Here is a 56,981-nt window from a genome sequence, read left to right on the forward strand (position 1 = left end):
CGGCTGCCGCCCCGGGTACGAGCCTGGGGCGTGCCCTGCGCGGTGGGCCTTGCCGGGTACGTGCTGGTGGGCGGGGCGCTGGGGCCGGTCGTCGGGGCCGGCGTCGCCGTGGGCGCGTGGTGGTGGCGGGAGCGACATCCGCGCGACGCGCCCGAGATCGCGGCGGAACGGGCGGAAGTGGAGCGCCAGTTGCCGCTGGCCGCCGATCTGTTGGCCGCCTGCGCTTCGGCCGGGGCGGCCCCGGGCGAGGCTGCGGAGGCGGTGGGCCGTTCCCTTGGCGGTCCGGTCGGCGAGCGGCTGATCCGTACGGCGGCCGAGCTGCGGCTCGGCGGTGAACCGGCCGAGGTGTGGCGGAGGTTCGGGGAGATACCCGGCGCGGTGGGCCTCGCCCGCTGCCTGGAGCGCGCGGCTTCCTCGGGGGCGCCCGCGGCCGAGGCCGTGGCACGGCACGCCGAGGGCCTGCGGGCGGCCCGCGCCCGCGCGGCGGCGACCCGGGCACAGCGGGCGCAGGTGCTGATCACGGCGCCGGTCGGGCTGTGCTTCCTGCCCGCCTTCCTGGCGGTGGGAGTGGCCCCGGTGGTGATCGGCCTCGCGAGCGGACTGCTCGGCGGCAGATGAAGTCACGGCAGAAGTCACGGCAGATCAAGACAGAAGTCGGCTGATGGCAGAAGCCGGCTGAAGACGACTCATCGGACGGGGTGTTGGACATGAAGGTCGGGACGTGGACGTTCCTGAAGAAGTGGTGGCGGACCCGGACGGCGGCGGTACGGCGCGACGCCGGCATGAGCACCACCGAGTACGCCATGGGCACGATCGCCGCGGCGGCGTTCGCGGCCGTGCTCTACAAGGTGCTCACCAGTGGCACGGTCTCGAAGGCGCTGGAGTCGGTGATCGGGAAGGCCCTCGATGCGCCGTTCTGACCGGGGGTCGGTGACCGCGGAGACGGCGGTCGTGCTGCCCGCCCTGGTCCTGTTCACGGCTGCGCTGCTGTGGGCGCTGGCCGCGGCCGCCGCGCAGATCCGGTGCGTGGACGCGGCCCGGGCCGGAGCGCGGGCGGTGGCCCGGTCCGAACCGGCGCCGGCCGCCGAGGCCGCGGCCCGGGCGGCCGCTCCCGACGGCGCCCGGGTGACCGTGGCGCGGGAGGGCGAGCTGTGGCGGGTGACGGTGGAGGCGACGGCGCCGGGCCCCGGCGGCCTGGGGCTGACCTTGCGGGCCGGCGCGGCGGCGCTCGCCGAGGACACGGTGGGGGAGGCGGCGCCATGAGCCGGCGGCCCGGGGCGGACCGGGGAGCGGCGACGGTGTGGACGGCCTTCGCCGCGTGCGCCCTGTGCGTGGTGTTCGGCGCCGTCCTGGCCCTCGGTCAGGCCGTCACCGCCCGCCACCGGGCCGGTGCGGCCGCCGATCTGGCGGCCCTCGCCGCCGCCGACCGCGCCCTGTGGGGCGAGGCCGACGCCTGCGCCGCCGCCGGCCGGGTGGCCGTGGCCCAAGGGGCCGCGCTGCCACGCTGCCGGGTCCGGGAGGACATCGCCGACGTCACCGCCCGCGTCACGCTCGGCCCCTGGTCCGTCGAGATCAGGTCGCGGGCGGGCCCACCGGGTCTTCCGGACCCTCCGGGGCTTGCGGGCCTTCAGGGCCCTTTTGGCCCTCCTCGCCTTCCGGGGCCTGCGGCTGGGGTGCCTCGCGGAGGAGTTCCGTGAGGAGGCGGACCGCGCCGCGCTTGTGGAGGGGGTCGTTGCCGTTGCCGCACTTGGGGGACTGGATGCAGGAGGGGCAGCCGGAGTCGCATTCGCAGGAGGCGATGGCCTCGCGGGTGGCGGTGAGCCAGGCGCGGGCGGTCTGGAAGGCACGCTCGGCGAAGCCGGCGCCGCCGGGGTGGCCGTCGTAGACGAAGACCGTCGGCAGCAGGGTGTCGGGGTGGAGCGGGACGGACACGCCGCCGATGTCCCAGCGGTCGCAGGTGGCGAAGAGGGGGAGCATGCCGATGGAGGCGTGTTCGGCGGCGTGCAGGGCGCCGCCGAGGATCTCCGGGTTGATCCGGGCGGCGTCGAGCTGGTCCTCGGTGACCGTCCACCACACGGCCCGGGTGCGCAGGGTGCGGGGCGGCAGGTCGAGCTTGGTCTCGCCGAGCACCTCGCCGGTGATCAGGCGGCGGCGGAGGAAGGAGACGACCTGGTTGGTGACCTCGACGGAGCCGTAGCAGAGGCGGCCGGCTCCCCAGGGGATCTCGGTGTCGGTGGACAGGACGGAGATGGAGGTGGTGTCGCGGGCGGTGGTCGAGTAGGGCGGGTTCGCCTCCTCGACCAGGGCCACGGAGTCCTTCAGGTCGAGCTCGCGGACGAGATAGGTGCGGCCCTGGTGGAGATGGACGGCGCCCTCGTGGACGGAGGCGTGGGAGGCGGCCTCGTCGACGGTGCCGAGCAGCCGGCCGGTGCCGGCCTCGACGATCCGGACCGGGCTGCCCCCGCCGCCCCGGATGTCGGTGAGGTCGGCGGCCCGCTCCCGGCGGGTCCAGTACCAGCCGCCCGTGCGGCGGCGCAGCAGCCCGGCCGACTCCAGCTGGGGCAGCAGTCCGGGGGCTGCCGGGCCGAAGAGTGTCAGGTCGGCCTCGGTCAGCGGAAGCTCCGCAGCGGCGGCGCACAGGTGGGGGGCGAGGACGTACGGGTTGTCCGGGTCCAGGACGGTCGACTCGACGGGCTGCCGGAAGATCGCCTCGGGGTGGTGGACCAGGAAGGTGTCCAGCGGGTCGTCGCGGGCGACCAGGACGGCGAGGGCGCCCTCGCCCGAGCGGCCGGCCCGGCCGGCCTGCTGCCACAGGGAGGCGCGGGTGCCCGGGTAGCCGGCGATGACGACGGCGTCCAGGCCGGAGACGTCGATGCCCAGCTCCAGGGCGGTCGTCGCGGCGAGGCCGAGGAGTTCCCCGGAGTGCAGGGCCCGCTCCAGGGCGCGCCGCTCCTCGGGGAGGTAGCCGCCCCGGTACGCGGCGACCCGGCGGGCGAGGGAGCGGTCGACCTCGGCGAGGCGCTCCTGCGCGATCACCGAGATCAGCTCGGCGCCGCGCCGGGAGCGGACGAAGGCGACCGAGCGGACGCCCTGCACGGTCAGGTCGGTCAGGAGGTCGGCGGTCTCGGCGGTGGCGGTACGGCGGACGGGGGCGCCCTGCTCGCCGTGCAGCTCGGTCAGCGGCGGCTCCCACAGGGCGAAGACCAGTTCGCCGCGTGGGGAGGCGTCGTCGGCGACCTCGGTGACCGGCAGGCCGGTGAGCCGGCCGGCGGCGAGGGCCGGCTCCGCGGAGGTGGCCGAGGCGAGCAGGAAGACCGGCTCGGAGCCGTAACGGGCGCAGACCCGCCGCAGCCGGCGCAGGACCTGGGCGACGTGGGAGCCGAAGACGCCCCGGTAGGTGTGGCACTCGTCGACGACGACATAGCGCAGGGAGCGCAGGAAGGAGGACCAGCGGGGGTGGGAGGGGAGTATGCCCCGGTGCAGCATGTCGGGGTTGGTGAGCACGTAGTTGGCGTACTGGCGGACCCATTCGCGCTCTTCCACCGGCGTGTCGCCGTCGTAGACGGCGGGCCGGATCCGGTTGCCGAGCGGGGCGGCCAGCTGGCGTACGGTGCGCCGCTGGTCGGCCGCGAGGGCCTTGGTGGGGGCCAGGTAGAGGGCGGTGGTGCCGCGGCCGTTGGGCGCCTCGGCGCCGTCCAGGAGGGTGGACAGGACGGGGGTGAGATAGGCGAGCGACTTGCCCGACGCGGTGCCGGTGGCGATCACCACGGAGGTGCCGTCCAGGGCGTGCTCGGCGGCCTCCGCCTGGTGGGCCCAGGGGTGCTCGATGCCCGCCTGCTCGATGGCGGCGATCACCTCCGCCCGGATGCGGTGCGGCCACACGGCATGGCGGCCCTCCCGGGCGGGCAGATGCTCCGTATGGGTGATGCGCGCGGCCCGGCTCTCGCCTCGGGAGAGCCGGTCGAGCACCTCGCTCGGAGAGGGGCGGCTGCCCGTCTCTGCGGCGGGTCGGCTGGGGCGGTGATTCTCGGCCATCGGCACCGAGTGTGTCACCGGCGTGACGGACAATGCCCCCAAGGCGTCGTGCATGGCTGCCGGTAAGTGATTGAATGCCATCGCGGCCGGCGTCCGTCCCGTGGCTCCGCACGGGAGTCCAGAGGGACGGCCGCTCGATAGCTAGGTGCTGGAGGACCCGTGGACCTGTCTCTCTCGACTCGCACTGTGCCCGGCCCCAACGGCGACCGAACGGTCGTCGAGGTCGGCGGCGAGATTGATGTGTATACCGCGCCCAAGCTGCGCGAGCAGTTGGTCGAGTTGGTGAACGACGGCAGCTACCACCTTGTTGTCGACATGGAAGGCGTGGACTTCCTCGACTCGACCGGCCTCGGCGTGCTCGTGGGCGGTCTGAAGCGCGTGCGCGCGCATGAAGGCTCGCTGCGCCTGGTCTGCAACCAGGAGCGCATTCTCAAGATCTTCCGGATCACCGGTCTGACCAAGGTGTTCCCGATCCACACGTCGGTGGACGAGGCCATCAACGCTGCCGACTGAGGCCGCGCAGCCGTCGCGCGGCCCTCGCCCTCGTGCAGCCCTCGTGCAGCCGTCGAGAATCCCAGGGGAATCGCATGGCCACCGTTGAACTCCTCTTCAGCGCTCAGCCCGAGCACGTCCGCACGGCCCGCCTGGTGGCCGCCGCGGTCGCCAGACGGGCCGGGGTCGACGAGGCGGTCCTCGACGAGGTCCGGCTCGCCGTGGGCGAGGCGTGTTCCCGGGCGGTCGGGCTGCACCGCAGCAACGGGGTCACCACCCCCGTCCGGGTCGTGCTGACCGAGGAGGAGAAGAGCTTCTCCATCGAGGTCGGCGACGAGGTGCCGGGCGCGGGCGTGGCGGCGGCCGACGCCGCCGGCGTGCCCGGCGCGCGCGACGCGGCACCGGACGAGGACTTCGACGACGCGGGTGGCGAGGACGAGATGGGCCTCGCGGTGATCCGCGGGCTCGTCGACGACGTCGAGGTGAGCGCCGGCCAGGAGGGCGGCACCATCCGGATGAGCTGGCCCGCCAACCCGGACGCCGCGCTCGCCTGACCCGTGGCTGTGGCCGTGGCGGAAGCCACGCCCACAGCCGGCATCACAGCGTGAAGAAGAGGCCCTGCCACGCAGGGCCTCTTTTCATGCCTCGGACCCCGGATCCGCCGCGAATGCTTCGGTCGTATTACCGCATTCGGCGGTACTTGAAAGGTATTCGCGAATTGCAAATGCGGCGCCCTGCTTTGACCGGGTTTCCTCCTTAGAATCCGCCTTGTCCTGACTTCATGACGTCAAGGAGGACGGAATGGCGGGTCTCGCAGCCGCGGTGCTCACCCAGGAGAACCGCGTGATCGTGGTCGTCGTCGCGGCCGTCGCGCTCGCGGCGCTGCTCGTGGCCCAGCTTCTCGTCCGGCAGGTGCTCCGGGCGGGGGAGGGCACGGGGAAGATGAAGGAGATCGCGGCCGCCGTCCAGGAAGGCGCGAACGCCTATCTCGCCCGGCAGCTGCGCACCCTCGGCGTCTTCGCCGTCGTCGTGTTCTTCCTGCTGTTCCTGCTGCCCGCCGACAACTGGTCGCAGCGGGCCGGCCGCTCGCTGTTCTTCCTGGTGGGGGCGCTTTTCTCGGCGGTCACCGGATACGTCGGCATGCGGCTCGCCGTTCGCGCGAACGTGCGCGTCGCCGCCGCGGCCCGGGAGGCCACGCCGGCCCCCGGCGAACCCGAGAGGGATCTGACGGCCGTGGCCCACCGGGCCATGAAGATCGCGTTCCGCACCGGTGGCGTGGTCGGCATGTTCACCGTCGGCCTCGGGCTGCTCGGCGCCTCCTGCGTGGTCCTCGTCTACGCCGCCGACGCGCCGAAGGTCCTGGAGGGCTTCGGCCTCGGCGCCGCGCTCATCGCCATGTTCATGCGCGTCGGAGGCGGCATCTTCACCAAGGCCGCCGACGTCGGCGCCGACCTCGTCGGCAAGGTCGAGCAGGGCATCCCCGAGGACGATCCGCGCAACGCCGCCACCATCGCCGACAACGTGGGCGACAACGTCGGCGACTGCGCGGGCATGGCCGCCGACCTCTTCGAGTCGTACGCCGTCACGCTCGTCGCCGCGCTCATCCTCGGCAAGGCGGCCTTCGGCGACCTCGGCCTCGCCTTCCCGCTGATGGTGCCGGCGATCGGCGTCGTCACGGCGATGATCGGCATCTTCGCGGTCGCCCCGCGGCGCGCCGACCGCAGCGGGATGAGCGCCATCAACCGGGGCTTCTTCCTCTCCGCGCTGATCTCGCTCGCCCTCGTCGCCGTCGCCGTCTTCGCCTACCTCCCGTCGTCCTACGCCGACCTCAGGGGCGTCACCGAGCCAGGCATCCCCACCCACGGCGGCGACCCGCGCGTCCTCGCCCTGGTCGCCGTCGCCATCGGCATCGTGCTCGCCGCGCTCATCCAGCAGCTCACCGGCTACTTCACCGAGACCGGCCGGCGCCCGGTCCGCGACATCGGCAAGTCCTCCCTGACCGGCCCCGCCACCGTCGTCCTCGCCGGCGTCTCCCTCGGCCTGGAGTCCGCCGTCTACACGGCCCTGCTCATCGGCCTCGCCGTCTACGGCGCCTTCCTGCTCGGCGGCGCCTCCATCATGCTGGCGCTGTTCGCGGTCGCCCTGGCCGGCACCGGGCTGCTCACCACCGTCGGCGTGATCGTCGCCATGGACACCTTCGGACCGGTCTCCGACAACGCCCAGGGCATCGCGGAGATGTCCGGCGACGTGCAGGGCGCGGGCGCGCAGGTGCTCACCGACCTCGACGCCGTCGGCAACACCACCAAGGCGATCACCAAGGGCATCGCCATCGCCACCGCCGTCCTCGCCGCCTCCGCGCTGTTCGGCTCCTACCGGGACGCCATCGCGACCGCCGTCGCCGACGTCGGGGCGAAGGCGACCGAGACGAACCTCTCCATGAACATCTCCCAGCCCAACAACCTCTTCGGGATGGTGCTCGGCGCCGCCGTCGTCTTCCTCTTCTCGGGGCTCGCCATCAACGCCGTGTCCCGCTCCGCCGGAGCGGTGGTGTACGAGGTGCGGCGGCAGTTCCGCGAGCACCCCGGGATCATGGACTACACCGAGAAGCCCGAGTACGGGCGGGTCGTCGACATCTGCACCAAGGACGCGCTGCGCGAACTCGCCACGCCCGGACTGCTCGCCGTGATGGCCCCGATCGCGGTCGGCTTCACCCTCGGCGTCGGCCCGCTCGGCGCGTACCTCGCCGGCGCCATCGGCACCGGCGCGCTGATGGCCGTCTTCCTCGCCAACTCCGGCGGCGCGTGGGACAACGCCAAGAAGCTGGTGGAGGACGGCAATCACGGCGGCAAGGGCAGCGACGCCCATGCCGCGACCGTCATCGGCGACACGGTCGGCGACCCGTTCAAGGACACCGCGGGCCCGGCGATCAACCCGCTCCTGAAGGTGATGAACCTGGTGGCGCTGATCATCGCCCCGGCGGTCGTCCAGTTGAGCTATGGCGCCGACGCGCGCGCCTGGCTGCGGGCGCTCGTCGCGATCATCGCGATCGTCGTCATCGTGGCCGCGGTCCGTGTCTCCAAGCGGCGTTCGGTGGCCGTCGGGGACGACACGCCCGAGCGGAACGGTTCGTCGACGGACGCCACCGTCTCCTCGTAACCCTTGTTGATGCACCGTCAAAGCCCGGGTGCCGGACGGGGGTCGACGTCCTGTTCCGACGTGACGTCCGCCCCTGTTCGCTTGGTTCAAACGGCTGCAATGCCGGATGAACCGGTCGCACGAACGGTGGATCCCACCCGCATGGCGTGTATGTTCCGGGGCCGAGAGCCTTGGAAGGGACCGATCCGGTGAACAAGAAGCTTGCGGCCGCACTGTCCGGCGGCGCGGTACTGATGCTCGTGCTGTCCGGTTGCAGCGACGACGAGGGCAACAAGGTCGACGACTGGGCCAAGACGTTCTGCGACCAGGCGCAGCCGCAGATCCAGAAGCGGGCCAACGCCAACCAGCTGATCATCTCCACGGCGGCCGACAGCAAGCCGGCCACCATCCAGGCCGCCGACTCCAAGGCATTCCAGGACATCGCCGCCGCCGACCGGGCCCTCGCCAAGGCCGTCGAGAGTGCCGGGGCGCCCCCGGTCGACAACGGCCAGAAGATCCAGCAGGACGCCATCAAGGAGCTCAACGCCACGGCCGTGGCCTACGACGGGCTCAAGAAGCAGGTCGACGCGCTCGACACGACGAACCAGCAGAAGTTCGCCGACGGGCTCAAGGTCGTCTCGGACAACCTGGCGAAGATCCAGAACATGGACCAGGACGCGGTGGCCAAGCTCCAGGCCGGCGAGCTCGGCCAGGCCATGGCCAAGCAGCCGGGCTGCCAGACCCCGAAGGCGTCCGTGCCGCCGAGCGCGTCCCCGAAGGCGGGCGCGCCGGACGCCAAGCCGTCGGGTGCCGCCAAGCCGTCCTCCTCCGCCACCTCCGCCAAGCCGTCCGGTTCCGCGAAGCCCTCCGACTCGGCGAAGCCCTCCGCCTCCGCCAAGAGCGAGTAGTCCGCACCGGACTGGCGGCCGACACAGCGGCGGACTCCGCACCGGACTGGCAAGCGGACTTCGCTGCGGACTGACGGGACGGGCCGGCCGGGCGCCTTCGCCGGGTCGGCCCGCCCGTTGTCGGTGGCGGCCGTCACAATGGGGCATGTGAGTACGACCAGCACGACCACCAGCCTTCCGGTGCCCACGCACGCCGCCCGACTGCGCGAGGCACTGCTCGCCGCCGACTTCACCGCCGACGGTCTGCTCGACCTGCTCGGCGCCCAGGCGTACGCCGCCCTCGCCCGCAGCGAGATCGTGCCCGCCCTCCGCGCCACCCGCGGGGACGCCCCGCTGGACACGCTCGTCCGGCTGTTCCTGCTCCAGAGGGCCGTCGGGTACGAGCGGGCCGCCGCCGCCCTGCCCCTGGAGGAGGCGCTCGCCGACGGCTGGGTGGTGCGGGAGGGCGACGCCGTGCTCGCCACGGTCGACGTCCGGCCGTACGGCGGCCCGGACGGCGAGGACTGGTTCATCGTCTCCGACCTGGGCTGCGCCGTCGGCGGCGCGGGCGGCATCGGCAAGAAGGACGAAGGCGTCGTCCTCGGCGTCGGCGGGGCCTCCACCACCCTCGCCGGCATCACCGTCCGCACCCCCGTCGCCACCGCCCTCGACCTCGGCACCGGCTCCGGCATCCAGGCGCTGCACGCCGCCCAGCACGCCACCCTGGTCACCGCCACCGACCTCAACCCGCGCGCCCTCGACTTCACCCGGCTCACCCTCGCCCTCTCCGGGGCCCGCGGCGCCGAGCTGCTCCAGGGCTCGCTCTTCGAGCCGGTCGACGGGGACACGTACGACCTGATCGTCTCCAACCCGCCGTTCGTGATCTCCCCCGGCGCCGGACTCACCTACCGCGACGGCGGCATGGGCGGCGACGACCTGTGCCGCACGCTGGTGCAGCAGGCCGGCGACCGGCTCAACGACGGCGGGTACGCGCAGTTCCTCGCCAACTGGCAGCACGTCGAGGGCGAGGAGTGGCAGGACCGGCTGCGCTCCTGGGTGCCGCGCGGCTGCGACGCCTGGATCGTGCAGCGCGAGGTCCAGGACATCACGCAGTACACCGAGCTGTGGCTGCGCGACAGCGGTGACCACCGCGGCGACCAGGCCGAGTACCGGCTCGCGTACGGGCGGTGGCTCGACGAGTTCGAGGCCCGCAAGACCAAGGGCGTCGGCTTCGGCTGGATCACCCTGCGCAAGAACCCCGCGGTGGCCTCCGGCGCGGTCGAGCCGTCGATCGTCGTCGAGGAGTGGCCGCACCCGGTCGAGCAGCCGCTCGGCGACACCGTGCGGGCCCACTTCGACCGCCAGGACTATCTGCGCGCCCACGACGACGCGGCCCTGCTCGCCGGCCACTTCGTCCTCGCGCCCGAGGTCGTGCAGGAGCAGGTCGGCATGCCCGGCGCCGAGGACCCCGAGCATGTGCTGCTCCGGCAGAACCGCGGGATGCGCCGCGCCACCCGCGTCGACCACGTCGCCGCCGGCTTCGCGGGCGTGTGCGACGGCACGCTGAGCGCCGGGCAGATCCTGGACGCCATCGCGCAGCTCACCGGCGAGGACCCGGTCGTGCTGCGGGACCGCACGCCGCAGGCGATCCGGCTCCTGGTCGAGGAGGGCTTCCTGCTGCCCGCCGGATCGCGCTGAGCGGCCGAGGGACGCCCTCCGAGCCCTGCTCGAAGCCCGGTTCCCGCGGCCCCGCCTGACGGATCCGCAGGCCGCGGGCGGACGGGCGGCTCGTCGACGCTGCGCTCGGCGTGATGTGACGAAGAGCCGTGATGTGACGAAGGCAGAAGGAGGAGGGGAAAGAAGGGAGAAGAAGGGGGAGGGGAGTACCGGCCATCCTCGTGAAACCGTTCCGGCCCGTGCCCGCCGTTCACCGGGAATTAGCCCTGCTGACGCCGGGAGGTGCCAGCCTCGGCGGCGGGGGCCGAAGGGCCATGGGCGAGGGAACGGGGCAGGGGCATGGAGAGCGGGCCGGCGATCTTCGCGGGGGCGGCGTTCACGCTGTTCGGAGCGGCGCTGCTGCTGTGGACGGGGGTCCGGGTCCGGCAGGGCGCACCCGTGGCGCTCGGGGTGGCACCCCGGCCCGCCGCCGTCCTCACGGCGCTCTTCGGCGCGGCCTTCCTCCTGCTCGGGATCTGGTGCTTCGGCCGGCTGTGACGTGGACCCGCCGGAGAGGCTGTCCGGGAGTCCGGGCGGCAGGAAGGGGTGGAGTCGGGTTACCGTTCGAGTGGCCGTTGCGGGCTTTCGCCGTTTGACACGGGGGCGGGTTGTACCGTCACACTCCGCAGCGACGACAGTGTCACCGTCCGTGCCGCTGCCGTGCGTGCCAGCGCCGTACGTACGCCGCGCCGCGTACGCACGCAGTCAGTACGTGCCAGAGAGCGTCGACCGGAGAGAAGAGCGAAGTTGTCCCCGACCAGCGAGACCGCACACGGCGGCCGCCGACTCGTCATCGTCGAGTCGCCTGCCAAGGCGAAGACGATCAAGGGCTACCTCGGCCCCGGCTACGTCGTCGAGGCGAGCGTCGGGCACATCCGCGACCTCCCGAGCGGCGCCGCCGAGGTGCCGGAGAAGTACACGGGCGAGGTGCGCCGGCTCGGCGTCGACGTCGACCATGACTTCCAGCCCATCTACGTCGTCAACGCCGACAAGAAGGCGCAGGTCAGGAAGCTCAAGGAGCTGCTCGCCGAGTCCGACGAGCTCTTCCTCGCCACCGATGAGGACCGCGAGGGCGAGGCCATCGCGTGGCACCTCCAGGAGGTCCTGAAGCCCAAGGTCCCGGTCCACCGGATGGTCTTCCACGAGATCACCAAGGACGCGATCCAGCAGGCCGTGCGCAACCCGCGCGAGCTGAACAAGCGGATGGTCGACGCCCAGGAGACCCGCCGCATCCTCGACCGGCTCTACGGCTACGAGGTCTCGCCGGTCCTGTGGAAGAAGGTCATGCGCGGCCTGTCCGCGGGCCGGGTCCAGTCCGTCGCCACCCGGCTCGTCGTCGAGCGCGAGCGCGAGCGCATCGCCTTCCGCTCCGCCGAGTACTGGGACCTCACCGGCACCTTCTCCACCGGCCGCGCCGGTGACCCGTCCGACCCGTCCTCGCTGGTCGCCCGGCTCGCGACGGTCGACGGCAAGCGCGTGGCGCAGGGCCGTGACTTCGGCGCCGACGGGCAGCTGAAGACCCAGAACGTGCTCCACCTCGACGAGGCGAACGCCCGCGCGCTCGCCGCCGCGCTCGCCGACACCCGGTTCGCCGTCCGCTCGGTCGAGTCGAAGCCGTACCGCCGCTCGCCGTACGCCCCCTTCCGCACCACCACGCTCCAGCAGGAGGCCAGCCGCAAGCTCGGCTTCGGTGCGAAGGCGACCATGCAGGTGGCGCAGAAGCTGTACGAGAACGGCTTCATCACGTACATGCGTACGGACTCCACGGTGCTCTCCGACACGGCCGTCGCCGCGGCCCGTGCCCAGGTCACTCAGCTGTACGGCGCCGACTACCTCCCGGACCAGCCGCGCGTCTACGCCGGCAAGGTCAAGAACGCGCAGGAGGCGCACGAGGCGATCCGTCCCTCGGGTGATCGTTTCCGCACCCCGGCGGAGACCGGCCTGACCGGCGACCAGTTCAAGCTGTACGAGCTGATCTGGAAGCGGACCGTCGCCTCCCAGATGAAGGACGCGACCGGCAACTCGGTCACCGTGAAGATCGGCGGCACCGCGGCGGACGGCCGCGACGCCGAGTTCTCGGCGTCCGGCAAGACGATCACCTTCCACGGCTTCATGAAGGCGTACGTCGAGGGCGCCGACGACCCGAACGCCGAGCTCGACGACCGTGAGCGGCGCCTGCCGCAGGTCACCGAGGGCGACGCGCTCGCCGCCGAGGAGATCACCGCCGACGGCCACGCCACCAAGCCGCCCGCCCGCTACACCGAGGCCAGCCTGGTCAAGGAGCTGGAAGAGCGCGAGATCGGCCGCCCGTCGACGTACGCCTCGATCATCGGCACCATCCTCGACCGCGGCTACGTCTTCAAGAAGGGGACGGCGCTCGTGCCGTCGTTCCTCTCCTTCGCCGTCGTCAACCTGCTGGAGAAGCACTTCGGGCGGCTCGTCGACTACGACTTCACCGCCCGGATGGAGGACGACCTCGACCGCATCGCGCGGGGCGAGGCCCAGGCGGTGCCGTGGCTGAAGCGTTTCTACTTCGGCGAGGGCGGCCCCGAGGGCTCCGGCGCCGCCGACGCCGGGAACGGCGACGGCGACCACCTCGGCGGTCTGAAGGAGCTGGTCACCGACCTCGGCGCGATCGACGCCCGGGAGATCTCCTCCTTCCCCGTCGGCAACGACATCGTGCTCCGCGTCGGCCGCTACGGCCCGTACGTCGAGCGCGGCGAGAAGGACCAGGAAGGCCACCAGCGCGCCGACGTCCCCGACGACCTCGCGCCCGACGAGCTCACCGTCGCGTACGCGGAGGAGCTGCTCGCCAAGCCGAGCGGCGACTTCGAGCTGGGCGTGGACCCGGTCAGCGGCAACCAGATCGTCGCCAAGGACGGCCGCTACGGCCCGTACGTGACGGAGATCCTGCCCGAGGACACCCCGAAGACCGGCAAGAACGCCGTCAAGCCGCGCACCGCCTCGCTCTTCAAGTCGATGTCCCTGGACACCGTGACGCTGGAGGACGCGCTCCGGCTGATGTCGCTGCCGCGCGTCGTCGGCACCGACGCCGAGGGCGTCGAGATCACCGCGCAGAACGGCCGCTACGGCCCGTACCTGAAGAAGGGCACGGACTCGCGGTCGCTCACCGACGAGGAGCAGCTCTTCACGATCACGCTGGAGGAGGCGCTGGCGATCTACGCCCAGCCCAAGCAGCGTGGCCGCGCCGCCGCCAAGCCCCCGCTGAAGGAGCTCGGCACCGACCCCGTCAGCGAGAAGCCCGTGGTCGTCAAGGACGGCCGCTTCGGTCCGTACGTGACGGACGGCGAGACCAACGCCACCCTGCGCACCGGCGACAGCGTGGAGACGATCACGCCGGAGCGCGGCTACGAGCTGCTCGCCGAGAAGCGGGCCAAGGGCCCCGCGAAGAAGGCGGCCAAGAAGGCTCCGGCCAAGAAGGCGCCCGCGAAGAAGACGGCGGCGAAGAAGACGACCGCGGCCAAGAAGACCACGACGGCCGCGGCGAAGAAGACCGCCGCCAAGAAGACCACGACGGCGAAGAAGGCGGCTGCCGCCAAGCCGGAGTGACGTTGCCGACACGACGGGCGGGGGTACGGGCCGAGGGGCCCGTACCCCCGCCCGTTTGTTCGGTCGAAGGCCACGGGGAGCAGGGCCGTCCGGATAGGGTGGACGGATGACGCGAGCAGAGCAGCCATCCACCGACGCCGCACTCGTCGCGGATTCCAGGGAGCGTGCCGTACGGGCCCTCTTGCGCCATCAGCCCCTGCGGAGGCTGTGGAGCGCCCAGTTCGTCGGCGGCACCGGCGACGCCCTCGCCGTCCTCGTCCTGATCCTGCTCGGCTTCCAGGCGGCCGTCACCCAGCACATGCTGGGCGGCGGTATCCGCGGCGCCGCGCTCGCCGTCGCCGCCGTAATCGGCGCCCGGATGCTCGCCGCCGTCCTCTTCGGCGCCGTGCTGCTCGGCCCGCTCACCACGCTCACCGCGCCCGGCGGCCCGCTCGACCGCCGCTGGACGATGATCGGCGCCGACGCGCTGCGGCTCGCGCTGCTCGTCGTCGCCCCGCTGTGGATCGAGTGGACCCCCGGCACGGCGCTGTGGTTCCTGCTCGGCACCGTCTTCGTCAGCGGCGCCGCCGAACGCGTGTGGACCATCGCGAAGGAGGGCGCGGCGCCCGCGCTGCTGCCCGCCCCGCCCATCGAGGGCGCCGCCGTCCGGCCGCTCCCCGACCACCTGGGCGCGCTGCGCACCCTCAGCCTGCGCACCGGCTTCCTGGCCGTGCCCGCCGCCGCGGCCGCACTGCTGATCGCGACGCTCGTCGGCAATCTGTTGGGCGCCGGCATCGACTGGTTCTCGCAGCACCAGGCCGCCCTCGGCTCGTACGTCGCCGCCGGGCTCTTCTCGGCGTCCGTCTCGGTCCTGTGGTTCGTCACGTTGCCCGGCGACCAGACCCCGCGCCCCCGCTCGCCCCTCGAGGGCCTGCGCCGGCCCACGTACGGCGACCAGGGCCCCGAGAAGGGGCGCACCGGCGCGCTCGGGCTGCTCGTCCTGGCCTGCGCCACCGTCGCCGGCGCCATCGCCGCCGCCGCGGCCGTCGCCGTCCTGCACGCGTACGACCTGGGCGGCGGGCCCGTCACCTACGCCCTGCTGATCCTCGCGCTCAGCGGCGGCACCGGCGTCGGCATCCGCACCGCCGGATCCGTCCTCACCGTGCTCTCCCGGCGCCGGCTGTTCGCCCTGGCGCTCGCCGTCACCGGCATCGCGCTGCTCGCGATGGGCCTGGTGCCGGACACCGCGACCGTGCTGATGATCGCCGCGCTCGCCGGTTACGCGGCCGGGGTCGCCGCCCGCACCGGGCACAGTCTCGTCGACCAGGAGACCGAGGAGGCCCGCCGGGCCAGGGTCACCGAGCACCTGCAGGCCGTCGCCCGCGTCGGCATGGGCGTCGGCGCGCTCGCCGCGCCGCTGCTCGCCGCCGCGATCGGCCCCCACCGGCTCGCCTCCGGCGGTTTCGTCTTCGCCCACGGCGGCGCCGCCTTCACGCTGATGCTGGTCGGCGCGCTGCTGCTGCCCGTCGCCGCGCTCGTCCTCGCCAAGACCGACGACCGCGCGGGCGTGCCGCTCCGCCGCGACCTGCGCGACGCGCTGCGCGGCGCCGACCCGGTCCAGGCGCCCTCGCCGACCGGCTTCTTCATCGCCCTGGAGGGCGGCGACGGCGCCGGCAAGTCCACCCAGGTCGAGGCGCTCGCCGAGTGGATCCGCGCCAAGGGCCACGAGGTCGTCGTGACCCGCGAGCCCGGCGCCACCCCGATCGGCAAGCGGCTCCGCATGATCCTGCTCGACGTGTCCAGCGCCGGCCTGTCCAACCGCGCCGAGGCGCTGCTGTACGCGGCCGACCGCGCCGAGCACGTCGACTCCCTCGTCCGGCCCGCCCTGGAGCGGGGCGCGGTGGTGATCTCCGACCGTTACATCGACTCGTCCGTCGCCTACCAGGGCGCCGGCCGCGACCTGTCCGCGACCGAGATCAGCCGCATCAACCGCTGGGCGACCGGCGGACTCGTGCCGAACCTGACCGTGCTCCTCGACGTCTCCCCGGAGACCGCGCGCGAGCGCTTCACCGAGGCCCCGGACCGGCTGGAGTCCGAGCCGCCGGAGTTCCACGCGCGCGTGCGGGCCGGTTTCCTCGCCCTCGCCGCCGCCGACCCGGGCCGCTACCTGGTCGTCGACGCGGGCCAGGAGCCGGCGGCCGTCACCACCGTCGTACGCCACCGGCTCGACCGGATGCTGCCGCTCTCCGAGGCCGAGGTGAAGGCCCAGGAGGAGGCCCGCCGCAAGGCCGAGGAGGAGGCCCGGCGGAAGGCCGAGGAAGAGGCCGCCCGCAAGGCCGAGGAGGAGCGCCTGGAGCGCGAGCGCCAGGAGCAGCTCGCCAAGCTGCGCGCCGAGGAGGAGGCGCGGCGCAAGGCCGAGGAGGAAGAGGCCCGGCGCATCGAGGCCGAGCGGCAGGCGGAGGAGGCCCGGCGGCGTGCCGAGGAGGCCCGGATCGCCGCCGAGGAGGAGCGCAGGCGGCGCGAGGCCGAGGAGAAGGCCCGCCGCGAGGAGGAGGAACGGCTTCGCAAGCAGGCCGAGGAGGAGGCCCGGCTGCGGGCCGAGGCCGAGGAGCGCCGCAGGGAGAAGCAGCGCAAGGCCGAGGAGGCGCTGCTGCGCGCCGAGGAGGCCCGCAAGCTCGCGGAGGCCGCGGCGGCGAAGGCCGCGGAGGAGGCGGCGCGGAAGGCCGCGGAGGAGGCCGCGCGGAAGGCGGCCGAGGAGAAGGCCGCTGCTGCGGCAGCGGCGGCGGCATCGGCAGCGGCGAAGGCGGAGGCCGAGCGCAAGGCGGCCGAGGCGAAGCGCCTGGAGAAGCGTGCCGAGGAGTCGGCGAACGAGATCACGGTGGCGACGCCGGTCGTGAAGCCGGACGAGGCTCCTACGGTCTCCCCGAACGAGGTCACCGTCCCCACCCCGATCGTGAAGCTCGGCGACGACGAGACCACGGTCATCCCGCGGATCAAGGACGTCAAGGACGTCAAGGACGCCAGGGGTGCCAGGGACGCCAGGGGCGCCGACGAGACGGCCGTGCTGCCCTCCGTACGCGAGACGGACCCCGCCGACCGGGTGCCGCAGGGCTTCTTCCGCGACGCGCAGGACGAGGCCGCCGACTCGAACGACCGCACGCGCGAGCTGCCGCAGCTCGACGAGCAGGGCCGGCCGCGGCGCCGCTCCGACTGGGCGGAGGAGACCCCGCTCGACGACCTGCCGACGCTGGCGGACGAGCTGCTGGGCGGCTTCGAGGACGACGAGGAGGACCGCCGGCGCCGCGGGCGCTGAGTGTCACAGCGGTGCCCCACAATGGAACGCGTACCTGAGGAGGGGCATCGGACATGGCCGTATGGGACGACCTCGTGGGTCAGCCGCGGGTCGAGGAGCAGCTGGCCGCGGCCGCGCGCGACGCCGACGCGCTCGTGACCGCGCAGGCCGCCGGCGAGCCCGCCCCGGAGGCGTCGAAGATGACGCACGCCTGGCTGTTCACCGGGCCGCCCGGGGCCGGGCGGGACACGGCGGCGCGGGCGTTCGCGGCGGCGCTGCAGTGCGTGAGCCCCGACCGGGCGCTCGGCGGGGCGCCGGGCTGCGGCTTCTGCGACGGCTGCCACACGGCCCTCATCGGCACGCACGCGGACGTCGAGGTGGTCCGTACGGACCTGCTCTCCATCGGCGTGAAGGAGACCCGCGACCTGGTGCGGCGCGCTCAGCTGTCGCCCGCCGTCGGCCGCTGGCAGGTCATCGTCCTGGAGGACGCCGACCGGCTCACCGAGGGCGCGGCGAACGTGCTCCTGAAGGCCGTCGAGGAGCCCGCGCCCCGCACCGTGTGGCTGCTGTGCGCGCCGTCCCTGGAGGACGTGCTGCCCACGATCCGCTCCCGCTGCCGGCACCTGACCCTGACCACGCCGTCGGTGACGGCCGTGGCGGACGTGCTGATCCGCCGCGACGGCATCGAGCCGGAGCTCGCGCACTCCGCCGCCCGCGCCACCCAGGGCCACATCGACCGCGCCCGGCGGCTCGCGACCGACGAGCGGGCGCGGGCCCGCCGCTCCGTCGTCCTCAAGCTGCCGCTGCGGGTCGGCGACGTCGGCGGCGGCCTGCGGGCCGCCCAGGAGCTGATCGACGCGGCCGCCGAGGACGCCAAGCAGGTCGCCGAGGAGGTCGACGTCAAGGAGACCGAGGAGCTGAAGGCGGCGCTCGGCGCGGCCCAGGGCGGCCGGATGCCGCGCGGCACGGCCGGCGCGATGAAGGAGCTGGAGGAGCGCCAGAAGCGCCGCCGCACCCGCACCCAGCGCGACAGCCTCGACCTCGCGCTCACCGACCTGACCGGCTTCTACCGCGATGTGCTCGCCCTCCAGCTGCGCGCCGCGACGCCGCTGGCCAACGAGGACGTACGCGACTCCCTGGAACGGATCGCCGGCGACACCACCCCGGAGCGCACGCTGCGCCGCATCGAGGCGGTCCTCGCCTGCCGCGAGGCCCTCGACCGGAACGTGGCGCCGCTGCTCGCGGTGGAGGCGATGACGATGGCGCTGCGGGACTGACCCCCGAGTCGTCCACAAGGCGCCGGTTGTCCACAAGGCCGATTGGACACGTTCCGTACCAGTGCGGATACGCTCCGGGAATGGACTCCAGGCGCCTGCTCCGCATCACCGCCACGGCCATCGCGGCCGCCGGCCTCGTCCTCTCCGGCTGTACGGGCGGGAGCGGCGCCGCCGCGCCCTCGAAGCGCCCGTCCGGGGCGTCCGGCCCGGCCGCGCTGGAGAAGTACTACGCGCAGAAGGTGTCCTGGCGGGACTGCGGCGTCGCGAACTTCCAGTGCGGCACCGTCCGCGCCCCGCTCGACTACGCCCGGCCCGAGGGCGCCGAGGTGAAGCTCGCCGTCTCCCGGGTCCGGGCCACCGGTCCCGGCAAGCGGCTCGGCTCCCTCCTGGTCAACCCGGGCGGGCCCGGCGGCTCCGCGGTCGGCTACCTCCAGGGGTACGCGGGCATCGGGTACCCGGCCCCGGTCCGGGCGCGGTACGACATCGTGGGCGTGGACCCGCGGGGCGTGGCCCGCAGCGAGCCGGTCGAGTGCCTGACCGGCAAGCGGATGGACGCGTACACGCAGGTCGACCAGACGCCGGACGACGCGGCCGAACAGAAGGCGCTCGCGGACGCCTTCAAGGAGTTCGCGGCGGCCTGCCGGCAGAAGTCGGGCAAGGTGCTCCCGCACGTGTCCACGGTGGAGGCGGCCCGCGACATGGACATCGTCCGGGCGGTCCTGGGCGACCAGAAGCTGACGTACGTGGGCGCCTCGTACGGCACCTTCCTCGGCGCCACCTACGCCGAGCTGTTCCCCTCCCGGGTCGGGCGGTTCGTCCTCGACGGGGCGATGGACCCGTCGCTGACCGCCGAGCAGCTCAACCGGGACCAGACCGCCGGCTTCGAGACCGCGATCAACGCCTTCGCCGCCGACTGCGTGAAGAAGACCGACTGCCCCCTCGGCACCACCTCCACCGCGGCGGCCCTCGACGCGCTCCGGCGCTTCTTCCGCGACACCGATGCCAAGCCGGTGCCGACCGGCGAGAGCCGCCCGCTCGGCGAATCGCTGGCCACCACCGGTGTGATCGCCGCGATGTACGACGAGGCCGCCTGGCCCGAGCTGCGCGAGGCCCTCACCCGGGCGATGGGCGGCGAGGGCTCCGCGCTGCTCGCCCTCGCCGACAGCTACTACGAGCGCGAGGCGGACGGCACGTACGCCAACCTGATGTCCGCCAACGCGGCCGTGAACTGCCTCGACCTGCCGCCCGCCTTCCCCGGCGGCCCGGCGGCCGTCGTCAAGGACGTGCCGGCCTTCGAGAAGGCGTCCTCCGTCTTCGGCCGCAACCTCGCCTGGGCCGCCCTCAACTGCACCTACTGGCCCACCCCGGCCACCGGCCACGCCCACCGCATCACCGCCCAGGGCGCCGCCCCCATCGTCGTCGTCGGCACCACCCGCGACCCCGCCACCCCCTACAAGTGGGCCCGCTCCCTCGCCGCCCAGCTCTCCTCCGGCACCCTCCTCACCTACGAGGGCGACGGCCACACCGCGTACGGGCGCGGCAGCGACTGCATCGACACCGCCGTGAACACCTACCTCCTCGACGGCACCCCGCCGGCCGACGGCAAGCGCTGCTCATAGCCCCTCCGCCGTCCCGCACCGTCCCGGACCGGGCCGGACCGTCCCGGATCCGGGGGTGGTCGGAGCACCCCCGGAAACTGTGTAGACTTGGCGACGCTGCTGCACCCACCATGGGAACGCAGGGCGCGCCGCCTTAGCTCAGTTGGCCAGAGCAACGCACTCGTAATGCGTAGGTCTCGGGTTCGAATCCCGAAGGCGGCTCCAGCGGAGACCCAGGACAGACGACTTCTGTCCTGGGTCTTTTGTTTTCCGGAGCTTCCGTCCTGGCATATGACCAAGAGTTGTCAAAGAACACCGGACAGTGCCCACGTTTCCTGGTCATAGCGCCCTGATCAGGAGAGTCTCATGGGTGTACTGGCAACGTATCGAGACGCCTGGGCTGGCTCAATGGTGAGCAACAAGCTTCCCGATGGGGGTGCCTGCTGTTTCCCGTGCGTCCAGGTGCGTGCCACACGATGAGCAGGCCGCCGGGGGGCGGCAGGAGGGGAGCACATCCTGTACACCATCAGCAGAGCGCCGACGAAGGCCCAGTCGACCAAGGCCCCGCCGGCGAGCGCGCAGAAAGCACCGCCGCCGGAGTCTCCGGCGGCTACCGGGCCGGACGACCTCGTTCCGGCGGGGCGCCGCCGCTCGGCGGCGGCGAAGGACCGGCGGCGTACGGAGCTGCGGGACTTCCTGGTCAACCGGCGTGGCCGGCTGACGCCCGAGGACGTGGGGATCCCGAACTACGGACGCCGGAGGACGCCCGGCTTAAGGCGGGAGGAAGTCGCCTTCCTGGCCGGGGTCAGTGCCTCCTGGTACCAGTGGCTCGAACAGGGTCGGGACATCTCGGTGTCCCCGCAGGTGCTCGACGCCATCGCGCGAGCGCTCCGACTCGAACAGGCGGAGCGCAGTTACCTCTATGTGCTGGCCGGCCTGAACCCGCCGGTGGCCCTCGGTTCCGAGCCGCTCGAAGTGGATGTCATGCTGGCGCGCCTTGTGGAGAACAACTCTCCGTACCCCGCCTTCGTCGTCGACCCGTACTGGAACCTGGTCATCGCCAACGAGGCGACGTACGACATCCTCGGGTACCGCAAGAGCTACCGGAACTCCCTGGTGGCCTTCTTCACCAGTTCCCGGCTGCGTGAGCGCATCGTGAACTGGAACGAGCTGGCACCGTGGATCGCGGCGCAGTACCGGTACGGAATGATCAACCGGCCGCAGGATCTGGGATACGAGATCGTCGTCGGCGAACTCATGAAGAAGAGCCCGGAGTTCGCCGAGCTGTGGTCGCGGCACGACGTGCGGGCCGAGGGCGTGAACTTCAAGATCCTCGACCATCCCGAGCTGGGAGAGCTGCACTTCGATGTCGCCCGCATGCGCATCCCCCAGTTCCCCGACCTGCTGATCGTCCTCTACACGCCGCGACCCGAGCGGGAGACGGGCGTGGACACCCAGGGGATCATCCAGCGGGCGGTCAACGCCTGATGACGCAAGTGCCGGCGGTGTGCCCCTGGGCTGGAGGGGCACACCGCCGGCACGTCTGTGTCAGCCGTTGAGCGTGGCCATCATCGGGGCCGGGTAGCGGTCGCCGACGGCGGTTCCCGGTGCGAAGACCGCGGACAGCTCCTCGGCCTCCGCGTCGCTCAGGGCGATCTCCAGCGCCGCCGTGTTCTCGTCGACGCGCTCCGGGCGGGTCGTGCCGGGGATCGGCACGACCGACTCGCCGGCGCGCAGCACCCAGGCCAGCGCGACCTGAGCGGGCGTCACACCCCGCTCGTCGGCGATCTCCTGGAGCCGGCCGAGCAGCTTGCGGTTGGCCGCGAGGTTGTCGCCCTGGAAGCGCGGGGCGATGCGCCGGAAGTCGTTGTCGGCCAGGCTGTCGACCGACGAGATGGCGCCCGTGAGGAAGCCGCGGCCGAGCGGGGAGTACGGCACGAAGCCGATGCCCAGCTCCGCCAGGGTCGCCAGGACCCCGTCCTCCTCGGCGTCCCGCGTCCACAGCGAGTACTCGGACTGCACCGCGGTGATCGGGTGCACCGCGTGGGCGCGCCGGATCGTCGCCGCCGAGGCCTCGCACAGGCCGAGGTAGCGCACCTTGCCCTCGGCCACCAGCTCGGCCATCGCCCCGACGGTCTCCTCGACCGGGACGTTCGGGTCCACGCGGTGCTGGTAGTACAGGTCGATGTAGTCGGTGCCGAGCCGCTTCAGCGAGCCCTCGACGGCCCAGCGCACCGTCTCGGGGCGGCCGTCCGGGATCCGCGGCGGGGTCTCGCGGGAGTACGTGCCGAACTTGGTGGCCACCACGAACTTGTCGCGGCGGCCGGCGATCGCCCGCCCGATCAGCGTCTCGTTGGTCTCCGGGCCGTAGTGGTCCGAGGAGTCGAGGAAGTCGACCCCGAGGTCGAGGGCCCGCTCGATCGTGGCGATCGAGCGCGACTCCTCGACGGAGCCGTACCCGAAGGTCATGCCCATGCAACCGAGGCCCACGGCCGAGACGTTCAGGCCATGGCTTCCGAGCTGTGTCCTGCGCATTGTCTTCCCTGCTTCCTGCTGTGTGTGCGTGTGGGGGGATCAGATGGTGACGGTGGTGCCGTCGAAACGGGTGAAGGAGAGGCTGCCGCCCTCGTTGAACAGCGGCTTCTGGGCCCGCATCACCTCAAGGGCGATCGTCTCGCCCAGCCGGAACGCCTCGGTGTTGTCGCTGCGGTAGTGGACGCCCGCGGAGGCGCGGCCCGAACCGATGTTGGCCGCCAGCTTGTTGAGCTCGCCGCCGATGGTCAGGGAGTCCTTGTCGGCGCCTGTGTACGGCACGAGGGACGTGCCGTCCGCGCTCGGCACGACCGGGTCGGTCAGCACGTACGACTCGTTGAACCACGCCTTGAGCACGGTCGTGCACGCGCCGGCGACGGTGCCGTGGCCGCTCTGGTACGAGGGGCTCATCGGCGAGCCCTCGGGGAAGGACTGGGGCAGCAGGTACGAACCGTGCTTCGCCAGGGTCCGGTCCAGCGCCTCGGACTTCAGGATCTCCTCGGGGAGCAGCCCCTCGTAGCGTCCGGGGTCGCGCCGCAGGTGCACCTCGATGCGTCCGCCGAACGCCTCGGGGCGGAGCCGCCGGTGGACGTAGAACTGCTGGTACTCGGTGTGCTTGATGGCCCGGACGGCGACCTCGGCGAGGAGCGAGACCAGGTGCGGCGTGCCGTAGGTGGGGAAGCCCATCTGGTTCTTGGAGGCCAGATAGGGGTTGCCCGGGTCCTGGGCCTTCGCCTGCGGCAGCGCCAGCATGATCAGCGCGGCGTTGAGGTACGCCTGGTAGAGGACGTCGAAGTGCGTGTAGTGCGCCATGTCGCGCGGGGTCTGTACGTAGCGGGTGCGGACGAAGTCCCGCTGGGTGGCGCGCGCGGCGCCGCGCTGGAGCGCGAGCCACTCCCCGAACTCGGTGCCGTAGTCCACGCCCGGCTGGACGGTGTCGTGCAGCTGCGGCACGCGCAGGGTGCCGTACTGGACGGTCTGGAGCAGGAACTGCGAGACGAACGGTCCGGTCAGGTCGGCCGGGGTGTTCCCGCGGAAGAGCGAGTGCGGGGTGACCTTGCCGTCCTGCTTGGCCATCCGGCTGTCGGAGTACGTCGACAGGTCGGCGGCCGCGGCGGCGGCGAGCGGCGAGTCCTCGAAGTCGGTGAACCGCACGTCGCGCAGCAGCGCCAGCCAGTACAGCTCGGCCATCTCGGCAGCGGCGTGGGCGCTGTTCACCCGGGGCGCGGGCGGGACGACCAGCTTGGCGTAGTCGGGCCCGGCGAGGTCGTACGCGAGACCGCCCTGCGGACCGAGCTGCTTGCGCTCGCCGGCCATGGGGATCGCGTCGAAGTCGGCGGGGTTGCCGCTCGTGAGGGCCTTCAGCATCAGGGCGTAGGCCGGGACGTCGACCTCACCGATGTCGTTGTGCGGCAGCCCCTTCGAATAGGCGCCGATCCGGCCGGGCAGGGACGACTCGTCGCCGTTGACCGGGTGGTCCGGCAGCGTCGTCGGGTAGTCCCGCTCGGCGGCCTGCCGGCGCAGCGCACGGCCGATCCGCGTCCGCTCGCTCAGCTGCGCCTTGTCGGCGACGGCTTCCTCGGCCGCGTACGAGGGGGAGGAGAGGCCGGCCTCCGCCGCCGTGAGCCCGAGGGCGGCGGACAGGGCCGCGGTGGACCTGAGGAGAGTTCTACGGTGCATCGGTGTTCCCGTTTCTCACGTGTGCGGTACGTGCCTGGGGCGCTCAGGCCCGCTCGGTCTCGAGGCGGAAGTCCTGGGCGTCGTAGTCGCGCTTGCCGAGTTCGAGGGCGCGCTCGATGCTCATCACGGGAGTGAGGCCGAGGACGGCGGTGATCTTCTCCATGCGCTCGGGCATGGTGCCGCTGACCCGGTACAGGGGGATCCCGAAGTCCTCGACGGTCTCCAGGAGCATCCGGTCGATCGTGTCGCGGAAGCCCTTGTTCATGGGGCGGTGACCGTCCGAGGTGATCTCCAGCTCGTGCTCGAGGTGGATGAACACGTCGTAGGTCTGCCGCACGTGCGCGCGGAACGCCTTGCCGTACTCGTCGACCACCTCGCCGAAGAAGCGCATCTCGTCGGTGGTCTCGGGGGCCAGGCCGCCCTCGTTGGCGGCGGTGGCGCTGGGGTTCATGCCGTGGGCCACGCGCGCGGCACCGTAGAGCCACTCCTGGAGGGAGGAGCCGTCGGACAGGAACGTGTCGCCGAGCTTGGCCTCCTCGACCGCCCGGCCGCAGTGGCGGCGCAGCATCAGGTGCAGGAACTCGGCCGGGGTGACCTCGGCGAGCGCCTTGCCGGGTACGGCCTCCGGAAGGATCTCGCGGATCGTCCTGGCGAGGGTGCGCGGCACGCCCAGGTAGTGCGAGAGGGCCATGACCGTGGAGGTCTTGCCGGCCGAGTAGGTGCCGGAAACGGAGATCTTCATGTCAGGCCTTCAGGGTGGGCTGGTCGGCGGCGAACGCGGCGGCGTTCGCCGGGAGTTCATGGGCGAAGGAGCACTGCATCTCGTAGCCGCCCAGCAGGGAGCTGACCGTGACGTCGCGCCACAGTCCGCCGCGCAGCGGCACGAGCCACTTGTCGGTGAAGGCGACGTGGGCGGTCGTGGGCTCGGCCGCGAGCCGGTCGGGGCCGACGGCGGTCAGGACCGTCTGCTGCATCCACAGGGTGTTGCTGTCGCTGCGGCTGATGCCGTCGAGCTCGTACAGGAGCACCTGGATGAGCTGCAGGTTCGTGACGAAGCAGTCGATGGGCGAGAGGCCGGCCGCCAGCAGGTCGCCGTCCAGGCCGTCGACGACGGTCTCGTAGCCCGGCAGGCTGCGGGTGGTGACGGTCGCGGTGGCGGTGGAGGCATCCACATCGGCCCGGACGTCCTCGATGGTGTGCTCGCGCAGCTTGAAGCCCTCGCCGTAGTAGCGGCGGGCGGAGGAGCCGAGGATCGCGTCGAGCGAGGCGTACGCGCCGTCCTCGGAGACCTGGACGGGCGACGCGTGCTCGATCTCGTACCGGGCCGTCATCACGCCCACGTGCGCGGTGAAGGTCGACACGTGGCCGCCGGCGGCGGCGGGGTCCTTGCGGGTGCGGCGGAGCTCGGCTCCCGCGGACAGGCCGGTCAGGTCCTCCTGCGGGGTGGTGCCCGCCTTCAGGGTGATCTTCCGGACGCGGGCAAGGCGCCGCTGCCCGGCGTCGAGCCCGTGCGCGTGGACGAGGTACGCCTCGCACAGCTGGAGTCCGAGCACCAGCATGTCGACGGTGCTGACGTGTGGGAAGAGGTCGGTCGACGCCTTCTTCTTCGACCAGTCACGCGGGTACGAGAGCGAGACGACGGCGCTCACTCCGGGCCGGTCGCCGGTGGTGACGCGGACGCCGTCGACGGCGTATTCGGCCCGTCGGTAGCCGGCCGAGAAGAAGCGGGTCTCGGAGGGGCCGAGGTAGTCCTCGACGGAGGGCAGGCGCAGCAGGGTCGGGGTGGACATGGCTCAGGCCTCCTTGCGGGTTCTCAGCGCCTGCTCGTACGCCTCGACGAGGGCGCCGACGGTGCGCAGGTTCACGAAGCCCTCGCCCTCGCCGTCGCCGAAGGGGTCGACGCCGACCTTGCTCTCCAGGCGGATGACGAGCCGGGCGAAGGCGAGCGAGTTGAGGCCGAGGGCGCTCAGCTCGGTCTCGGCGGTGAGGTCGCCGAGGTCGTCGGCGACGTCCTCGTCCAGGACCGCGGTGATCTCGTCGACGACCACGGTCTGTACGTCCAGGGTCAGCATGTGATTCCTCCATCGATGACGAGCCGCTGGCCGGTGACGAAACCGGCCCGCGGCGAGGCGAGAAAGAGCACGGCGTCGGCGATCTCCTCGCGGTCGCCGAGACGGCCGAGCGGGGTGCGGCGCTGGATGCGCTCGCGGTACTCCGGGGTGACCACCTCGGTCATGTCCGAGTCGAAGAAGCCGGGCACGACCGTGTTGACCCGGATGCCGGCGGGGCCGAGCTCGCGGGCGAGGCTGTGGGTCAGGCCGTCCAGGCCCGCCTTCGCGGCGCTGTAGGCGGCCACGCCGCGGTAGCCGCGGACGGCGTTGACCGACGAGACGTTGATGATCTGGCCGCCGCCCGAGGCCACCATGGACCGGGCGACGGTCTGGGCCAGGGCCACCGGCGAGGTCAGGTTGGCGGTGATGAGGGCTTCGACCTGCCGCGGCGGCATCGTCACGAACAGGCCCTGGTCGAGCATCCCCGCGTTGTTCACCAGCAGGTCGACCTGGCCGAAGTGCCGGATCGCGGCCTTGGCCGCCGCCCGCACGGTGTCGGGCTGCTGGAGGTCGGCCTGGGTCCAGAAGAACCGGTCGGGCTCGGCCTTCAGGGTGTCCTCGACGAACTCGCCCGCGCTCCGGCTGAAGGTGGCGACCTTCCAGCCCTCCGCGAGCAGCCGGGTGACCAGGGTCCGGCCGAGGCCGCGGCTGCCGCCGCTGACCAGCGCCACGCCGCTCATGCCGCGCTCCTGGTCTTCTTGAAGCGGTCGGAGTGCTGCTCGGCCTCGGAGACGCGGACGACGAGGGGCACCTTGTAGGGCTCCAGCTGGGCGGCGCAGTGCTCCTGCACGCGGGCCGCGACGGTCTCCTCGTCCTCCGGGCGCACCAGCTTGACGGTGGCCTGGACGATCATGCCGGTCACCGCGTTGCGGCGGCCGGAGACGGTGACGTCGGCGATGTTGTCCACCTCGAGCACGGCGTTCTCGACCTCGGCCGGGTACACCTTCTCGCCGCCGACGTTGATGATCTCCGAGCGGCGGCCGAGGATCTTCACGTACTCGCCCTCGCACACCACGACGTCCTGGGTGTTGAAGTAGCCCTCCTCGTCGAAGGGGGCGGGGGCGTTGAGGTAGCCGAGCATGGCCATCTCGGAGCGGACCCACAGCACGTCGTCGACGATCTTGTAGTCGAAGCCGCTGCCGCTGCCGAGCTTGACCCACAGCGAGGAGTCGTCCTTCGACTTGGTCGGCAGGATGCCCAGCTCGGACAGGCCGTAGGTCTGCTTCAGGCGGACGTCGGGCAGGGCGTCGTGGAAGGCGCGCAGCGTCTGCTCGGGCATCGGCTCGGTCCCGTACGAGACCAGCCGCAGCGAGGAGGCGTCGTGGCGCCGGACGGCTCCGGAGACCAGGGCCATGGTGAGGAAGGTCGGCGTGGTGGGCAGCACCTCCACGCGGTGCGCCTCGATCGCCGCGAAGACGCTGTCGGGGGTGCGCTCGGCGACGGTGACGACCGCCCCTCCGTGCACCAGGGTGTGCAGCAGGGTGTTGATGCCGCCGATGTGGTCGAGGTTGAGGAAGGAGAGCGTGCGCGCGGAGCGTCCGCCCTGGTAGCGGGCGAGGACCTTGGTGAAGTCCAGGACCGATGCCTTGCTGCGCCCCGTGGTGCCCGAGCTGAAGAGGACGAGTCCGGGCCGCTTCTCGCGGCGCAGCGCGGCGAACAGCTCGTGGCTCGCCGAGCGTCCGGTCGCGGTGATGCTCAGTCCCGCGTCCGTCCCGTCGAGGGCGATGACCGTCTCGACTTCGGCGATCTCGTGGAACTCGGCGCGCTTGGCGTCCGGCAGCGTGACCAGCGGGACGATGATCGCGCCGGCCTCGATGAGGGCGACGAGCGCGGCGCAGGCCTGCGGCGAGTAGGCCGACTCCAGCGCGACGACCTGCCCGGCACGGACGCCGTGCTCGTCGAGCCGGGCTCGCCACTGCTCGACGGCGGTCAGAAGGGACCGGTAACTCGTGGTCCGACCATGGAAGATGATCGCCTCTCGGTCGCCGTGCGACCGCAGCGCCTCTGTCAGTGACTGGATCATGCCTTGATCGTGGAGCCACGCAGAAAAGACAGAAAGGTGGCCGCTGGTCCTGGTGTTACGGCCACCAGCCAGTGGCTCCGTCCAGCACCTAGGTTGAACCGACTGTTCCCTTACGACACTTCTCGATCAGGAGCGCCGCCATGCGTGCGATCAGCCAGCAGAACGTCTACGGAGGCCCTGAGGTTCTCAAGGAGATCGAACTGCCGGTGCCGAAGCCGGGGCCCGGTCAGGTCCTCGTACGCGTCCGGGCCGCGGGCGTGAACCCCACCGACTGGAAGGGCCGGGCACGGAAGGGCTGGTTCGAGCAGCCCCCGCGGGTGCTCGGCTGGGACCTCTCCGGAACGGTGGAGGAGGTGGGCTTCGGAGTGGCCCTCTTCCAGCCCGGCGACGAGGTGTTCGGCATGCTGCCGTACCCGCACGGGGTGGGCTCGCACGCCGAGTACGCCGTCGGCCCGGCCCGCGCCTTCGCCCGCAAGCCGGACGGGATCGACCACGTCCAGGCGGCCGCGCTGCCGCTGGCCGCCCTCACGGCCTACCAGGCCCTGGTGGACACCGCCGACGTCCAGCCGGGACAGCACGTGCTGGTCCACGCCGCCGCCGGCGGCGTCGGCCACCTCGCCGTCCAGCTGGCCAAGCACCTCGGCGCCCGCGTCACCGGTACGGCCAGCGCCGCCAAGCACGACTTCGTGCGCTCGCTCGGCGCGGACGACGTGATCGACTACCGCGCCGGGGACTTCCGCGATGCCGTCCGGGACGTCGACACGGCGCTGGTGCCGCTGATCGACGACACCCGGATCCGCACGGTGGACGTGCTGCGCCGCGGCGGCACCCTGGTGGCGCTCCTGCCGGGCGCCACCGAGGACGAGCTCGACGCGGCCGCCCGCCGTGGCGTCCGCTACGCGGCGATGCTGGTGGAGCACGACCACACGGGCATGAAGGCCATCGCCGACCTGGCCGGCAAGGGAGTGCTGCGCGCCCATGTGCAGGAGGTCGTCCCGCTGTCCGAGGCCGCCCGCGCGCACGCCCTGGGCGAAGAGGGCCATGTGACGGGCAAGTTGGTGCTGGTTCCCTGACCGGTCGGGGCGCGTCCCCGGGCGCCTTGAGTGCCCGGCGCCGCTACGGCGCCGGGTTGATGCCCGGCCGGCCGAAGGTGTCCGGGACCGGGAGGGTGGCCCAGTGGCCGACCGGCCAGGCGAGGACGACGGCGCGGCCGACGACGTCGCCGACCGGGACCATGCCGCCGTGCGGGTCGGTCCGGTGGTAGCGCGAGTCCAGCGAGGACTGGCGGTGGTCGCCCATCACCCAGATCTCGCCGCTGGGCACCTTGACCTTGAACTGGCCGGGGGCGTCCGGGCTGCACGGCGTGTTGCCGGGGAAGACGTACGGCTCGTCGAGCGGCTTGCCGTTGACCTTCAGCGGGCCGGAGCCTGCGCACTCGACGGTGTCGCCGGCGACCCCGATGACGCGCTTGATCAGGTGCTGCTCGCCGGCCGCGGGCATCAGACCGATGAAGCCGAGGAACTTCTGGGCCGCGTTGGGCTCCGCCACCGGGCGGCCCGCGAGCCAGCCGGCCGGGTCGCGGAAGACGACGACCTCGCCCCGCTCGGGCTCGGAGCCGAACCACGGGGTGAGCTTGTCGACGAGGACGCGGTCGTCCTGCTGCAGGGTGTTCTGCATGGAGCCCGAGGGGATCAGGAACGCCTGGAGCAGGAAGGTCTTGATCAGGAAGGCCAGGGCCAGGGCGAGGGCCACCAGGACCGGCAGCTCCTGCCACAACGGGCGCTTCTTCTTCCCGTTCTTTCCGTTCCTCCCGTCGTTCTCCTGGGCTTCGGGCCCGTCGCCGCCGGACGCGGGGCCGGACTCCTGGCCGGCTCCCTCGCCGGGCTTGCCCTCCGGGCGCTCCCGCTCGGACCGCGCGTCGATCACCACGTCCCCCACGTCCACCGCTCCTGACTCCGTCGAACCCGTGTCGACGGCGTCGAAAACTCCTGCCGTCAAACGGGACCTTATGCCGGATGATGCCGTCGAGGGCGCCCGCGGGCCCACTGTCACCACGTTCGAGTGACCCGACGGGCGCCGGTCTTTGTTTCTCACGGAGGGGAATGGCATGAGCGGGGACGGCGGGGAGTTCGAGGTCACCGAGCGGACGCGGCTGCGGCGGATGCGGGAGAAGGGCAGCCACGCGCGGGCGGACCTGGACGCGGTGCTCGGGGCGGGGTTCCTCTGTCATCTCGGGGTGGTCGTGGACGGGGCGCCGATGGTGGTGCCGACCGTGTACGGGGTCGACGGGGACCGGTTCTACGTGCACGGGTCGGTCGCGAGCCGGAGCCTGGTGCAGGCGCCCGACGGCGTGGTCTGCGTGAACGTGACGCACGTCGACGGACTGGTGCTCGCGCGGTCGGTGTTCGAGCACGGCGTGAACTACCGCAGCGCGATGATCTACGGCGTGCCGCGGATCGTCACCGACCCGGAGGAGAAGCTCCGCGGCCTGCGGGCGCTGACCGAGCAGTCCTCGCCGGGGCAGTGGGAGTACGTACGGCAGCCCAGCCGCAAGGAGCTGGCGGCGACGGCGCTCGTGGCGCTCGACCTGACCGAGGCGTCCGTGAAGATCGCGACCGGCTTCCCGGACGACGGCGACGGGCCCGACGCCGGGCTGGGGGTGTGGGCCGGGGTGCTGCCGATGGTCACGCGCTTCGGCGAGCCCGTCGCCGACCCGCTGCTCCCGGCCGGCATCGAGCCGCCCGCGCACATCGCCGAGCGGGCCGGGACGGTCTTCGGGGCATAGGCCGTTTCTTTCGGATCAGGCCGGATTGCCGGGCGTCGGGAGCCCGGCAGCAGCCGGAAGAGACGGCCTAGCCGGCGTCCTCGGGCTTCTCGTCCGCCGGATGCTGCTCCATCCGGGTGAGCTTCAGGCGGGCCAGGTGCCCCTCGTCCGACAGGGCGTCCACGGCCGTGATCCGGTCGTCCAGGACGGTGAAGCGGAAGACCGTCTCCGGGCGTCCGTCCGGTGCCGCCCGCAGCAGGCCCGCCGCGCCGTCCACCAGGGCCGGCAGGGCCGCCCGTACCCGCTCGGCGAGGGCCCGGGCCACCGGCCGCGCCCCGTGCGCGGGCGCCGTGGCGGGGCCGTCCGAGCGCAGCACCACGTCCGGGTCGAGGAGGGCGCGCAGGGCCGCGTGGTCGCCGCCGCGGGCCGCGGAGCGGAAGGCCAGGACGACCTCGCGCTGGCGCGCCGGGTCGGGGGCGGGCATCTCCTCGGTGCCCTCGAGGCGGTGCCGGGCTCGGGCGGCGAGGCGGCGGGTGGCGGCGGGCGCGCGCTCGACGACCGGGGCGATGTCGTCGTACGGGATCGAGAACTCGTCGTGCAGGACGAAGGCGACCCGCTCGGAGGGCGTGAGGACGTCGAGGGCGTCCCGCTCGGCGCCCGGCGGCAGCGAGCGGTCCCACGGATCCCGGAGGACCGGGCGCCGGGCCTCGCGCGAGCGCAGCAGGTCCAGGCAGGTCCGGGCGACGTCCTGGGGCGTCGCCCCCACCCGTACCGCCTCCCGGGCCTCGTCGGGCGAGCCGAGGAGGCGGTTGGCCATGGCCGCCCGTACGTCGGCGGGCGCGGTCGTGCCGGCGTCCGGCGCGTTCACCGTGGTCCCCGTCCCGGGTCAGTCGTCGCCGTGGCCCGGGCCGCCGCTGCCGAAGCCGCCGCTGGAGATGCCGCCCCACTTGCGCTTCTCCTCGGTGGGCGGCTCGGCCTGGGTCTCGCCGCCGTCCTTCAGCTGGTACGGCATGAGCCGGTGCTCGCCGTCGGTCTGCGGCATCTCCTTGGGCTTGCGGTACTCGGAGGACTCGCCGGGCAGCCCGGCGTCCTCCGGCCGGTGCGGCTGGGCCTCCGGGTCCGGCGGCGGGAGCTCCTTGTTCTTGACCCTGATGCCGTACGCGAACGCGCCGATGAGCACGGCGACGACGATCAGACCGCCCAGGACCTGGGCGAGGCCGGACTGCCAGACACCGGCCGCCGTGGTGACCGGAGCGGATGCCACGAGGAAAGTGTTCATACGGTCATGAATACCCCGTTTCGGGCGGTTCGGACAATCGCGATCCGGCTGCGCTCGCGGGATCGCGCGGGAACGCGCGGGAGCTCGTCGGACCTCGCGGGATTCGCCGAGAAGGCGCTGAAACATTTCCCGGGGGCCGTCGCGTCAGTGAGGTGTGAGCGCGAAACCAGCGCACACGAGCGAACTCGTGACAGCGACGGAGGGGAGGGACATGAGACAGTCCCGCGCGGACGGGTTCCTGGAGTTCGCCTCCGCACGATCGGGGCATCTCTTCCGCTCGGCATGCCTGCTGACCAGTGGCGACACGCATCTCGCCGAGGACCTGACGCAGGAGACGCTGGGCCGGATGTACGCCCTGTGGGGGCGCGCCAACCGGATCGGCAACCCGGCCGGCTACGCACAGACCGTGCTCGTACGGACCTTCCTGAGCCACCGCAGGCGCCGCTCGGCCACCGAGCGCCCCCTCGGTGAGCTCCCCGACCGGGCCCCCGAGAACGGCGAGGACCCGGCCCTGCGGATCGCCCTGCTCGACGCCCTCGCCGGGCTCGCGCCCAAGGACCGGGCGGTGGTGGTGCTCCGCTACTGGGAGGACCGCAGCATCGAGGAGACCGCGCACGCCCTGCACGTCAGCTCCGCGGCGGTGCGCACCCGCTCCTCGCGCGCCCTGGCGAAGCTGCGGGAGCGGCTCGGCGGCAGCCTGGTCGAGCTGGCCGCCCACTGACCCCCTGACCTCTTCTTTTTTCACTCACGGACCGGAACGGTGATGCCGCCATGCCTCAGCACGAGGAGCACGACGTGACGAACGGACGATTCGAGGACGAACTGGGCGCTGTCCTGCGCCGCACCGGCGAGGGCTTCGTCGCCGCCGACCGCCGCGAACTCGCCGCCGGCGGCCTCGCCCGCGGCCGCCGCCGGGTGGTGCGGCGCCGCATCGCCACGGCCGGCGGCGCGCTCGCGCTCGCCGCGATCGGCGTGGGCGGGGTGTACGGGGGCTCGCTCCTCGGCGGCTCGGGCGGCGCCGGCGGCATCGAGCAGGTCTCGGTGGCCGGCCCGAAGCCCGCCACCGGCGACAGCGCGCAGGGCAGCGGCCAGAAGGGCGGCGCCGGTCCCGAGATGGCGTCGATCCCGGTCGCCGAGCTCGCCGCCGTCCTCAAGGCCAACACCCCGGCCGGCCAGTGGACGATCGACAACGAGGGCGGCACCGGCCAGGCCGTCACGGGCGTCTACGACGACGGCAAGGGCAAGGCGGGCGTCTCCGTCGGCCTGTACCGCGCGGGCGAGAGCGGCGAGGCGGGCGCCGACCTCGTGACCTGCCCGGACAAGGTGTACGTCCCGTACGACGCCTGCACCAGCCGGCGGCTGCCCGGCGGCGACCGGCTGATGGTCTTCCAGGGCTACGAGTACCCGGACAAGCGGGTCCTCACCAAGAACTGGCGGGCGGTGCTGCTCACCAAGGACGGCTTCGTCGTCGACGCGAGCGAGTACAACGCGCCGACCGAGAAGGACTCGGCGATCAGCCGCCAGAACCCGCCGTTCGACGCCGCGCAGCTGAAGACCCTGGTCACGGCCGAGGGCTGGCGCCCGCTGCTCAAGCAGCTGCCGGTGCCGAAGAAGCCGAAGCACGCCCCCGGTCAGGCCCCCGCCGACGCGATCACCGAGCCGAGCGCCGCCCAGGTCCAGGCGACCCTGATCTCCCTGCTGCCCAAGGGACAGGGCCTGAAGGTCGTCGACAAGGGTGGCCAGGGCGGCTATGTCGTCCTCGACGACGGCAAGGGCCGCAGCCTCGTCCAGATCAACGTCCAGCCCGGCATGAACGACGTCCGCGGGGACCTCTTCTCCGGCAGCGACGTCACGACCGAGGACGACGGCACGGTGGTGAAGCTGGCGAAGCGACCCGGCGAGAAGGGCGGCGAGGGCGTCGTCTGGTGGAGCGCCGACACCATGGGCAAGGACGGCTTCCGGGTCGTGATCTCGGCCTTCAACTCCGGCACCCAGCACGACGCCGCCACGCGCGCCGAGCCGGCGCTGACGACGGAGCAGCTGAAGACGATCGCGCTCAGCCCGAAGTGGCGGGCGCTCGTCAAGAAGTAGCGCCGAAAGCGCCGCTGAAGGTGTGGGTCCGGGCTCCGGCGGAGGCCCGGGCCCACACCCATGCCGCCTCTTCGCGTCTCACTTCGCGTCGGAGTACCGCTCCACCGTCGCCGTCGTGAACGGGAAGCGCACCGGCGTCTGTCCGAACGCGATCCGGCCCGCCTCGTCGCCCGCCGCCCGGATCGCCTCCGTCACCGCCTCGGCCTCCTCCGCAGGGCAGTGCACGATCACCTCGTCGTGCTGGAAGAAGACCAGCTCCGCCCGCATCCCGGCGGTGGCGCGGCGCAGCGCCGCCAGCATCAGCAGGGCCCAGTCGGCGGCGCTGCCCTGGACGACGAAGTTACGGGTGAAGCGGCCGCGGGCACGGGCGTCGGTCGACGCGTACCCCGGGACGTATCCGTCGGCGCCGTCCGCCCCCTCGGCGCCGTCCCCCTGGCCCTGCGGCAGGCCCGCCTCCCCGTCCTCGTCCGCGCCCGCCGCCCGCGGGCTGGTGCGGCCGAGCCAGGTGCGGACGAGCCGGCCCTCCTCGCCGGCCCGGGCCGCGTCGTCCACATAGGCCACCGCGCGCGGGAAACGGCGGCGCAGGGCGGCCAGGTTCTTCAGGCCGTCGCCGCTGGTCTGCCCGTAGATCGCACCGAGCAGCGCCAGCTTGGCGTGGTCGCGGTCGCCGGAGAAGGCGCGGTCGGACAGCCGGGTGTAGAGGTCGTCGGCGTGCCCGGCGACCTCCATCAGGCCCGGGTCGCGCGAGATCGCGGCCAGCACCCGCGGCTCCATCTGGTCGGCGTCCGCGACGACGAGCCGCCAGCCGTCGTCGGCGACCACGGCCTGCCGGATGACCTTGGGGATCTGCAGCGCCCCGCCGCCGTTGGTGGTCCAGCGGCCGCTGACCGTGCCGCCCGGCAGGTATTCGGGCCGGAAGCGCCCGTCCCGCACCCACTCGGCCAGCCAGGACCAGCCGTGCGCGGTCCAGATCCGGTACAGCTTCTTGTACGCGAGCAGCGGGGCGACCGCCGGATGGTCGATCTTCTCCATCTCCCAGCGCCGGGTGGACCGCACCCGGATCCCCGCCTGGGCGAAGGCCCGTACGACGTCGGCCGGCAGGTCGGGGCGGACCCGGCGGCCGAAGGCGGCCGACACCTCGTCCGCCAGCTCCGCGAGCCGGCGCGGCTCGCCCCCGCCCGCGTACCGCTCGCCGAGGAGCCCGTGCAGCACCTCCCGGTGGACGTCGGCCCGCCAGGGCAGCCCGGCGCGGTACATCTCGGCGGCCACCAGCATGCCCGCCGACTCGGCGGCCGTGAGCAGCCGCATCCGCCCCGGGTGGGCGGTCCGGTCATGGCGGCGCTGCTGCTCCGCGTACACCTCCAGGAGCGCCTCGAAGGGCAGCGGGGCGGCCGCCGCCGGCTCGAAGAGCGAGTCCTGCGCCGCCGGGCCGCCGGCGGGGCGCTGGGGCGGGTCGGGCGGCACCGGCGCGTTCCGCAGCCGGGCCCAGGCGGCGGCGGCCGAGCGGGGCTCGCCGAGCCGCCCCTCGTGGCCGAGCAGCAGCTGCTCGGCGTCCTCGACGTCGTAACACCGCTCGACCCGCACGCCCGCGGCGAGCAGCCGCGGATACACCTCCCCCGTGCTCCGCCACACCCAGCGCCCGACCTGGGGCCGCGCCCGCACCGCCGCCACCAGGTCCGGCTCGCGCCGCACCGCCCCGGCGGGCAGCCCGTCGGCCCCGAGCGGCACGAGCAGCGCCCCGTCCCCCTCGGGCTCGGGCGCCACTGCCCACTTCTCGTTCACAGGTGCGAGTCTGGCACCCGTCACTGACAATCGGCCGCTGTGCCCCGCTATGGGGCTTATGCCGCCTTGTGGAAGAGGGCGGCCGCCTCGCCGCGGGAGGCGACGCCCAGCTTGGTGAGGATCTTGGCCACGTGGAACTTCACCGTGGACTCGCTGATGTGCAGCTCCTGCGCGATCTGCCGGTTGCGGTGGCCGAGGGCCAGCTGGGTCAGCACCTGGATCTCGCGCTCACCGAGGTCGCGCAGCGGGTTCAGGGTGGTGGCGGCCGGGGCGTCCGGCAGGGCGAGCGGGACGGTGGCGGTGATCGTGGTGCCCCAGTTGGGGACCGCGTCGAGGTCCAGGCGGCCGCCGAGCACCTCCAGGCGGTCGGAGATGCTGCCCGCGCCGAGCGGGCAGACGTCGAGCAGCCCGGGGCCGTCGTCGCGGACGGTGGCCCGGATCTCGTGCTCGGTCAGCGTCCAGCCGACGTGGACCCGGCTGACCGCGTCCTGGTCCAGGACGACCAGGAGCAGCGCGCGGACCACGGCCCGCACGCCGTGCGCCACGTCGGCCGGCAGGCTGCGGGTGGCGTCCGGGCCCTCGGGCGGGCCGAGTTCGAGCCGCACCGGAGTGTGCCGGAGCATCGGACGCAGTCCGTCCGCGAGCCTCGCGAAGGCCTCGAAGGCCGGCTCCTCGGCGATCGTCCGGTCCCGCCGCGCCTCGGCCCGCAGCTCGATCAGCGCCGTCACCGCGAGGTCGGTCGCGGTCGCCCGGGCCGCCGCGTCGTCCATGGCCCGGCTGCGCAGCACCCCGAGCACCCCGGACAGCGCCGCCGCGTGCGCCGTGGTCAGCTCGGCGATCACCCGCGCCCGGGTGTCGGCCGCCGCCCGCGAACGGGCCAGCGCGCCCGGCATCGCCTCGCTCGCGAACCGGTCGAAGTGGCTGGTCACCAGGTCCCACAGGTGCTGGGCCAGGGCGAGTTCGGCCGCACCGGCCGCTTCGGCGCCCTCGTCCCGTACGAGCACCAGGACCGAGCCGCGGGGCGTGGCGTCGCTCCGTACCGCCACCACCTCCCGCTCCGCCCCGCCGACGCTCGCGCGCCCCTGCCACGGCCGGCCGGCGCTGCCCGCGGCGAGCAGTGGCGCCAACTCGGCCGCCGTGACCGGGACATCGGGGTCGCCGGTGTGCTTGAACGGGGAGTGCGCGCAGTGCGTGGACAGTTCGGCCGCCGACCGGTGCGGGATCAGCGGGGCGAGCACCTCGGACAGCCGTCGCAGGATCGCGCCGAGCGGCTGCCGGATGACGTCCTGGGCGGCCAACAGCGCGCCGGTCGCGGTGAGTTCCATGAGAACAAGGGTAGGGGCGCGGACCGGCCGACGGCTGTCCTTTCGGCCAGGTGTGACTGGCCGTTCGGATGGCGGGAACAAAGCGACGCCCGGAGCAAGCTGATCACATCGAAACGACGGACGAACGGACGAGGGGCCGGCCAGGCCGATCGGCCCGACGCGTCCGATGACTCTCTGGGGGAGCGGAATCATGGAAGCGATCGTGTACGACGAGTTCGGCGGCGCCGACGTGCTGCGCCACGAGACCGGGGTGGCCGTGCCGGAGCCCGGTCCGGGCGAGGTGCGGGTGAAGGTGGCGGCCGTCGGCGTCAACCCGGTGGACTGGAAGCGGCGTTACGGCTGGGTGGAGCAGTTCTTCCCGACCACCTTCCCGGCCGTGCCGGGCCTGGAGTTCGCGGGCACGGTGGACGCGCTCGGCGAGGGGGTGACCGGACTCGCCGTCGGCGACGAGGTGTTCGGCTGGACGAAGACCGGCGCCTACGCCGAGTACGCCATCGCCGACAACATCGTCCCCAAGCCCGCCGAGCTGTCCTGGGAGACGGCCGCGAGCATCCCGGTCGCCGGCGAGACCGCCCAGCGCGTCCTCGACCTGCTCGGCGTCCGGGCCGGCGAGACCCTGCTCCTGCACGGAGCGGCGGGCGCGGTCGGCGCGGTGGCCGCGCAGCTGGCGGTCGCGGCCGGGGTGACCGTGATCGGCACGGCCTCGGAGCGCAACCACGACTTCCTGCGTGACCTCGGCGTCACCCCGGTGACGTACGGCGACGGGCTCGCCGACCGGGTCCGCGCGGCCGCCCCGCAGGGCGTCGACGCGGTCTTCGACGCGGCCGGTCACGACACGCTGCCGGTCTCCGTCGAGCTGCTCGGCGGCGAGAAGTCCCGCATCGTCACCATCGCCGCCCAGGACGCCGCCGAGCACGGCATCGTCTTCTCCGGCATGACGGCCGAGCCGGCCGCCGTCCGCGGCTGGCTGACCGACCAGGCGCGCCTGGTCGTCGAGGGCCGGCTCCGCCTGGACATCGCGGAGGTGTTCCCGCTGAAGGAGGCCGCGCGGGCCCAGGAGCTCAGCGAGACGGGCCACGTGCGGGGGAAGCTGCTCCTGGTGCTGTGAGGCACCCCAAGGTGCGGCGGTGGAGGGGCCGGGTGCTGCCGGTACGGGGGTCCGGCGGGCCCGGCCGCCTTCGCGGTGTGGCGGGCGGCCCGCGGGGTTAGCCTCGCCAGGTGACCGAGAGCCCCGCCCCTCCCACCGCTCCCTCCTCTCCCCGCGCCGACCGCATCAAGATCTGGTTCCGCTTCGCGCCCCGTGAGGGCTGGCTGCCGCAGGACACCGAGGGGATGTGGGCCGAGCCGGTGGGCGCGGACACCGCCCGGGTGGTCAACGTGCCCTTCCTGCAGGACGGCGTGGCCGAGGGAGACGTCGTGCGGTACCGGACGGACGAGGAGGGGCTGCACTGGGCCACCGGCCGGGTGGCCGCCTCCGGAAACGTCACGGTCCGCGTCCTGCCCGTGCGGTCCGGCCCGCTCGGGCCGAGCGCCCGCGCCGTGCACGAGCGGCTGCGGCCGTTCGGGCTCGGCGGGGAGTCGTTCAGCGAGGAGTTCCCGCTGGTCGCCCTGACCGTGCCGGTCGACGCCCCGATGACGGAGATCAAGGCGCTCCTGGACCGCGGCACGGCGGACGGCTGGTGGCGCTGGGAGACCGGCTGCGGCACGGACGCCTGGAACGCGGCCTGACCCGGACGGGTCCTCCTCAGGGCTCCGGACCGGTCCGCCTTCACCACGGGCACGCACGGTGGCGGCCCCCTCCGACGACGGGCGGGACGGGACGGGACCCGGCTCCGACCCCGGTCCACGTCCCGTCCCGATGTACCAGCCTCACCCCTGAGCGGGTCGGCCGCACGCGGAGAGCGGGGCCGGACGGCTCACGAGGTCGCTCACGAGTTCGGTATCCACAGGCTGTGGACAGCGGGCTGTGGACAGCCGGGCGGCTGCGAGTGAGCGGCGAGGCGCCTGCGACCATCGTGTACGGCGGCACGGGCACCCGACGAGCCCGGCCCAGGACCACGACGCGAGGAACCCGGCATGAGCACGATCGGCGAAGCCTTCAAGGCGCTGTACGTCGACGACGAGCACGCCCTCGACACGGCGGCGTCGCTGCTCGCCGCCGACCGTGACGCGGACGCCGAACTGGCCCGGCGCGGCGAGGAGTTCCTCCGCACCCTCTGGTCCCGGGGCTGGCAGCCGGCCGATGTCGTGCGGATGGCCCGCCGCGAACTCGCCGACGAGCACACGAGGATCCTCGTCGGCCTCGTCCGCGCCGAGACGGCCCGTTACGAGCGCCTTCCGCACCGCTGGCGGGCGCAGCTCGACGCCCTCGACGCGCTCGACGACGCCGCCGCCCGGCCGGCGCCGGACCGCTTCTCGAACGCGACCGCCGTCCTGGAGCTGTACCGGCTGCTCGTCCGGCTGCCGCGGCTCGACGCCGTCGGGCCGGCGCCGGGGGAGGCGCTGCCGCCCGCCGTCGCCGGTGAGCCCAAGCTCCTGACCAGGATCAGGGCGCTGCTCGCGAAGGCGGAGGCGACGACGTACGCCGAGGAGGCCGAGGCGCTGACCGCGAAGGCGCAGGAGCTGATGGCCCGGCACAGCCTGGACGAGGCGACGCTGGCGGCGGGCGCGCCGTCGCCGGAGACGCCTGGGGCGGTACGGATCGGCGTGGACCCGCCGTACGAGCAGGCCAAGGCAATCCTCCTGGACGCGGTCGCGACGGCGAACCACTGCCGGGCCGTGTGGAACGAGTCCTTCGGCTTCTCGACCGTCGTCGGCTTCGAGGCCGACCTCGAACCGGTCGAGCTGCTCTACACCTCGCTCCTCGTCCAGGGCACCGCGGCGATGACCCGCGCCGAGGCCGAGCAGCGGGCCGGCGGACGCAAGCGCACCAAGTCCTTCCGGCAGTCCTTCCTGCTCGCCTACGCGGGCCGGCTCGGCGCCCGCCTCGCCGCCACCAGCCGCCGGGTCGCCGCCGAGGCCCCGACGCTCCTCCCGGCCCTCGCCTCCCGCGACGTCGCGGTGACTGCCCGTACCGACGAGCTCTTCCCGGAGACCCGGACCAGCCGGGTGCGGGCCGCTTGGGACGAGGCGGGCTGGACGCACGGCACGTCGGCGGCGGACCGGGCGGGGCTGCGGGCGCCAGGCAGCCGGGGCGAGATCCGCGGATAGGTCCCGCCGAGATCCCGCCCCAGGGCGGAATGCCGGTTTCGCCCCGGATCGCGGCTACGCTCACCCCCATGAGCTGGCTCCGGGCGTTGAAGGAGACCGCCCGCTCGGGGCTCAGGGTCGAGCGGCGGCGGCTGGAGCCCGCCGTCGCGGCGCGCGGGGCGCTCGGGCTCGCGCTCGTCGTCGGGGTGTCGCTCACGTGGTTCGGGCCCGCGGTGGCCGCGTCGTCCGCGTTCGGGGCGTACCAGGCGGCCATCGCGACCTTCCAGCGTTCGTACCGGCCGCGCCCCACCCTCGCGACGGCGTCCGGCGCGAGCCTCGCGGTCTCCACCTTCCTGGGCTATCTGACCGGCGCCCACCTCGTCGCCTTCCTGATCCTCCTCGGGCTGTGGACGTTCCTCGCGGGGCTCTCCTGGGCCGTGGGGCCGACCGTCGGCATCATCGCCTCGTCGAACGTGGCGATCATGCTGGTGACCGTCACGCTCCCGACCTCGGTCGCCGCGGCCGCCGGCCACGCCGCGGTGATCGCGGCGGGCGGCCTCGTGCAGGCCGCGCTGATCGTCGCGCTGCCGATCCGCCGCTGGGGCGCCCAGCGGGACGCGCTCGCCGACGCGCTCGCGGCCGAGGCGGATTACGCGCGGCGGCTGCGCGAGAACCCGACCGCGTCCTTCGACCCCGTACCGCTGATGACGGCCCGCAGCGCCGCCGCCGTCACCGCGCGCCAGGCCCGCCGCCGCCCCGCCGAGCTGCACGGTGCCCGCGGGCTCGCCGAGCGGATCCGCCCGGTCCTCGCCTCGCTCGCCGACCCCGCGGTCGGCGCGCCCGCCGAAGGCCCGCAGCGGGACCGGGTCCGGGAGCTGCTCGCCGCGGCCGGGGAGATCCTGGACGCCGCCGCGCACGCCATCCGGCACGGCGAACCGGTCGCGCTGCCGCCCGCCGCCCTCGCCGCGCTCCGCACCCCCGACACCGGCGCCATCCTGTCCGGCGCCCCGCGACGCGCCGCCGTCCGGCTCGCCGCGCTGCTCGAAGACGTCGTGGAGACGGCGGAGCCGCGCACCGGGACGGAGCTCGCGAAGGAACCGGCCGTGGCCGCCGCCCGCCGCCGCCCCGGCCTGCTCCGGCTCGCTCCGGTGGCGCTCGGCAGGATGCGGGCCGAGCTGCGCCACGAGTCGCCGGTCCTGCGCCACGCGATCCGGGTCACGGCGGTGGCGACCGCCGGCTACGGCCTCGGCACCGCCCTCCCGCTCGGTCACGGCTACTGGGCGCCCATGACCTCCGTGATGGTGATGCGCCCCGACTTCACGCAGACGTACGCCCGCTCCGTCGCCCGCTTCGGCGGCACCCTCGTCGGCGTGGCCCTCGCGACGGGCATCGTCCAGGCCGCGCACCCCGGCACGTGCCTCTCCGCCGCGCTCGCCGTCGGATGCGCCTTCGCCATGTACCTCCTGATGCGCACGGGCTACGCCGCCGGCCAGGTCTTCGTCGCCGCTTACGTCGTCTTCCTGCTCGGCATGGAGGGCGCGGGCGTCACCCAGACGGTCCGCGAACGCGTCCTCCTCACCCTCCTCGGCGGACTCCTCGCGATGCTGGCGTACGCCGTCTACCCGGCCTGGGAGACCCCGCGGCTGCGCGGCCGGCTCGCCGACTGGCTGAAGGCGGACGGGCGGTACGCGGCCGCCGTCGTCGCCCACTACGCCGAACCGGCCGGCCCCGCCTCCTCCGACGTCCGCGAGGCGCTGCTCGCCACCCGTACCGCACGGATCGCCTGGCAGGACGGCGTGGCCCGGGCCACCCACGAGCCGGTGCGCCACCGGGGCCTGTCCCGCGCGGCGGCGGACGACGCCGAACACGCGCTCGCCCAGTTCAGCCGCGTCGCCATGCTCCTGGAGGCCCACCTCCCCGAACGCGGCGCCGAGGCCGTCCCGGCCGCCGCGGCCCTCGCGGAGGCGCTGCGCCGGGCGACGGAACACGGCGCGAAGGCCGTACGGGAACGCAGGGCGCCGCGCTGGGACGAGCTGCGCGCGACGGTCGCGGCCTGGGCACGGGGGGAGGGCGCGCCGGACCACTTCCTGCTGCGGAAGGGAGCGGTGCTGCTGCTCGACGCGCTCGACGCCCTGACGGAGGCGCTGGGGGACTGAGGGGGCGCCGAGATTGCCGGCCGTCCATGTCATCCGTGCGGGCCGTGGCGGGAGTTGGAAGGGATGAGGGGCCCTCACCGGAATTCCAGACCCCAGGAGCACTCGTATGAAGAAGCAGTTCGTGGCCGCCGCCGTGGTCGCGGTCGCCATGTTGACCGCCACGCCGGCCCTCGCGGCCACCTCCGTCACGCATGCCGCGGCCTTCGCCACGCATGCCGCCCCCGCGGCCCGGTCCGCGACCGCGGCGCCCGCTCCCTCCGTCCAGGTCGTCCGGTCCGGCGAGCGCGTCGACGCCGACGGCGGCTGGACGGTGTGGCTGACGCCCGAGGGCAAGCACTGGACCGGCCCGGACGGCTTCGAGAACTTCCGCAGCGTCGTCGACGGCAACATCGACCCGTCCCAGCCCGGCGTCAGCCACCAGTCCGAGGGCGACGCCACCCGCACCTTCCACTCCGGGCTCTACTACGGAACCAGGAAGGCCGGGAAGGTCGTCCTGACCGGTGCGGACGGCCGCAAGACCGCCGCGACCCTCCTCGAACTGCCGGGCCGCCCCGGCTGGGGCGTCTGGTACGTCACCCTGCCGGCCCACCGGGACGGCACCTCCGACGGCGTCCGCGTCTCGCTGTACGACCGCGGCGGGCGCCTGCTGGCCGAGCTCCCGCCGTTCTGACGCACATGCACGCGACTCCGGGCACTTGCACGGCCCGGGACGGACAGGCAGGGCCCGGCACGGGGCGGGCCCTGCCCCTGTCCACCGCAACGAGCACGAGGTCCGTCACCGTGGCACCCGCACCCGCACCCGCCTCCCACGACGGCGACGACGGCTTCGCCGAGTTCGCCGTCGCCGCCTGGCCGCGCCTGGTGCGCACGGCGCAGCTCCTGACGGGCGACTTCCACGAGGCCGAGGACCTGGTGCAGACGACCCTCGCCAAGGTGTACGGCCGCTGGCGGCGCGTCCCGCGCGCGGAGATCGACCTGTACGTGAGGCGCGCGCTGGTGAACAACAACCTCAGCCGGTTACGCCGCAAGCGGGTCGCGCACCTGCTGACCCCGGTCCTCCCGGAACCGCTGCGGCACGCGTACGCGGGGCACGCCGACGCGGTGGAGCAACGCACCGCGCTGATGGGCGCGTTGGCGGACCTGCCGGCACGGCAGCGGGCGGTGATGGTGCTGCGCTACTGGGAGGACCTGAGCGAGCAGGAGATCGCGACGGTCCTCGACTGCTCGATCGGTACGGTCAAGACGCACGCCCGGCGCGGTCTCGCGGCCCTGCGGAACCACCCCGGCCTCACCACGCCCACGAACCCCACAGCCCCCACCGGAGTGCGACGATGAAGGACGACGAGCTCCGCGACCTGTTCGCGCACGCCGTGCGGGACATCACCCCGGGTCCGGTGCCGCTGGCGGCCGTCCGGCGCCGGGGGCGGGCGCTGCGGCGCCGCCGGACGGTCACCGTCGCGGCGCTCACGGTGCTCGCGGTGTCGGGCGTGACGACCGTGACGGCCCTGTCCCTGCCGGGTCCCGACCGCCCCGTGGAGCGCCGGGCGGCGGCGGCCTCGTCCGCCCCCGCCCCCGCCCCGGTCGCGTCCACTCCGCCCGCCACGCCCGTCCGGGTCGTACGGCCCGGGGAGCGCGTGGCCGCGGGCCGGGGCTGGACGGTGTGGCTGACGTCCGAGGGCAAGTTCTGGAAGGGGCCCGACGGCGTCGAGAACTCCCGCAGCGTCGCGGACGGCAACCTCGACACGGCCCACCCGGGGATCTCGCACCAGTCGGAGGGCAACGCCTCCGGCGCCTTCCACTCGGGCCTCTACTACGGCACCCGCGACGCCGGCCGGGTCGAACTCCGCGGCCCGGACGGCCGTACGACCACCGCGGCCCTCCTCGAACTCCCGGGCCGCCCGGGCTGGGGCGTCTGGTACGTCCACAGCGCCGTCACCGACCCGACCGTCGTGCTCTACGACCGGAAGGGCGCCCGCCTCGCCGACCTCCCCGGAACACCGACCGGCCGGTAACACGTTGAGTCGCGTAGTCGCTACGCCACCCCTCGTGCACGTGCATCTGCTCGTGCGTCTGCTCATGCAGAGGCATATGAACACAGCTATGATCCGAGGAAGTTGACACCTGCACCATGAACTCGGGGAGCTACCAGTGCACCACGCGCACCACGCGTACAACGGCATGGCGGCCACGGAGCTTCGCGGTGTCGTGTGGCAGAAGAGCCGGGCCAGCAACTCCCAGGGCGCCTGCGTGGAGTTCGCGAAGCTGCCGGGCGGAAACGTCGCCGTGCGCAACTCGCGCCACCCCGACGGCCCCGCGCTCGTCTACACGCCCGCCGAGATAGAGGCGATGCTCGCGGGCGTGAAGGCCGGGGAGTTCGACCACCTGGTCTGAGGGAGAACGTACGAGAGGGCCCCGGTGGCGTTCGCCACCGGGGCCCTCTCCGTATGTCCAGGTGTCCGAGCGCTACTCCGGACCCAGCCGGAACAGCGCCCACACCACCTTGCCGTGCAGCGTGCCCGCGAGCGGGTGCCAGCCCCAGCTGTCGCTGAACGACTCGACCAGGAACAGGCCGCGGCCCGACTCGGCCGCGAAGTCCTCGCCGCCCTCGCGGGCCTCCGGGCTCTCCCGGCTGGGGTCGCGCACGGCGCACACCAGGCGCGAGGCCCAGCGCATGAGGTGCAGCCGCACGGGCGGGTTCTGGCCGTCTTCCGGCGCCGGCTCGGGGCCGGACGGCACGGCGTGCCGCAGCGCGTTGGTGACCAGCTCGGACACCACCAGCGCCACGTCGTCGAAGCGCTCGTCGAGGTCCCAGTTGCGGAGCGTCTGGCTGGTGAACTTCCGGGCGCCGCGCACCGCTTCGTAACGGGGCGGGAGCGCGCAGGAGGCCGAGTTGGAGACGCTCGCGGGATCGATCGGCGGAAGCCCCTGCCGTAACGGCTCGAGCATGGTCGATGTGTTCGTCCCCATGCGAGGCACTCCCGGGAATCGCGACGTGTGGTGCGACAACTGGTGCGACAACGGTGCGGCAACACGAGCGAGTACGCGGCTGCGCGGGCACCATGGTTCCGAATGCGCCGAAGGGATGCAAGGGCAGATGCACGTGCACGCGCCGGACCTGTCCCGCCACGTGCCGATTCTGTGCATAAGTCGTCCACCCCTTCTGCTGAAGGTGCCCGGAACCGGTCCCCTATCCGTAATCGAATGTGTACGCGCTGAAGCGTTTAGTGGCAGAATCCGGGGCTCAGCGGGGACTCGGCGCGGACTCGGCGGGGACTCCACGGGGGCTCGACAGCGAGAAGGGCATCAGGGCAGCACCGTGAAGGGGAGGCTGGAGCCGTGACGGCAGGCGAATCGAGCGGGGCGAGCGGGAGCGTGGTGCGCCGCATCCTGCTGGGCTCCCAGTTGAGGCGGCTGCGCGAATCGCGCGGCATCACCCGGGAGGCCGCCGGCTACTCGATCCGGGCGTCCGAATCCAAGATCAGCCGTATGGAGTTGGGAAGGGTGAGCTTCAAGGCCAGGGACGTCGAGGATCTGCTCACGCTCTACGGAGTCACCGAGGACAGCGAGCGCGGCGCGCTGCTCGGACTGGCCCGCGAGGCCAACCTGGCCGGCTGGTGGCACAGTTACGGCGACGTCCTGCCGGGCTGGTTCCAGACGTACATCGGCCTGGAGGGCGCCGCCTCCCTGATCCGCATATACGAAGTCCAGTTCGTCCACGGCCTGTTGCAGACCGAGGCGTACGCCCACGCCGTCGTCACCCGCGGCATGCCCGACGCCCCGCACGCCGAGATCGAGCGCCGCGTCGCGCTCCGCCTGGAGCGCCAGAAGGTTCTCGTCGCCGAGAACGCCCCCCACGTCCACGCCGTCCTCGACGAGGCGTCGCTGCGCCGCCCGTACGGCGACCGGGCCGTGATGCAGGGCCAGTTGCGGCACCTCATCGAGATCTCCGAGCATCCCAACGTCACGCTCCAGGTGATGCCCTTCAGCTTCGGCGGCCACGCGGGCGAGAGCGGCGCCTTCACGATGCTCAGCTTCCCCGAGTCCGATCTGTCCGACGTCGTCTACCTGGAGCAGCTGACCGGCGCCCTCTACCTCGACAAGCGCGAGGAGGTCGCCCAGTACGGCCGGGTGCTCGAAAGGCTCGCCGAGGACAGCCCGGATCCCGCGGAAAGCCGTGATCTTCTCCGAGGACTCCTCCAACTCTCCTGATACGTCAGTACGATGACGGCACATCAGTGAGACGGCTGTGACTGTGGCTGCGCAGAGCTGCGTACGGCTGCGTACCGCGGCGGAGCCGTCTCTTGCCGATTTGCCGACGTCCGCCACCGCGGGCGGGTAAGGGGTCTCGTTCCATGACGACGCCGACGTCCTACTTCACCGAACTGGCGCACCAGTACATCGACGGCGAGTGGAAGCCGGGCAGCGGCTCGTGGGACATCATCGACTTCAACCCGTACACCGGGGAGAAGCTGGCCGCGATCACCGTCGCCACCGCCGACGAGGTCGACCGCGCCTACCGGGCCGCCGAGCGCGCCCAGGCCGAGTGGGCCGAGACCAACCCGTACACCCGCCGGCTCGTCTTCGAACGGGCGCTGCGGATCGTCGAGGACCGCGAGCAGGAGCTCGCCGAGGTCATCGTCGCCGAGCTGGGCGGCACCCGCCTCAAGGCCGCCTTCGAGCTGCACCTCGCCAAGGAGTTCCTGCGCGAGGCGGTCCAGCTGGCGCTGCGCCCCGAGGGCCGCATCCTGCCCTCGCCCGTCGACGGCAAGGAGAACCGCGTCTACCGCCTGCCGGTCGGCGTCGTCGGCGTCATCTCGCCGTTCAACTTCCCGTTCCTCCTCTCCATCAAGTCGGTCGCCCCGGCGCTCGCCCTCGGCAACGCCGTCGTCCTCAAGCCGCACCAGAACACCCCGGTCTGCGGCGGCACCCTCGTCGCCAAGGTCCTGGAGGAGGCCGGCCTGCCGGCCGGGCTGCTGAACGTCGTCGTCACCGACATCGCCGAGATCGGCGACGCGCTGCTCACCCACCCGGTCCCGAAGGTCATCTCCTTCACCGGCTCCGACCGCACCGGCCGCCACGTCGCCACCGTCTGCGCCCAGCACTTCAAGCACGCCGTGCTCGAACTCGGCGGCAACAGCGCCCTGATCGTCCTCGACGACGCCGACGTCGACTACGCCGTCGACGCGGCCGTCTTCAGCCGCTTCGTGCACCAGGGGCAGGTCTGCATGGCCGCCAACCGGATCCTGGTGGACCGCAGCGTCGCGGAGGAGTTCACCGAGAAGTTCGTCGCCAAGGTGAAGACCCTGCGGGTCGGTGACCCGGCCGACCCGGCCACCCACATCGGCCCGCTCATCAACCACCAGCAGGCCGAGGCGGTCGCCGCGGTCGTCGAGCAGACCGTCGCCGGCGGCGCGACCGCGCTGCTGCGCGGCTCGGTCGAGGGCAGCCTCGTCTCCCCGACCGTGCTCACCGGCATCGCCGCCGACGCGCCCGTCCTCAGCCAGGAGATCTTCGGCCCGGTGGCCCTGGTCATCCCGTTCGACGGCGAGGACGAGGCCGTACGGATCGCCAACGACACCCCGTACGGGCTCAGCGGCGCCGTGCACACCGGCGACATCGAGCGCGGTGTCCGGGTCGCCAAGCGCATCCACACCGGCATGATCCACATCAACGACGGCACCGTGCACGACGAGCCGATCGTGCCGTTCGGCGGCGAGAAGCGCTCGGGCATCGGGCGGCTCAACGGCGAGGCGATGATCGAGGCGTTCACGACGCAGAAGTGGATCTCGATCCAGCACGGTCGCAGCCGGTTCCCGTTCTAGGGACACTCGCCTACTAGGACGGCATCTGACCTAATGGCTCCGTAAGTTGGTCGGTGCCGGGGAAACCCGGCACGACCGACCTACGGAGGGTGGACAACATGGTGGCTCTTGTTCCCGCGGAGCAGCCCGGCGATGAGCGCGGCGCGTTCCTCAACTTCCTGCGGGCCCAGCGCGAGGCGATCGTCCGCGCGTCCCTCGGCCTCACCGAGGAGCAGGCGGCGAGCCGTCCCAGCGCCAGCGAGCTCAGCCTCTCCGGCCTGATCAAGCACGCCGCCGAGGCCGAGCTCAACTGGCTGTACATGGCCCGGCAGCAGCCGAACCCGCACCGGCGCGACGAGTCGACCTGGCACGAGAGCTTCAAGCTCGTCGGCGACGAGACCCTCCAGGGAACGATCGCCTTCATGGCGGACGTGGCGAAGCAGACGGAGGAGTTCGTCCTGACCGTGCCCAGCCTCGACGACACCTTCCCGCTGCCCGAGGCGCCCTGGTTCCCGAAGGACGGGCGGGTCTCGGTCCGCTGGATGCTGCTGCACCTGATCCAGGAGACCGGCCGGCACGCCGGGCACGCCGACATCATCCGGGAGTCCCTGGACGGCAAGGGCTCCTTCGAGCTGATCGAGCTGGAGAAGAAGTCCTCCTAGCGGGTCCCGGCCCCGGGCGTCGGGAGCCCGGCAAGATCCGGAAGGGCTAGGGGGTGTCTCGCCGATCATGCCGGGCTCGCGACGCCTGGCACCGCGCCTCGCCGCGTTGTCGTCGGTCGCCGATGCTCCGCATGGACTCCCTCCTCCGCCTTGCGATGCACGGCACCAGACGCCGCTCCCTGATCCGGCCTGATCGACAAGACACCCCCTAGAGCGGGGTCACGTACGCGCCGGAGATGCCGCCGTCGACGAGGAAGTCGGTGGCGTTGATGAAGGAGGAGTCGTCGCTGGCGAGGAAGGCGACCGCGGCGGCGATCTCCTCGGCCTCGGCGAACCGGCCGACCGGAATGTGCACCAGGCGGCGCGCGGCGCGCTCCGGGTCCTTCGCGAACAGCTCCTGGAGCAGCGGGGTGTTGACCGGCCCCGGGCACAGGGCGTTGACCCGGATGCCCTCGCGGGCGAACTGCACGCCGAGCTCGCGGGACATGGCGAGCACGCCGCCCTTGGAGGCGGTGTAGGAGATCTGGCTGGTGGCCGCGCCCATGATGGCGACGAAGGAGGCGGTGTTGATGATGGAGCCCTTGCCCTGGCGCCGCATGTACGGCAGGGCGGCCTTGCAGCACAGGTAGACGGAGGTGAGGTTGACGTCCTGGACGCGCTTCCAGGCTTCGAGGCCGGTCTCCAGGATGGAGTCGTCGTCGGGCGGCGAGATGCCGGCGTTGTTGAAGGCGATGTCGACGGAGCCGTAGGTGTCGAAGGCGACCTTGAAGAGGTTCTCGACCTCCTCGGGGTCGGTGACGTCGACCTTCACGAAGGTGCCGCCGACCTCCTCGGCGGCGGCCTTGCCGGCCCGCTCGTCGATGTCGCCGCAGACCACGTTCGCGCCCTCGGAGGCGAGTCGGCGGGCGGTGGCGAGGCCGATGCCGCTGCCGGCGCCGGTGATGACGGCGGTGCGGCCGACGAGCCGGCGGCAGACGATGTCGGTGGTCTCGTTGCTCATGGGTGCTCAGGCCTCCGTGCTGATGAAGACGTTCTTGGTTTCGGTGAAGGCGGTCAGGGCGTCCGGGCCGAGTTCGCGGCCGAGTCCGGACTGGCCGAAGCCGCCGAACGGGGTCCAGTAGCGGACGCTGGAGTGGGAGTTGACGGAGAGGTTGCCGGCCCGGACGGCGCGGGAGGTGCGCAGGGCGCGGCCGATGTCTCGGGTCCAGATGGAGCCGGACAGGCCGTACGGGGTGGCGTTGGCGAGCCGTACGGCGTCGGCCTCGTCGTCGAAGGGGAGCACGACGGCCACCGGGCCGAAGACCTCCTCGACGGCGCAGGGCGCGTCCTCGGCGATGTCGGTGAGGAGGGTCGGCGGGAACCAGAAGCCGGGGCCCTCGGGCGCCTTGCCGCGGATGGCGGTCGCCTTCTCGGTGGCGTCCGTGACGTAGGAGCGGACGCGGTCGAGCTGGGCGCGGGAGATGAGCGGGCCCATCTGGGTGCGCTCGTCGAGGGGGTCGCCGACGACGATCTCCTCGACGGCGGGGGCGAGCAGCGCCAGGAAGCGGTCGTAGACGGAGCGCTGCACCAGGATGCGGGTGCGGGCGCAGCAGTCCTGGCCGCTGTTGTCGAGGAAGGACATCGGGGCGGCGGCGGCCGCGGCGTCCAGGTCCGCGTCGGCGTAGACGATGTTGGGGCTCTTGCCGCCGAGTTCGAGGGTGACGCGCTTCACCTGCCCGGCGGCCCTGGCCATGATCTCCTTGCCGACCCGGGTGGAACCGGTGAAGACGACCTTGGCGACGCCGGGGTGTTCGACGAGGGCGGTGCCGGCGACCGGGCCCTCGCCGGGGAGGACCTGGAAGAGGTGCTCGGGCAGTCCGGCCTCCAGGGCGAGCTCGGCGAGCCGGAGGGCGGTGAGCGGGGTGGTCTCGGCGGGCTTGAGGACGACGGCGTTGCCGGCGGCGAGCGCCGGTGCGGTGGCCCAGGCGGCGATCGGCATGGGGAAGTTCCAGGGCGCGATGACGCCGACGACGCCGAGCGGTTCGAGGATGGTGATGTCGAGGCCGCCGGGGACCGGGATCTGCCGCCCGTTGAGGCGTTCGACTCCGCCGGCCGCGTAGTCGAGCAGGTCGCGGACGTTGCCGGCCTCCCAGCGGGCGTTGCCGATGGTGTGGCCGGCCTCGCGGACCTCCAGGAGGGCGAGTTCCTCGATGTGGGCGTCGACGACGGCGGCGAAGCGGCGCAGTGCGCGGGCCCGGTCGGCGGGCGCGACGGCGGCCCAGGACCGCTGGGCGGCGCCGGCCCGTGCGACGGCGGCGTCGACGTCCGCCGGGGTGGCGGCGGGGACGGTGGCGACGACCTCCTCGGTCGCCGGGTTCAGGACGTGCAGTTCGTGCGGCAAGTCGTTCCTCACATGCGTTCGAAGGAGCGGCGCAGTTCCCAGTCGGTGACGGCGGCGTCGTACGCGTCGAGTTCGACGCGGGCCATGTTGCGGTAGTGGGCGACGACCTCGGGGCCGAAGGCGGCCTTGGCGATCTCGCTGTTCTCCCAGAGCTCGGCGGCCTCGCGGAGCGTGGTGGGGACGTGCTCGTAGTCGGCGGTGTAGGCGTTGCCGGTGCAGGCGGGCGGGAGTTCGAGGCGCTGCTCGATGCCGTACAGGCCGGCGGCGATCAGTCCGGCGACGGCGAGGTACGGGTTGACGTCGCCGCCCGGGACGCGGTTCTCGAAGCGGGTGGAGCGCCCGTGGCCGACGATGCGCAGGGCGCAGGTCCGGTTGTCGGGGCCCCAGGCGACGGCCGTGGGGGCGAAGGAGCCGGGCTGGAACCGCTTGTACGAGTTGATGTTGGGCGCGTAGAGCAGCGAGAAGTCCCTGAGGGCGGCGAGCTGCCCGGCGAGGAAGTGCCGCATGGTCTCGGACATCCCCCCTGGCCCCTCGCCCGCCATCACGTTCACGCCGTCCGCGTTCTGCAAGGAGAGGTGGATGTGACAGGAGTTGCCCTCGCGCTCGTTGTACTTCGCCATGAAGGTGAGCGAGCAGCCCTCCTGGGCGGCGATCTCCTTGGCGCCGGTCTTGTACACGGCGTGCTGGTCGCAGGTGACGAGGGCCTCGGCGTACTTGAAGGCGATCTCGTGCTGGCCGGGGTTGCACTCGCCCTTGGCGGACTCGACGGTGAGGCCGGCGCCGGCCATCTCGTTGCGGATGCGGCGCAGCAGCGGCTCGATGCGCCCGGTGCCGAGCACCGAGTAGTCGATGTTGTACTGGTTGGCCGGGGTCAGGTCCCGGTAGTGGGCGTCCCAGGCCTGCTCGTAGGTGTCCTTGAAGACGATGAACTCCAGCTCGGTGCCGACGTGGGCGGTGAGGCCGAGGGCGGCGAGCCGGTCGAGCTGGCGGCGCAGGATCTGGCGCGGGGCGGCGACGACGGGGCTGCCGTCGGCCCAGGCGAGGTCGGCCATCAGCATGGCGGTGCCCTCGTTCCAGGGGACGCGGCGCAGGGTGCTGAGGTCGGGATGCATGGCGAAGTCGCCGTAGCCGCGGTCCCAGGAGGACATCTCGTAGCCGTCGACGGTGTTCATCTCGGTGTCGACGGCCAGAAGATAGTTGCAGCCCTCGGTGCCGTGGTCGAGGACGTCGTCCAGGAAGAACGGGGCGGCGAACCGCTTGCCCTGGAGTCGTCCCTGCATGTCGGGGAAGGCCAGGACGACGGTGTCGATCTCGCCGCTCGCGACGAGTGAGCGGAGCTCGTCAACGGTGAGCGGGGGTGTGCGGTCTGCCACGGGATTACTCCTCCTTCGGCGTGCCGGGAGCCATAAGGTATTGCTCAGGACCATTGCTTGGGAAGGGGAAACGACAAGGTGGCCAGTACGAGTGAATCGGCGGACCGGCTGACGCCCGTGCTGCGGCCGGTGCGGGCGGGCAACGGCTTCGAGGAGGCCCTCGAACAGATCCTCCAGGTCGTGCGGCTCGGACTGGTGCCGGGCGGCGAGCGGCTGCCGGCCGAGCGCGAGCTCGCGGACCGGATGGGGATCAGCCGGGTCACCCTGCGCGAGGTCCTGAAGGTCCTCCAGGAGCAGGGCCTGGTGGAGAGCCGGCGCGGGCGGTACGGCGGCACCTTCGTGCTGCGGCGCCCGCAGACCGCGGACGAGGCGGAGCTGCGGCGCCGGATAGCGGCGGTCGACGTGGAGGACACGCTGCGCTTCCGCGAGGTCCTGGAGGTGGGCGCGGCCGGGCTCTGCGCGGCGCACGGCCTGGACGAGGAGGGCGCGGGGCGCCTTCGGGCGGCGCTCGCGGCGACGCACGACGCGCAGCTCGCGGACTACCGGCGGCAGGACACGCTGCTGCACCTGACGCTCGCGGAGCTGTCCGGGTCGCCGACGCTGACCGCGCAGTACGCGGCCGTCCGGGCGACGGTGAACGACCTGCTCGACTGCATCCCGCTGCTCGTGCGCAATCTGGAGCACTCCCAGCACCAGCACGAGGCCCTGGTCGAGGCGGTCCTGGAGGGGGACGCGGACGCGGCGCGCGAGGTGATGCGGGAGCACTGCGCGGGCACGGCGGCACTGCTGCGCGGCTTCCTCACCTGACCCGGCGCGTAACCGGAACGTAACGCGGGGGTCTTGCGCCGCCCACCCCGACGACGCAAAGGTATGGCACCAATCCATTGGGCCCGTTGCGGGGAGCTGACCGCTGCCATGACGCTGGAAGACACCTCAAGCACCGCAGGCACCACCAGTACCACCGGAAACACCAGCACCACCGGAAACACCAGTGACGACTATCTGGAGCGCCGGACCCTGCGCCGCGGCAGCGCGGGCTGGCTGCTCCTGACCGGACTCGGCGTCGCGTACGTCGTCTCCGGCGACTACTCCGGCTGGAACATCGGCCTCTCCAAGGGCGGTTTCGGCGGCCTCGCCATCGCGACGGTCCTGATGGGCGCGATGTACGCCTGTCTGGTCTTCTCGCTCGCCGAGCTGTCCGCCATCCTGCCCACGGCGGGCGGCGGCTACGGCTTCGCCCGGCGCGCGCTCGGCACCTGGGGCGGCTTCCTCACCGGCACGGCCATCCTCATCGAGTACGTGCTCGCGCCCGCCGCCATCTCCATCTTCATCGGCGACTACGTCGAGTCCCTCGGCCTCTTCGGCCTGGAGTCGGGCTGGCCGGTCTATCTGGTCTGCTTCGCGCTCTTCATCGGCATCCATCTGTGGGGCGTGGGCGAGGCGCTGCGGTTCAGCCTGATCGTCACCGCCGTCGCCGTCGCCGCGCTCCTGGTCTTCGCGCTGGGCGCGCTGAGCGACTTCCACGTCTCGGGCCTCGACGACATCCCCGTCGACAAGGCGGCCACCGGCTCGAACTCCTGGCTGCCGTTCGGGCTCCTCGGCATCTGGGCCGCCTTCCCCTTCGGCATGTGGTTCTTCCTCGGCGTCGAGGGCGTGCCGCTGGCCGCCGAGGAGGCCAAGGACCCGGTGCGCTCGATGCCGCGGGCCCTCTCGCTCTCCATGGGCATCCTGGTGCTGCTCGCCGTGGTGACCTTCTTCGCGGCGACCGGGGCGCGCGGCGCGGCGGCCGTGCAGGAGGCGGGCAATCCGCTGGTGGTGGCGCTCCAGGGCGACGGTGCGCCGACGGCGCTCAGCCGCTTCGTCAACTACGCGGGCCTGGCGGGCCTGGTCGCCTCCTTCTTCTCGCTCATCTACGCGGGCTCGCGCCAGCTCTTCGCGCTGTCCCGGGCGGGCTACCTGCCGCGCTTCCTGTCCCTGACCAGCCGCCGCAAGTCGCCGTACCTGGGGCTGCTGATCCCGGGCGCGATCGGCTTCGCGCTCGCCGCGGGCACCGGGAACGGGGCCCGGATGCTGAACATCGCGGTGTTCGGCGCGACCATCTCGTACGCCCTGATGGCGCTCTCCCACATCGTGCTGCGCCGCCGTGAGCCGGGACTGGCCCGCCCGTACCGCACGCCCGGCGGTGTGGCGACCTCCTCGGTCGCCTTCGTGCTCGCCATCTCGGCCCTGGTGGCGACCTTCCTGGTGGACAAGGACGCGGCGTTCATCGCACTCGGCGTCTATGTGATCGCCCTCGCCTACTTCGCGTTCTACAGTCGCCACCACCTGGTGGCGAAGGCGCCCGAGGAGGAGTTCGCGGCGCTCGCCGCGGCCGAGGCCGAACTCGAACGCTGACCCTTCCCGCACCGCACTCCGGAGGAATCCGTGTCCAAGCCGCTCATCGGCGTGACGACCTATCTGAACCAGGCCCGGTGGGGGGTGTGGGACCTGCCGGCGGCGCTGCTGCCGGCCGCGTACCCGCGCCTGGTGCAGGCGAGCGGCGGGCTCGCCGTGATGCTGCCGCCGGACGACCCGGCCGTGGCGGCGGAGGCGGTGGCCCGGCTCGACGGCCTGGTGATCGCGGGGGGCGCGGACGTGGAGCCGGTACGGTACGGGGCCGAGCCCGACCCCCGTACCGGCCCGCCGGCCCGGGACCGGGACGGCTGGGAGCTCGCCCTGATCGACGCGGCCCTCGACGCCGGCACGCCGCTGCTGGGCATCTGCCGCGGCCTGCAGCTCCTGAACGTGGCCCTCGGCGGCACCCTCGTCCAGCATGTCGACGGCCACACGGAGGCGGTCGGCGTGATGGGCCGCCACCCGGTCACCCCGGTCCCCGGGACCCGCTACGCCGCCCTCGCCCCCGAGCGGACGGAGGTCCCGACCTACCACCACCAGAGCGTCGAGATCCTCGGCAAGAACCTCCTCGCCTCGGCCCACGCGGACGACGGCACGATCGAGGCGATCGAACTGCCCTCCCCCGCCTGGGTCCTCGGCGTCCAGTGGCACCCCGAGATGGGCGAGGACACGCAGGTGATGCGGGGCCTGGTGGAGGCGGCGGTCACCTTCCGGTCGTGACCCGGCTTCCGGTCGTGACCCGGCCGCGCATCAGCAGCGCGTACAGCACCCCGGCGAGCACCATGCCGACCGGCATGGACAGATCGATCCCGCCGACGAGCCGGGCCACCGGGCCGGTGTAGGCGGTGTCGACGCACAGCGCCGCCGCACCGGCCCCCACCAGGACGGCGACGGCACCCGCCGGATTGACCCCGGCCACGTACCAGAAGGGCCCGGCCGGTGTCTCGTCCATCAGCGCCCGGCCGTCGTAGCGGTTGCGCCGCAGCCTGATGTCGACCGCGTACACGGTCATCGCCGGGCCGAGCAGCACGACGGTGAGTTCGACGACGTTGCTGACGGTGTCCAGGAAGTCCGAGACGAACAGCGCGTACAGGGTGAGCGCGACGGAGACCGTGCCGTCGACGAGCACGCTGCGCGAGCGGCGGATCCGCAGGCCGACGGCCTGGAGGGCGAGGCCCGCGCTGTAGGCGGTCATGGCGTTGATCGCGACGGTGCCGAGGACGAGCGCGAGCAGGAAGAAGGGCCTGAACCAGCCGGGCAGCAGGGTCCGCAGCCCGGCCTGCGGATCCGACATGTCGACGACGGTCGCGGCGAGCGCCCCCAGCGAGCAGACGAGCACGCTCGACAGGAAGCCGCCGAAGGCGGTCCAGCCGAGGACCGCCTTCGGCGAGCTCGTCGTCGGCAGGTAGCGGGAGAAGTCGGCGCTGGTGGTGTACGAGAGCGGGCCGGCGGCGATCA

The 56,981-nt window shown here is 72.9% G+C and carries 49 protein-coding genes, 1 tRNA gene and 2 pseudogenes (2 of these 52 only partly in view); 34 read left to right on the top strand and 18 right to left on the bottom strand.

What is annotated here, in order from left to right:
- The 4 genes and pseudogenes from ACWEJX_RS04675 to ACWEJX_RS04690 all read left to right on the top strand — a co-directional run.
- On the top strand, positions 1-618 hold the 3' portion of the coding sequence (locus tag ACWEJX_RS04675; RefSeq protein ID WP_451606123.1) for a type II secretion system F family protein. It extends 138 nt beyond the left edge of the window; the window shows 618 of its 756 coding nt (coding positions 139-756); its start codon lies beyond the left edge, outside the window; its stop codon occupies positions 616-618.
- 89 nt (positions 619-707) lie between these two features.
- A complete protein-coding gene (locus tag ACWEJX_RS04680) occupies positions 708-920 on the top strand; it encodes a DUF4244 domain-containing protein (protein ID WP_451606064.1) in 213 nt (70 codons plus the stop codon).
- Entirely contained in the window at positions 907-1,263 is a 357-nt protein-coding gene (locus ACWEJX_RS04685; protein WP_451606065.1) for a TadE family type IV pilus minor pilin, read from the top strand. Before ACWEJX_RS04680 ends, ACWEJX_RS04685 begins: the two co-directional genes overlap by 14 nt.
- Positions 1,260-1,532 (top strand): annotated as a pseudogene (locus ACWEJX_RS04690) (Rv3654c family TadE-like protein); the annotation flags it as partial. The gene ACWEJX_RS04685 and the pseudogene ACWEJX_RS04690, both read left to right, overlap by 4 nt.
- A 40-nt stretch (positions 1,533-1,572) precedes the next feature.
- Here the strand turns inward: ACWEJX_RS04690 and ACWEJX_RS04695 are convergent.
- Positions 1,573-4,116 (bottom strand): DEAD/DEAH box helicase, encoded by a 2,544-nt coding sequence (locus ACWEJX_RS04695; protein WP_451606066.1) that lies wholly within the window; start codon positions 4,114-4,116, stop codon positions 1,573-1,575.
- A gap of 78 nt (positions 4,117-4,194) precedes the next feature.
- Here ACWEJX_RS04695 and ACWEJX_RS04700 point away from each other — a divergent pair, with 78 nt between their 5' ends.
- The 12 genes from ACWEJX_RS04700 (at position 4,195) to ACWEJX_RS04755 (ending at position 21,469) form a co-directional block, all read left to right on the top strand.
- The gene (locus ACWEJX_RS04700) at positions 4,195-4,548 is read left to right on the top strand and encodes an STAS domain-containing protein (RefSeq protein WP_345487142.1); all 354 of its coding nucleotides are present in this window, start codon (positions 4,195-4,197) and stop codon (positions 4,546-4,548) included.
- Positions 4,549-4,622: 74 nt separating this feature from the next.
- Complete coding sequence (locus ACWEJX_RS04705; protein ID WP_403793841.1) at positions 4,623-5,081, top strand: ATP-binding protein; 459 nt, start codon at positions 4,623-4,625, stop codon at positions 5,079-5,081.
- 247 nt (positions 5,082-5,328) lie between these two features.
- A complete protein-coding gene (locus ACWEJX_RS04710) occupies positions 5,329-7,683 on the top strand; it encodes a sodium-translocating pyrophosphatase (RefSeq protein ID WP_451606067.1) in 2,355 nt (784 codons plus the stop codon).
- Positions 7,684-7,871: 188 nt separating this feature from the next.
- Positions 7,872-8,570 (top strand): small secreted protein, encoded by a 699-nt coding sequence (locus tag ACWEJX_RS04715; protein ID WP_451606068.1) that lies wholly within the window; start codon positions 7,872-7,874, stop codon positions 8,568-8,570.
- A 138-nt stretch (positions 8,571-8,708) separates the two neighbouring features.
- Complete coding sequence (locus ACWEJX_RS04720) at positions 8,709-10,247, top strand: DUF7059 domain-containing protein (RefSeq protein ID WP_451606069.1); 1,539 nt, start codon at positions 8,709-8,711, stop codon at positions 10,245-10,247.
- Positions 10,248-10,565: 318 nt separating this feature from the next.
- The gene (locus ACWEJX_RS04725; RefSeq protein WP_451606070.1) at positions 10,566-10,763 is read left to right on the top strand and encodes a hypothetical protein; all 198 of its coding nucleotides are present in this window, start codon (positions 10,566-10,568) and stop codon (positions 10,761-10,763) included.
- 249 nt (positions 10,764-11,012) lie between these two features.
- Entirely contained in the window at positions 11,013-13,835 is a 2,823-nt protein-coding gene (gene topA / locus ACWEJX_RS04730) for a type I DNA topoisomerase (protein ID WP_451606071.1), read from the top strand.
- A 106-nt stretch (positions 13,836-13,941) separates the two neighbouring features.
- Positions 13,942-17,127: a dTMP kinase gene (gene tmk / locus ACWEJX_RS04735; protein WP_451606072.1), complete on the top strand. Its 3,186-nt coding sequence runs from the start codon at positions 13,942-13,944 to the stop codon at positions 17,125-17,127.
- A gap of 53 nt (positions 17,128-17,180) precedes the next feature.
- Complete coding sequence (locus tag ACWEJX_RS04740) at positions 17,181-18,383, top strand: DNA polymerase III subunit delta' (protein WP_451606073.1); 1,203 nt, start codon at positions 17,181-17,183, stop codon at positions 18,381-18,383.
- Between the two features lie 80 nt (positions 18,384-18,463).
- Positions 18,464-20,002: an alpha/beta hydrolase gene (locus tag ACWEJX_RS04745; protein WP_451606074.1), complete on the top strand. Its 1,539-nt coding sequence runs from the start codon at positions 18,464-18,466 to the stop codon at positions 20,000-20,002.
- A gap of 127 nt (positions 20,003-20,129) precedes the next feature.
- Positions 20,130-20,206: transfer RNA gene (locus ACWEJX_RS04750), tRNA-Thr, on the top strand.
- Between the two features lie 507 nt (positions 20,207-20,713).
- On the top strand, positions 20,714-21,469 hold the full coding sequence (locus ACWEJX_RS04755; protein WP_451606075.1) for a helix-turn-helix transcriptional regulator: 756 nt from the start codon (positions 20,714-20,716) through the stop codon (positions 21,467-21,469).
- A gap of 60 nt (positions 21,470-21,529) precedes the next feature.
- Here ACWEJX_RS04755 and ACWEJX_RS04760 read toward each other — a convergent pair whose 3' ends face one another.
- From ACWEJX_RS04760 to ACWEJX_RS04790, 7 genes are read right to left on the bottom strand one after another with little or no spacing between them, the layout of a single operon-like run.
- Positions 21,530-22,516, bottom strand: coding sequence for an aldo/keto reductase (locus ACWEJX_RS04760; RefSeq protein WP_451606076.1), 987 nt, complete (start codon positions 22,514-22,516; stop codon positions 21,530-21,532).
- 39 nt (positions 22,517-22,555) lie between these two features.
- Positions 22,556-24,193 carry a vanadium-dependent haloperoxidase gene (locus ACWEJX_RS04765; protein WP_451606077.1) on the bottom strand — a complete coding sequence of 546 codons (1,638 nt, stop codon included), beginning with the start codon at positions 24,191-24,193 and terminating at the stop codon, positions 22,556-22,558.
- Between the two features lie 43 nt (positions 24,194-24,236).
- Positions 24,237-24,935, bottom strand: a complete 699-nt coding sequence (locus ACWEJX_RS04770; protein WP_451606078.1) for an AAA family ATPase — start codon at positions 24,933-24,935, stop codon at positions 24,237-24,239.
- A 1-nt stretch (position 24,936) separates the two neighbouring features.
- Positions 24,937-25,983: an AvrD family protein gene (locus ACWEJX_RS04775; RefSeq protein ID WP_451606079.1), complete on the bottom strand. Its 1,047-nt coding sequence runs from the start codon at positions 25,981-25,983 to the stop codon at positions 24,937-24,939.
- Between the two features lie 3 nt (positions 25,984-25,986).
- Complete coding sequence (locus tag ACWEJX_RS04780; protein WP_451606080.1) at positions 25,987-26,265, bottom strand: phosphopantetheine-binding protein; 279 nt, start codon at positions 26,263-26,265, stop codon at positions 25,987-25,989.
- On the bottom strand, positions 26,259-26,984 hold the full coding sequence (locus tag ACWEJX_RS04785) for an SDR family NAD(P)-dependent oxidoreductase (protein WP_451606081.1): 726 nt from the start codon (positions 26,982-26,984) through the stop codon (positions 26,259-26,261). Before ACWEJX_RS04785 ends, ACWEJX_RS04780 begins: the two co-directional genes overlap by 7 nt.
- Complete coding sequence (locus tag ACWEJX_RS04790) at positions 26,981-28,327, bottom strand: class I adenylate-forming enzyme family protein (protein ID WP_451606082.1); 1,347 nt, start codon at positions 28,325-28,327, stop codon at positions 26,981-26,983. Before ACWEJX_RS04790 ends, ACWEJX_RS04785 begins: the two co-directional genes overlap by 4 nt.
- A 140-nt stretch (positions 28,328-28,467) precedes the next feature.
- Between ACWEJX_RS04790 and ACWEJX_RS04795 the strand changes: the two genes are divergently transcribed.
- A complete protein-coding gene (locus ACWEJX_RS04795) occupies positions 28,468-29,400 on the top strand; it encodes an NADP-dependent oxidoreductase (protein WP_451606083.1) in 933 nt (310 codons plus the stop codon).
- 5 nt (positions 29,401-29,405) lie between these two features.
- On the opposite strand, the pseudogene lepB reads toward ACWEJX_RS04795, so the two are convergent.
- Positions 29,406-30,265: pseudogene (gene lepB, locus ACWEJX_RS04800) on the bottom strand (signal peptidase I); the annotation flags it as partial.
- 169 nt (positions 30,266-30,434) lie between these two features.
- Here lepB and ACWEJX_RS04805 point away from each other — a divergent pair.
- A complete protein-coding gene (locus ACWEJX_RS04805; protein WP_451606084.1) occupies positions 30,435-31,112 on the top strand; it encodes a pyridoxamine 5'-phosphate oxidase family protein in 678 nt (225 codons plus the stop codon).
- A 67-nt stretch (positions 31,113-31,179) separates the two neighbouring features.
- Here the strand turns inward: ACWEJX_RS04805 and ACWEJX_RS04810 are convergent, their stop codons facing one another.
- Together ACWEJX_RS04810 and ACWEJX_RS04815 are read right to left on the bottom strand one after the other, a co-directional pair.
- Positions 31,180-31,959, bottom strand: a complete 780-nt coding sequence (locus tag ACWEJX_RS04810; protein WP_451606085.1) for an RNA polymerase subunit sigma-70 — start codon at positions 31,957-31,959, stop codon at positions 31,180-31,182.
- An 18-nt stretch (positions 31,960-31,977) separates the two neighbouring features.
- Positions 31,978-32,370 carry a DUF6479 family protein gene (locus ACWEJX_RS04815; protein WP_403793804.1) on the bottom strand — a complete coding sequence of 131 codons (393 nt, stop codon included), beginning with the start codon at positions 32,368-32,370 and terminating at the stop codon, positions 31,978-31,980.
- Positions 32,371-32,581: 211 nt separating this feature from the next.
- Between ACWEJX_RS04815 and ACWEJX_RS04820 the strand changes: the two genes are divergently transcribed.
- Positions 32,582-33,091, top strand: a complete 510-nt coding sequence (locus ACWEJX_RS04820) for a SigE family RNA polymerase sigma factor (protein WP_451606086.1) — start codon at positions 32,582-32,584, stop codon at positions 33,089-33,091.
- Positions 33,092-33,165: 74 nt separating this feature from the next.
- Positions 33,166-34,461 (top strand): hypothetical protein, encoded by a 1,296-nt coding sequence (locus ACWEJX_RS04825; protein ID WP_451606087.1) that lies wholly within the window; start codon positions 33,166-33,168, stop codon positions 34,459-34,461.
- 78 nt (positions 34,462-34,539) lie between these two features.
- On the opposite strand, the gene ACWEJX_RS04830 is transcribed toward ACWEJX_RS04825, so the two are convergent.
- A complete protein-coding gene (locus tag ACWEJX_RS04830; protein ID WP_451606088.1) occupies positions 34,540-36,243 on the bottom strand; it encodes a bifunctional 3'-5' exonuclease/DNA polymerase in 1,704 nt (567 codons plus the stop codon).
- Positions 36,244-36,299: 56 nt separating this feature from the next.
- Complete coding sequence (locus ACWEJX_RS04835; RefSeq protein ID WP_451606089.1) at positions 36,300-37,568, bottom strand: helix-turn-helix transcriptional regulator; 1,269 nt, start codon at positions 37,566-37,568, stop codon at positions 36,300-36,302.
- A gap of 190 nt (positions 37,569-37,758) precedes the next feature.
- Here ACWEJX_RS04835 and ACWEJX_RS04840 point away from each other — a divergent pair, with 190 nt between their 5' ends.
- The 8 genes from ACWEJX_RS04840 (at position 37,759) to ACWEJX_RS04875 (ending at position 45,304) form a co-directional block, all read left to right on the top strand.
- Positions 37,759-38,676 (top strand): NADP-dependent oxidoreductase, encoded by a 918-nt coding sequence (locus tag ACWEJX_RS04840; protein WP_451606090.1) that lies wholly within the window; start codon positions 37,759-37,761, stop codon positions 38,674-38,676.
- Between the two features lie 110 nt (positions 38,677-38,786).
- Positions 38,787-39,296, top strand: a complete 510-nt coding sequence (locus ACWEJX_RS04845; protein WP_451606091.1) for a DUF4265 domain-containing protein — start codon at positions 38,787-38,789, stop codon at positions 39,294-39,296.
- Between the two features lie 348 nt (positions 39,297-39,644).
- Complete coding sequence (locus ACWEJX_RS04850; RefSeq protein WP_451606092.1) at positions 39,645-40,778, top strand: DUF2786 domain-containing protein; 1,134 nt, start codon at positions 39,645-39,647, stop codon at positions 40,776-40,778.
- Positions 40,779-40,846: 68 nt separating this feature from the next.
- Positions 40,847-42,913: an FUSC family protein gene (locus ACWEJX_RS04855; RefSeq protein WP_451606093.1), complete on the top strand. Its 2,067-nt coding sequence runs from the start codon at positions 40,847-40,849 to the stop codon at positions 42,911-42,913.
- A gap of 106 nt (positions 42,914-43,019) precedes the next feature.
- Positions 43,020-43,583 (top strand): hypothetical protein, encoded by a 564-nt coding sequence (locus ACWEJX_RS04860; protein ID WP_451606094.1) that lies wholly within the window; start codon positions 43,020-43,022, stop codon positions 43,581-43,583.
- A gap of 110 nt (positions 43,584-43,693) precedes the next feature.
- Positions 43,694-44,248, top strand: coding sequence for a SigE family RNA polymerase sigma factor (locus tag ACWEJX_RS04865; protein ID WP_451606095.1), 555 nt, complete (start codon positions 43,694-43,696; stop codon positions 44,246-44,248).
- Complete coding sequence (locus tag ACWEJX_RS04870; RefSeq protein WP_451606096.1) at positions 44,245-44,925, top strand: hypothetical protein; 681 nt, start codon at positions 44,245-44,247, stop codon at positions 44,923-44,925. Before ACWEJX_RS04865 ends, ACWEJX_RS04870 begins: the two co-directional genes overlap by 4 nt.
- 166 nt (positions 44,926-45,091) lie before the next feature.
- Positions 45,092-45,304, top strand: coding sequence for a DUF397 domain-containing protein (locus tag ACWEJX_RS04875; RefSeq protein WP_403794872.1), 213 nt, complete (start codon positions 45,092-45,094; stop codon positions 45,302-45,304).
- A gap of 72 nt (positions 45,305-45,376) precedes the next feature.
- Here ACWEJX_RS04875 and ACWEJX_RS04880 read toward each other — a convergent pair whose 3' ends face one another.
- Positions 45,377-45,880 (bottom strand): ATP-binding protein, encoded by a 504-nt coding sequence (locus ACWEJX_RS04880; protein ID WP_403793779.1) that lies wholly within the window; start codon positions 45,878-45,880, stop codon positions 45,377-45,379.
- Between the two features lie 369 nt (positions 45,881-46,249).
- Here ACWEJX_RS04880 and ACWEJX_RS04885 point away from each other — a divergent pair, with 369 nt between their 5' ends.
- The 3 genes from ACWEJX_RS04885 (at position 46,250) to ACWEJX_RS04895 (ending at position 49,376) form a co-directional block, all read left to right on the top strand.
- Entirely contained in the window at positions 46,250-47,122 is an 873-nt protein-coding gene (locus tag ACWEJX_RS04885) for a helix-turn-helix domain-containing protein (protein ID WP_451606097.1), read from the top strand.
- Between the two features lie 143 nt (positions 47,123-47,265).
- A complete protein-coding gene (locus ACWEJX_RS04890; RefSeq protein ID WP_451606098.1) occupies positions 47,266-48,735 on the top strand; it encodes an aldehyde dehydrogenase family protein in 1,470 nt (489 codons plus the stop codon).
- A 98-nt stretch (positions 48,736-48,833) separates the two neighbouring features.
- Entirely contained in the window at positions 48,834-49,376 is a 543-nt protein-coding gene (locus ACWEJX_RS04895; RefSeq protein WP_451606099.1) for a DinB family protein, read from the top strand.
- 208 nt (positions 49,377-49,584) lie between these two features.
- Here the strand turns inward: ACWEJX_RS04895 and ACWEJX_RS04900 are convergent, their stop codons facing one another.
- The 3 genes from ACWEJX_RS04900 to ACWEJX_RS04910 are packed head-to-tail and all read right to left on the bottom strand — an operon-like array spanning position 49,585 to position 53,129.
- The gene (locus ACWEJX_RS04900; protein WP_451606100.1) at positions 49,585-50,376 is read right to left on the bottom strand and encodes a 3-oxoacyl-ACP reductase; all 792 of its coding nucleotides are present in this window, start codon (positions 50,374-50,376) and stop codon (positions 49,585-49,587) included.
- Positions 50,377-50,382: 6 nt separating this feature from the next.
- Positions 50,383-51,756: an aldehyde dehydrogenase family protein gene (locus ACWEJX_RS04905; RefSeq protein WP_451606101.1), complete on the bottom strand. Its 1,374-nt coding sequence runs from the start codon at positions 51,754-51,756 to the stop codon at positions 50,383-50,385.
- Between the two features lie 8 nt (positions 51,757-51,764).
- Positions 51,765-53,129: a glutamine synthetase family protein gene (locus ACWEJX_RS04910; protein ID WP_451606102.1), complete on the bottom strand. Its 1,365-nt coding sequence runs from the start codon at positions 53,127-53,129 to the stop codon at positions 51,765-51,767.
- Between the two features lie 78 nt (positions 53,130-53,207).
- On the opposite strand from ACWEJX_RS04910, the gene ACWEJX_RS04915 reads away from it, so the two are divergent.
- The 3 genes from ACWEJX_RS04915 (at position 53,208) to ACWEJX_RS04925 (ending at position 56,243) form a co-directional block, all read left to right on the top strand.
- Entirely contained in the window at positions 53,208-53,936 is a 729-nt protein-coding gene (locus ACWEJX_RS04915) for a FadR/GntR family transcriptional regulator (protein ID WP_451606103.1), read from the top strand.
- A gap of 108 nt (positions 53,937-54,044) precedes the next feature.
- Positions 54,045-55,523, top strand: coding sequence for an ethanolamine permease (gene eat / locus ACWEJX_RS04920; RefSeq protein WP_451606104.1), 1,479 nt, complete (start codon positions 54,045-54,047; stop codon positions 55,521-55,523).
- A 30-nt stretch (positions 55,524-55,553) separates the two neighbouring features.
- Complete coding sequence (locus ACWEJX_RS04925) at positions 55,554-56,243, top strand: gamma-glutamyl-gamma-aminobutyrate hydrolase family protein (protein ID WP_451606105.1); 690 nt, start codon at positions 55,554-55,556, stop codon at positions 56,241-56,243.
- Here ACWEJX_RS04925 and ACWEJX_RS04930 read toward each other — a convergent pair.
- Positions 56,227-56,981, bottom strand: the 3' portion of a protein-coding gene (locus ACWEJX_RS04930; RefSeq protein ID WP_451606106.1) for a purine-cytosine permease family protein. It continues 691 nt past the right edge of the window; only the last 755 of its 1,446 coding nucleotides appear in the window; the start codon falls outside the window, past its right edge; the stop codon is at positions 56,227-56,229. The genes ACWEJX_RS04925 and ACWEJX_RS04930 overlap by 17 nt on opposite strands.

The sequence above is a fragment of the Streptomyces sp. NPDC004788 genome (genome assembly GCF_053601115.1).

Excerpts from the sequence above, each read along its gene's own strand:
- ACWEJX_RS04680 (WP_451606064.1), top strand. The coding sequence starts at position 708 with ATGAAGGTCGGGACGTGGACGTTCCTGAAGAAGTGGTGGCGGACCCGG.
- ACWEJX_RS04685 (WP_451606065.1), top strand. The coding sequence starts at position 907 with ATGCGCCGTTCTGACCGGGGGTCGGTGACCGCGGAGACGGCGGTCGTG.
- ACWEJX_RS04695 (WP_451606066.1), bottom strand. The coding sequence starts at position 4,116 with ATGGCATTCAATCACTTACCGGCAGCCATGCACGACGCCTTGGGGGCA.
- ACWEJX_RS04705 (WP_403793841.1), top strand. The coding sequence starts at position 4,623 with ATGGCCACCGTTGAACTCCTCTTCAGCGCTCAGCCCGAGCACGTCCGC.
- ACWEJX_RS04710 (WP_451606067.1), top strand. The coding sequence starts at position 5,329 with ATGGCGGGTCTCGCAGCCGCGGTGCTCACCCAGGAGAACCGCGTGATC.
- ACWEJX_RS04720 (WP_451606069.1), top strand. The coding sequence starts at position 8,709 with ATGGGGCATGTGAGTACGACCAGCACGACCACCAGCCTTCCGGTGCCC.
- ACWEJX_RS04725 (WP_451606070.1), top strand. The coding sequence starts at position 10,566 with ATGGAGAGCGGGCCGGCGATCTTCGCGGGGGCGGCGTTCACGCTGTTC.
- tmk (WP_451606072.1), top strand. The coding sequence starts at position 13,942 with ATGACGCGAGCAGAGCAGCCATCCACCGACGCCGCACTCGTCGCGGAT.
- ACWEJX_RS04740 (WP_451606073.1), top strand. The coding sequence starts at position 17,181 with ATGGCCGTATGGGACGACCTCGTGGGTCAGCCGCGGGTCGAGGAGCAG.
- ACWEJX_RS04745 (WP_451606074.1), top strand. The coding sequence starts at position 18,464 with ATGGACTCCAGGCGCCTGCTCCGCATCACCGCCACGGCCATCGCGGCC.
- ACWEJX_RS04760 (WP_451606076.1), bottom strand. The coding sequence starts at position 22,516 with ATGCGCAGGACACAGCTCGGAAGCCATGGCCTGAACGTCTCGGCCGTG.
- ACWEJX_RS04765 (WP_451606077.1), bottom strand. The coding sequence starts at position 24,193 with ATGCACCGTAGAACTCTCCTCAGGTCCACCGCGGCCCTGTCCGCCGCC.
- ACWEJX_RS04770 (WP_451606078.1), bottom strand. The coding sequence starts at position 24,935 with ATGAAGATCTCCGTTTCCGGCACCTACTCGGCCGGCAAGACCTCCACG.
- ACWEJX_RS04775 (WP_451606079.1), bottom strand. The coding sequence starts at position 25,983 with ATGTCCACCCCGACCCTGCTGCGCCTGCCCTCCGTCGAGGACTACCTC.
- ACWEJX_RS04780 (WP_451606080.1), bottom strand. The coding sequence starts at position 26,265 with ATGCTGACCCTGGACGTACAGACCGTGGTCGTCGACGAGATCACCGCG.
- ACWEJX_RS04785 (WP_451606081.1), bottom strand. The coding sequence starts at position 26,984 with ATGAGCGGCGTGGCGCTGGTCAGCGGCGGCAGCCGCGGCCTCGGCCGG.
- ACWEJX_RS04790 (WP_451606082.1), bottom strand. The coding sequence starts at position 28,327 with ATGATCCAGTCACTGACAGAGGCGCTGCGGTCGCACGGCGACCGAGAG.
- ACWEJX_RS04795 (WP_451606083.1), top strand. The coding sequence starts at position 28,468 with ATGCGTGCGATCAGCCAGCAGAACGTCTACGGAGGCCCTGAGGTTCTC.
- ACWEJX_RS04805 (WP_451606084.1), top strand. The coding sequence starts at position 30,435 with ATGAGCGGGGACGGCGGGGAGTTCGAGGTCACCGAGCGGACGCGGCTG.
- ACWEJX_RS04815 (WP_403793804.1), bottom strand. The coding sequence starts at position 32,370 with ATGAACACTTTCCTCGTGGCATCCGCTCCGGTCACCACGGCGGCCGGT.
- ACWEJX_RS04820 (WP_451606086.1), top strand. The coding sequence starts at position 32,582 with ATGAGACAGTCCCGCGCGGACGGGTTCCTGGAGTTCGCCTCCGCACGA.
- ACWEJX_RS04835 (WP_451606089.1), bottom strand. The coding sequence starts at position 37,568 with ATGGAACTCACCGCGACCGGCGCGCTGTTGGCCGCCCAGGACGTCATC.
- ACWEJX_RS04840 (WP_451606090.1), top strand. The coding sequence starts at position 37,759 with ATGGAAGCGATCGTGTACGACGAGTTCGGCGGCGCCGACGTGCTGCGC.
- ACWEJX_RS04850 (WP_451606092.1), top strand. The coding sequence starts at position 39,645 with ATGAGCACGATCGGCGAAGCCTTCAAGGCGCTGTACGTCGACGACGAG.
- ACWEJX_RS04855 (WP_451606093.1), top strand. The coding sequence starts at position 40,847 with ATGAGCTGGCTCCGGGCGTTGAAGGAGACCGCCCGCTCGGGGCTCAGG.
- ACWEJX_RS04860 (WP_451606094.1), top strand. The coding sequence starts at position 43,020 with ATGAAGAAGCAGTTCGTGGCCGCCGCCGTGGTCGCGGTCGCCATGTTG.
- ACWEJX_RS04870 (WP_451606096.1), top strand. The coding sequence starts at position 44,245 with ATGAAGGACGACGAGCTCCGCGACCTGTTCGCGCACGCCGTGCGGGAC.
- ACWEJX_RS04875 (WP_403794872.1), top strand. The coding sequence starts at position 45,092 with ATGGCGGCCACGGAGCTTCGCGGTGTCGTGTGGCAGAAGAGCCGGGCC.
- ACWEJX_RS04880 (WP_403793779.1), bottom strand. The coding sequence starts at position 45,880 with ATGGGGACGAACACATCGACCATGCTCGAGCCGTTACGGCAGGGGCTT.
- ACWEJX_RS04890 (WP_451606098.1), top strand. The coding sequence starts at position 47,266 with ATGACGACGCCGACGTCCTACTTCACCGAACTGGCGCACCAGTACATC.
- ACWEJX_RS04895 (WP_451606099.1), top strand. The coding sequence starts at position 48,834 with ATGGTGGCTCTTGTTCCCGCGGAGCAGCCCGGCGATGAGCGCGGCGCG.
- ACWEJX_RS04900 (WP_451606100.1), bottom strand. The coding sequence starts at position 50,376 with ATGAGCAACGAGACCACCGACATCGTCTGCCGCCGGCTCGTCGGCCGC.
- eat (WP_451606104.1), top strand. The coding sequence starts at position 54,045 with ATGACGCTGGAAGACACCTCAAGCACCGCAGGCACCACCAGTACCACC.